Annotated in this window: 59 protein-coding genes and 1 pseudogene (2 of these 60 cut by a window edge); 29 read left to right on the top strand and 31 right to left on the bottom strand. The window is 64.1% G+C overall.

Features of this window, described 5'->3' with window-relative positions; translation table 11 throughout:
• Positions 1-150: the 5' end (the start) of a cobalt-precorrin-6A reductase gene (locus tag R8L07_08335; GenBank protein MDW3205541.1), read on the bottom strand. It extends 603 nt beyond the left edge of the window; only the first 150 of its 753 coding nucleotides appear in the window; its start codon is at positions 148-150; the stop codon falls past the left edge of the window.
• Complete coding sequence (locus tag R8L07_08330) at positions 147-1,232, bottom strand: cobalt-precorrin-5B (C(1))-methyltransferase (GenBank protein MDW3205540.1); 1,086 nt, start codon at positions 1,230-1,232, stop codon at positions 147-149. The genes R8L07_08335 and R8L07_08330 overlap by 4 nt, the downstream gene beginning before the upstream one ends.
• A gap of 95 nt (positions 1,233-1,327) precedes the next feature.
• On the opposite strand from R8L07_08330, the gene cobA reads away from it, so the two are divergent.
• Genes cobA through R8L07_08315 form a run of 3 tightly spaced genes read left to right on the top strand, consistent with a single transcriptional unit; the run spans position 1,328 to position 3,990 of the window.
• Positions 1,328-2,179 (top strand): uroporphyrinogen-III C-methyltransferase, encoded by an 852-nt coding sequence (gene cobA, locus R8L07_08325; GenBank protein ID MDW3205539.1) that lies wholly within the window; start codon positions 1,328-1,330, stop codon positions 2,177-2,179.
• Positions 2,176-3,510: a cobyrinate a,c-diamide synthase gene (locus R8L07_08320; protein ID MDW3205538.1), complete on the top strand. Its 1,335-nt coding sequence runs from the start codon at positions 2,176-2,178 to the stop codon at positions 3,508-3,510. Before cobA ends, R8L07_08320 begins: the two co-directional genes overlap by 4 nt.
• A 6-nt stretch (positions 3,511-3,516) precedes the next feature.
• Positions 3,517-3,990, top strand: a complete 474-nt coding sequence (locus R8L07_08315; protein ID MDW3205537.1) for a YcgN family cysteine cluster protein — start codon at positions 3,517-3,519, stop codon at positions 3,988-3,990.
• A 15-nt stretch (positions 3,991-4,005) separates the two neighbouring features.
• On the opposite strand, the gene R8L07_08310 is transcribed toward R8L07_08315, so the two are convergent.
• From R8L07_08310 to R8L07_08300, 3 genes are all read right to left on the bottom strand, one after another.
• Complete coding sequence (locus R8L07_08310; protein MDW3205536.1) at positions 4,006-4,656, bottom strand: hypothetical protein; 651 nt, start codon at positions 4,654-4,656, stop codon at positions 4,006-4,008.
• Between the two features lie 89 nt (positions 4,657-4,745).
• The gene (locus R8L07_08305; GenBank protein ID MDW3205535.1) at positions 4,746-5,765 is read right to left on the bottom strand and encodes a GSU2403 family nucleotidyltransferase fold protein; all 1,020 of its coding nucleotides are present in this window, start codon (positions 5,763-5,765) and stop codon (positions 4,746-4,748) included.
• Between the two features lie 125 nt (positions 5,766-5,890).
• The gene (locus R8L07_08300; protein MDW3205534.1) at positions 5,891-7,417 is read right to left on the bottom strand and encodes a short-chain fatty acyl-CoA regulator family protein; all 1,527 of its coding nucleotides are present in this window, start codon (positions 7,415-7,417) and stop codon (positions 5,891-5,893) included.
• Between the two features lie 190 nt (positions 7,418-7,607).
• Between R8L07_08300 and aceA the strand changes: the two genes are divergently transcribed.
• From aceA to R8L07_08270, 6 genes are all read left to right on the top strand, one after another.
• A complete protein-coding gene (gene aceA / locus R8L07_08295) occupies positions 7,608-8,927 on the top strand; it encodes an isocitrate lyase (protein ID MDW3205533.1) in 1,320 nt (439 codons plus the stop codon).
• Between the two features lie 147 nt (positions 8,928-9,074).
• Complete coding sequence (locus R8L07_08290; protein ID MDW3205532.1) at positions 9,075-9,836, top strand: hypothetical protein; 762 nt, start codon at positions 9,075-9,077, stop codon at positions 9,834-9,836.
• Between the two features lie 109 nt (positions 9,837-9,945).
• Positions 9,946-10,512: a TetR/AcrR family transcriptional regulator gene (locus R8L07_08285; GenBank protein MDW3205531.1), complete on the top strand. Its 567-nt coding sequence runs from the start codon at positions 9,946-9,948 to the stop codon at positions 10,510-10,512.
• Positions 10,513-10,564: 52 nt separating this feature from the next.
• The gene (locus R8L07_08280; protein MDW3205530.1) at positions 10,565-10,852 is read left to right on the top strand and encodes a hypothetical protein; all 288 of its coding nucleotides are present in this window, start codon (positions 10,565-10,567) and stop codon (positions 10,850-10,852) included.
• Between the two features lie 133 nt (positions 10,853-10,985).
• Positions 10,986-11,600 (top strand): DNA-3-methyladenine glycosylase I, encoded by a 615-nt coding sequence (locus tag R8L07_08275; GenBank protein ID MDW3205529.1) that lies wholly within the window; start codon positions 10,986-10,988, stop codon positions 11,598-11,600.
• An 83-nt stretch (positions 11,601-11,683) separates the two neighbouring features.
• Positions 11,684-12,871: a GGDEF domain-containing protein gene (locus R8L07_08270; protein ID MDW3205528.1), complete on the top strand. Its 1,188-nt coding sequence runs from the start codon at positions 11,684-11,686 to the stop codon at positions 12,869-12,871.
• Between the two features lie 57 nt (positions 12,872-12,928).
• On the opposite strand, the gene R8L07_08265 is transcribed toward R8L07_08270, so the two are convergent.
• The 7 genes from R8L07_08265 to rph form a co-directional block, all read right to left on the bottom strand.
• Positions 12,929-13,798: an isocitrate lyase/PEP mutase family protein gene (locus R8L07_08265; protein ID MDW3205527.1), complete on the bottom strand. Its 870-nt coding sequence runs from the start codon at positions 13,796-13,798 to the stop codon at positions 12,929-12,931.
• An 8-nt stretch (positions 13,799-13,806) separates the two neighbouring features.
• On the bottom strand, positions 13,807-15,081 hold the full coding sequence (locus tag R8L07_08260) for a TRAP transporter large permease (protein ID MDW3205526.1): 1,275 nt from the start codon (positions 15,079-15,081) through the stop codon (positions 13,807-13,809).
• Positions 15,078-15,572 (bottom strand): TRAP transporter small permease, encoded by a 495-nt coding sequence (locus tag R8L07_08255; protein ID MDW3205525.1) that lies wholly within the window; start codon positions 15,570-15,572, stop codon positions 15,078-15,080. The genes R8L07_08260 and R8L07_08255 overlap by 4 nt, the downstream gene beginning before the upstream one ends.
• Positions 15,573-15,641: 69 nt before the next feature.
• The gene (gene dctP / locus R8L07_08250; GenBank protein MDW3205524.1) at positions 15,642-16,634 is read right to left on the bottom strand and encodes a TRAP transporter substrate-binding protein DctP; all 993 of its coding nucleotides are present in this window, start codon (positions 16,632-16,634) and stop codon (positions 15,642-15,644) included.
• A 272-nt stretch (positions 16,635-16,906) separates the two neighbouring features.
• Positions 16,907-18,091: a radical SAM family heme chaperone HemW gene (gene hemW / locus R8L07_08245; protein MDW3205523.1), complete on the bottom strand. Its 1,185-nt coding sequence runs from the start codon at positions 18,089-18,091 to the stop codon at positions 16,907-16,909.
• Positions 18,088-18,687, bottom strand: a complete 600-nt coding sequence (gene rdgB, locus R8L07_08240) for an RdgB/HAM1 family non-canonical purine NTP pyrophosphatase (protein ID MDW3205522.1) — start codon at positions 18,685-18,687, stop codon at positions 18,088-18,090. Before rdgB ends, hemW begins: the two co-directional genes overlap by 4 nt.
• A gap of 22 nt (positions 18,688-18,709) precedes the next feature.
• Complete coding sequence (gene rph / locus R8L07_08235) at positions 18,710-19,423, bottom strand: ribonuclease PH (GenBank protein MDW3205521.1); 714 nt, start codon at positions 19,421-19,423, stop codon at positions 18,710-18,712.
• A gap of 131 nt (positions 19,424-19,554) precedes the next feature.
• Here rph and hrcA point away from each other — a divergent pair, with 131 nt between their 5' ends.
• The 7 genes from hrcA to R8L07_08200 all read left to right on the top strand — a co-directional run bounded on the left by hrcA (position 19,555) and on the right by R8L07_08200 (position 26,287).
• Positions 19,555-20,610: a heat-inducible transcriptional repressor HrcA gene (hrcA, locus tag R8L07_08230; protein ID MDW3205520.1), complete on the top strand. Its 1,056-nt coding sequence runs from the start codon at positions 19,555-19,557 to the stop codon at positions 20,608-20,610.
• 117 nt (positions 20,611-20,727) lie between these two features.
• Complete coding sequence (gene grpE, locus R8L07_08225; protein ID MDW3205519.1) at positions 20,728-21,357, top strand: nucleotide exchange factor GrpE; 630 nt, start codon at positions 20,728-20,730, stop codon at positions 21,355-21,357.
• 117 nt (positions 21,358-21,474) lie between these two features.
• Positions 21,475-22,905, top strand: a complete 1,431-nt coding sequence (locus R8L07_08220) for a serine protease (protein MDW3205518.1) — start codon at positions 21,475-21,477, stop codon at positions 22,903-22,905.
• A gap of 56 nt (positions 22,906-22,961) precedes the next feature.
• On the top strand, positions 22,962-23,528 hold the full coding sequence (gene hslV / locus R8L07_08215; protein MDW3205517.1) for an ATP-dependent protease subunit HslV: 567 nt from the start codon (positions 22,962-22,964) through the stop codon (positions 23,526-23,528).
• Positions 23,525-24,853 (top strand): ATP-dependent protease ATPase subunit HslU, encoded by a 1,329-nt coding sequence (gene hslU, locus R8L07_08210; protein MDW3205516.1) that lies wholly within the window; start codon positions 23,525-23,527, stop codon positions 24,851-24,853. The genes hslV and hslU overlap by 4 nt, the downstream gene beginning before the upstream one ends.
• 89 nt (positions 24,854-24,942) lie before the next feature.
• Positions 24,943-25,626: a hypothetical protein gene (locus R8L07_08205; protein ID MDW3205515.1), complete on the top strand. Its 684-nt coding sequence runs from the start codon at positions 24,943-24,945 to the stop codon at positions 25,624-25,626.
• 187 nt (positions 25,627-25,813) lie between these two features.
• Positions 25,814-26,287, top strand: coding sequence for a hypothetical protein (locus R8L07_08200; GenBank protein MDW3205514.1), 474 nt, complete (start codon positions 25,814-25,816; stop codon positions 26,285-26,287).
• 6 nt (positions 26,288-26,293) lie between these two features.
• Here R8L07_08200 and R8L07_08195 read toward each other — a convergent pair whose 3' ends face one another.
• From R8L07_08195 to R8L07_08180, 4 genes are all read right to left on the bottom strand, one after another.
• On the bottom strand, positions 26,294-26,872 hold the full coding sequence (locus R8L07_08195) for a hypothetical protein (protein ID MDW3205513.1): 579 nt from the start codon (positions 26,870-26,872) through the stop codon (positions 26,294-26,296).
• 115 nt (positions 26,873-26,987) lie between these two features.
• Complete coding sequence (locus tag R8L07_08190) at positions 26,988-28,694, bottom strand: ATP-binding protein (protein ID MDW3205512.1); 1,707 nt, start codon at positions 28,692-28,694, stop codon at positions 26,988-26,990.
• 104 nt (positions 28,695-28,798) lie between these two features.
• The gene (locus R8L07_08185; GenBank protein ID MDW3205511.1) at positions 28,799-30,673 is read right to left on the bottom strand and encodes a hypothetical protein; all 1,875 of its coding nucleotides are present in this window, start codon (positions 30,671-30,673) and stop codon (positions 28,799-28,801) included.
• 109 nt (positions 30,674-30,782) lie between these two features.
• Complete coding sequence (locus R8L07_08180; GenBank protein MDW3205510.1) at positions 30,783-31,133, bottom strand: helix-turn-helix domain-containing protein; 351 nt, start codon at positions 31,131-31,133, stop codon at positions 30,783-30,785.
• Positions 31,134-31,330: 197 nt separating this feature from the next.
• Here R8L07_08180 and R8L07_08175 point away from each other — a divergent pair, with 197 nt between their 5' ends.
• A complete protein-coding gene (locus R8L07_08175; GenBank protein ID MDW3205509.1) occupies positions 31,331-31,957 on the top strand; it encodes a hypothetical protein in 627 nt (208 codons plus the stop codon).
• Positions 31,958-31,964: 7 nt separating this feature from the next.
• Here R8L07_08175 and R8L07_08170 read toward each other — a convergent pair whose 3' ends face one another.
• From R8L07_08170 to R8L07_08145, 6 genes are all read right to left on the bottom strand, one after another.
• On the bottom strand, positions 31,965-32,534 hold the full coding sequence (locus tag R8L07_08170) for a Smr/MutS family protein (GenBank protein MDW3205508.1): 570 nt from the start codon (positions 32,532-32,534) through the stop codon (positions 31,965-31,967).
• Between the two features lie 2 nt (positions 32,535-32,536).
• Positions 32,537-33,223, bottom strand: coding sequence for a lactate utilization protein (locus R8L07_08165; protein MDW3205507.1), 687 nt, complete (start codon positions 33,221-33,223; stop codon positions 32,537-32,539).
• On the bottom strand, positions 33,220-34,662 hold the full coding sequence (locus R8L07_08160; GenBank protein MDW3205506.1) for a LutB/LldF family L-lactate oxidation iron-sulfur protein: 1,443 nt from the start codon (positions 34,660-34,662) through the stop codon (positions 33,220-33,222). Before R8L07_08160 ends, R8L07_08165 begins: the two co-directional genes overlap by 4 nt.
• A 4-nt stretch (positions 34,663-34,666) precedes the next feature.
• Entirely contained in the window at positions 34,667-35,500 is an 834-nt protein-coding gene (locus R8L07_08155) for a (Fe-S)-binding protein (protein ID MDW3205505.1), read from the bottom strand.
• A gap of 107 nt (positions 35,501-35,607) precedes the next feature.
• Positions 35,608-36,852 (bottom strand): MltA domain-containing protein, encoded by a 1,245-nt coding sequence (locus tag R8L07_08150; protein ID MDW3205504.1) that lies wholly within the window; start codon positions 36,850-36,852, stop codon positions 35,608-35,610.
• A gap of 5 nt (positions 36,853-36,857) precedes the next feature.
• Positions 36,858-37,538, bottom strand: coding sequence for a Tim44/TimA family putative adaptor protein (locus R8L07_08145; protein ID MDW3205503.1), 681 nt, complete (start codon positions 37,536-37,538; stop codon positions 36,858-36,860).
• 151 nt (positions 37,539-37,689) lie between these two features.
• Here R8L07_08145 and R8L07_08140 point away from each other — a divergent pair, with 151 nt between their 5' ends.
• The 3 genes from R8L07_08140 to secB all read left to right on the top strand — a co-directional run bounded on the left by R8L07_08140 (position 37,690) and on the right by secB (position 39,462).
• The gene (locus tag R8L07_08140; protein ID MDW3205502.1) at positions 37,690-38,262 is read left to right on the top strand and encodes an FxsA family protein; all 573 of its coding nucleotides are present in this window, start codon (positions 37,690-37,692) and stop codon (positions 38,260-38,262) included.
• Positions 38,259-38,831, top strand: coding sequence for a histidine phosphatase family protein (locus R8L07_08135; protein MDW3205501.1), 573 nt, complete (start codon positions 38,259-38,261; stop codon positions 38,829-38,831). The genes R8L07_08140 and R8L07_08135 overlap by 4 nt, the downstream gene beginning before the upstream one ends.
• Positions 38,832-38,913: 82 nt before the next feature.
• Positions 38,914-39,462, top strand: coding sequence for a protein-export chaperone SecB (gene secB, locus R8L07_08130; GenBank protein MDW3205500.1), 549 nt, complete (start codon positions 38,914-38,916; stop codon positions 39,460-39,462).
• Between the two features lie 162 nt (positions 39,463-39,624).
• On the opposite strand, the gene kynA is transcribed toward secB, so the two are convergent.
• From kynA to rho, 3 genes and pseudogenes are all read right to left on the bottom strand, one after another.
• Positions 39,625-40,425, bottom strand: coding sequence for a tryptophan 2,3-dioxygenase (gene kynA, locus R8L07_08125; protein ID MDW3205499.1), 801 nt, complete (start codon positions 40,423-40,425; stop codon positions 39,625-39,627).
• A 264-nt stretch (positions 40,426-40,689) separates the two neighbouring features.
• A pseudogene (locus tag R8L07_08120) lies at positions 40,690-40,764 on the bottom strand (DUF1697 domain-containing protein).
• A 127-nt stretch (positions 40,765-40,891) separates the two neighbouring features.
• Positions 40,892-42,163: a transcription termination factor Rho gene (rho, locus tag R8L07_08115; GenBank protein ID MDW3205498.1), complete on the bottom strand. Its 1,272-nt coding sequence runs from the start codon at positions 42,161-42,163 to the stop codon at positions 40,892-40,894.
• A 337-nt stretch (positions 42,164-42,500) separates the two neighbouring features.
• Here rho and vapB point away from each other — a divergent pair, with 337 nt between their 5' ends.
• Both vapB and R8L07_08105 read left to right on the top strand, forming a co-directional pair.
• On the top strand, positions 42,501-42,722 hold the full coding sequence (gene vapB, locus R8L07_08110; protein ID MDW3205497.1) for a type II toxin-antitoxin system VapB family antitoxin: 222 nt from the start codon (positions 42,501-42,503) through the stop codon (positions 42,720-42,722).
• The gene (locus R8L07_08105) at positions 42,722-43,102 is read left to right on the top strand and encodes a PIN domain-containing protein (GenBank protein ID MDW3205496.1); all 381 of its coding nucleotides are present in this window, start codon (positions 42,722-42,724) and stop codon (positions 43,100-43,102) included. The genes vapB and R8L07_08105 overlap by 1 nt, the downstream gene beginning before the upstream one ends.
• Positions 43,103-43,104: 2 nt before the next feature.
• Here the strand turns inward: R8L07_08105 and hemJ are convergent, their stop codons facing one another.
• The 3 genes from hemJ to hemE all read right to left on the bottom strand — a co-directional run bounded on the left by hemJ (position 43,105) and on the right by hemE (position 45,816).
• Positions 43,105-43,527, bottom strand: coding sequence for a protoporphyrinogen oxidase HemJ (hemJ, locus tag R8L07_08100; GenBank protein ID MDW3205495.1), 423 nt, complete (start codon positions 43,525-43,527; stop codon positions 43,105-43,107).
• Between the two features lie 197 nt (positions 43,528-43,724).
• Positions 43,725-44,744: a ferrochelatase gene (hemH, locus tag R8L07_08095; protein ID MDW3205494.1), complete on the bottom strand. Its 1,020-nt coding sequence runs from the start codon at positions 44,742-44,744 to the stop codon at positions 43,725-43,727.
• Between the two features lie 25 nt (positions 44,745-44,769).
• Positions 44,770-45,816: a uroporphyrinogen decarboxylase gene (hemE, locus tag R8L07_08090; protein ID MDW3205493.1), complete on the bottom strand. Its 1,047-nt coding sequence runs from the start codon at positions 45,814-45,816 to the stop codon at positions 44,770-44,772.
• A gap of 399 nt (positions 45,817-46,215) precedes the next feature.
• Here hemE and R8L07_08085 point away from each other — a divergent pair, with 399 nt between their 5' ends.
• Genes R8L07_08085 through dnaQ form a run of 5 tightly spaced genes read left to right on the top strand, consistent with a single transcriptional unit; the run spans position 46,216 to position 49,861 of the window.
• A complete protein-coding gene (locus R8L07_08085; protein MDW3205492.1) occupies positions 46,216-47,076 on the top strand; it encodes a pyruvate, water dikinase regulatory protein in 861 nt (286 codons plus the stop codon).
• Positions 47,073-47,702: a Maf family protein gene (locus R8L07_08080; protein MDW3205491.1), complete on the top strand. Its 630-nt coding sequence runs from the start codon at positions 47,073-47,075 to the stop codon at positions 47,700-47,702. Before R8L07_08085 ends, R8L07_08080 begins: the two co-directional genes overlap by 4 nt.
• Positions 47,699-48,556, top strand: coding sequence for a shikimate dehydrogenase (locus R8L07_08075; protein ID MDW3205490.1), 858 nt, complete (start codon positions 47,699-47,701; stop codon positions 48,554-48,556). Before R8L07_08080 ends, R8L07_08075 begins: the two co-directional genes overlap by 4 nt.
• Positions 48,553-49,170 carry a dephospho-CoA kinase gene (gene coaE, locus R8L07_08070; GenBank protein ID MDW3205489.1) on the top strand — a complete coding sequence of 206 codons (618 nt, stop codon included), beginning with the start codon at positions 48,553-48,555 and terminating at the stop codon, positions 49,168-49,170. Before R8L07_08075 ends, coaE begins: the two co-directional genes overlap by 4 nt.
• The gene (gene dnaQ / locus R8L07_08065; protein ID MDW3205488.1) at positions 49,163-49,861 is read left to right on the top strand and encodes a DNA polymerase III subunit epsilon; all 699 of its coding nucleotides are present in this window, start codon (positions 49,163-49,165) and stop codon (positions 49,859-49,861) included. The genes coaE and dnaQ overlap by 8 nt, the downstream gene beginning before the upstream one ends.
• 64 nt (positions 49,862-49,925) lie before the next feature.
• Here the strand turns inward: dnaQ and R8L07_08060 are convergent, their stop codons facing one another.
• Both R8L07_08060 and R8L07_08055 read right to left on the bottom strand, forming a co-directional pair.
• Positions 49,926-50,786 (bottom strand): class I SAM-dependent methyltransferase, encoded by an 861-nt coding sequence (locus tag R8L07_08060; GenBank protein MDW3205487.1) that lies wholly within the window; start codon positions 50,784-50,786, stop codon positions 49,926-49,928.
• 28 nt (positions 50,787-50,814) lie between these two features.
• Positions 50,815-51,657: an MBL fold metallo-hydrolase gene (locus R8L07_08055; protein ID MDW3205486.1), complete on the bottom strand. Its 843-nt coding sequence runs from the start codon at positions 51,655-51,657 to the stop codon at positions 50,815-50,817.
• 194 nt (positions 51,658-51,851) lie between these two features.
• Here R8L07_08055 and R8L07_08050 point away from each other — a divergent pair, with 194 nt between their 5' ends.
• Positions 51,852-53,099 (top strand): MFS transporter, encoded by a 1,248-nt coding sequence (locus tag R8L07_08050; GenBank protein ID MDW3205485.1) that lies wholly within the window; start codon positions 51,852-51,854, stop codon positions 53,097-53,099.
• Between the two features lie 6 nt (positions 53,100-53,105).
• Here the strand turns inward: R8L07_08050 and R8L07_08045 are convergent, their stop codons facing one another.
• The gene (locus tag R8L07_08045; protein MDW3205484.1) at positions 53,106-53,792 is read right to left on the bottom strand and encodes a response regulator transcription factor; all 687 of its coding nucleotides are present in this window, start codon (positions 53,790-53,792) and stop codon (positions 53,106-53,108) included.
• Between the two features lie 174 nt (positions 53,793-53,966).
• Between R8L07_08045 and R8L07_08040 the strand changes: the two genes are divergently transcribed.
• Positions 53,967-55,066 carry the 5' portion of a hypothetical protein gene (locus tag R8L07_08040; GenBank protein MDW3205483.1) on the top strand. The gene runs 103 nt beyond the window's last position, so 1,100 of the gene's 1,203 nt are visible here — the first part of the coding sequence; the start codon lies at positions 53,967-53,969; its stop codon lies off the right edge, out of view.

Raw genomic sequence — 55,066 nt, 5'->3', positions numbered from 1 at the left:
GAAACCGCCGATGCGCACCTCCCCCGCCAGCCGTCCAGGCATTGCCGTGCGGCCGGCCAGAGAGGTCACGACCGGCCGAACCGCGGCCAACCGATCGGCAAGCCGCCGCGCCTCCGCCGTGCCGCCAAGGATCAGGACCGGACCGGTCATGAGTCCGGCCCGCCGGTTTCCGCCAGAATCTCTCCGGTGCGGCCGACCACCATGACCGCGATCCCCGTCGCGCCGGCCGATGCCAGCGCCGTGTCACGTGCCTGCCGGGCAATGGTCTCCGCAAGCGGTATTCCGGCCTCCCGGCAGAGGCCCAGGGCCTCCGCCCCGGTATTGGCCCCGGCGATCGCAGCCTGGAGACGCGGACCCGCGCCGATCGTCCCGGCGGTCAGTGCCAGTTTCGACAGATCCAGGGTGCTGCGCGACGAATGCAGGTCCATATGCCCCTGGGCCAGTTTCGCCAGCTTGGCGAAGCCGCCGGCAATGGTGACCGTCGGCAACGGATTCCGGCGCAGGTATTTCAGCATTCCGCCGGCGAAATCGCCCATATCGATCATGGCCTCCAGCGGCAGGCCATAGCGGGCGCGCACCGCGGCCTCCGACGTCTTGCCGGTCGCCGCGGCGACATGGGTCAGACCGGTGGCACGGGCGACATCGATGCCGCGATGTATCGAATGAATCCAGGCGGCGCAGGAATAGGGAATGACCACCCCGGTGGTACCGAGGACCGACAGGCCGCCGACAATGCCCAGCCGCGGATTCCAGGTTTTTTCGGCAAGCGCCGCCCCGTCGTCGATGGAGATCTCCACTTCCAGATCCAGCGCCCCCCCGGCAACGTCGGCCAGATTGTCGGCGATGATCTCGCGCGGTTTCGGATTGATTGCCGGTTCACCCGGCGGCACCGGCAGTCCGGGTTTCGTCACCGTCCCGACACCCTCGCCGGCCCGAAATACAAGGCCGCTTCCGGGCGCAGCAGGCCGGATAGTGGCGCGGATGGTCGCGCCGTGGGTTATGTCCGGATCGTCGCCCGCATCCTTGACCACCGCCGCCCGTGCCCAGCCGTCGCCCAGGGATTTTTCGACCAGATCGAAACACGGCGTCTGGCCTTTCGGCAGGCGAATGGTCACGGATTCCGCGAAAGTACCGGACCGCAATGCGGCCAGCGCCGCCCGCGCGGCGGCGGCGGCGCAGGCGCCCGTGGTCCATCCGGACCGCAGGCGGGTATCCCCGGGCTTGCGTGACATGACCGCAGGACCTTATTAGGCTTTGTCTTTTCCGTCATGCATCCATGTCGCATTCGGAAAAGGCATTCGAGCATGGAAGAGCGTAGATATTTGTCATGACACGCGACAGTGCAACACGGGACCTGCTGGACGGCCTGCCGGAATTCGAACCGGGCTGGGTCTGGCTGGTCGGTGCCGGACCGGGCGATCCCGGTCTGCTGACCCTGCACGGCGTCAACGCGCTGCGCCAGGCGGATGCCATCGTCTATGACGCGCTGGTCGACCAGCGCATTCTGGACCATGCGCCGGACACGGCGGAACTGATCTATGCCGGCAAGCGCGGCGGCAAGCCGAGCCCGACCCAGCGGTCGATTTCTCTGCGCCTGATCGAGCTGGCCCGGGCCGGCAAACGGGTGCTGCGCCTGAAGGGTGGCGACCCCTTCGTCTTCGGCCGGGGCGGCGAGGAAGCGCTGGAACTGACCGGCGCCGGCATCCCCTTCCGCATCGTGCCCGGCGTGACCGCCGGGATCGGCGGGCTGGCCTATGCCGGAATCCCGGCAACCCATCGCGACACCAATTCCTCCGTCACCTTCATCACCGGCCATTCGGTAACCGGGGAGGTGCCGGACAATCTGAACTGGAATGCGCTGGCAACCGGCGCCCCTGTCATTGTCCTTTACATGGCCGTCAAGCACATGCCGCGTATCGCCCAGCGCCTGATCGACGGCGGCCGCGACCCGCAGGATGCCGTCGCCTTCGTGTCCAATGCGGCGACGGAGCGCATGACGGTCGTCGAATGCACCCTGGAGGAGGCCGGCGCCACCGCGGCCTCGGTCGAGCCGCCGGCAGTCATCGCCATCGGCCCGGTGGTGAAGCTGCGCGCCGCCCTGGACTGGGTCGGCCGGATGGAGGGGCGCGTGCTGGACCCGGACCCTTTCGGACAGGCTGACCGGGACGTCGCCAGTTGAGTATTCCGTCGCGGCCCGTACCCGGTCTGATCATCGCCGCCCCCTCCTCCGGCAGCGGCAAGACCACGATATCCCTGGCGCTGATGCGCGCCCTGCGCCGATCCGGGCTGCGCATCGCCCCGGCGAAGATCGGCCCGGACTATATCGATCCCGGCTTTCATGCCGCGGCCTGCGGGCATCCGTCGGTCAATCTCGACCTCTGGGCCATGCGGGCGGAAACCCGCGCCGCCCTGATAGATCAGCTTCATTTCGAAAGCGATCTGATTCTGGCGGAAGGCGTCATGGGCCTGTTCGACGGCGCTGCCGACGGGCGCGGCTCCAGTGCCGATCTGGCGGAGGAAACCGGGTGGCCGGTGCTGCTGGTCATCGATGTGAAAGGGCAGGCGGCGACGGCCGCCGCCGTGGTGCGCGGGCTGGTCACCCATCGCGACGACATCCGCTTCGCCGGCATCCTGTTCAACCGTGTCGGCGGCAGGCGCCATGCGGACATGCTGCGCCGGGCCATGGCGGAAACCGGGCTGGGCGTGCCGGTGCTGGGTTGTCTGCCGCGGGCGGAAGGGCTGACCCTGGAAAGCCGCCATCTGGGTCTGGTCCAGGCACGCGAGCGCACCGATCTGGAGCTTCTGCTGGAACGCGCCGCGGACTGGATGGTCGAAAATGCCGATCTGGACGCAATCCTGTCGGCCGCCGCCCCCAGCAGCCGCGTCGATTTCGACCCCCCGGTGCCGGTGCCGCCGCTGGGGCAACGGATTGCCGTGGCACGGGACGCGGCCTTCGACTTTGTCTATCCGCACATCCTGCAGGGCTGGCGCACGGCCGGGGCGGAAATCCTGCCATTCAGCCCGCTGGCCGACGAGGCGCCCTCGGAGATTGCCGACGCGGTCTATCTGCCCGGCGGCTATCCCGAACTGCATGCCGGCCGTCTGGCATCGAATGCTGTCTTCATGGACGGCCTTCGGCGCAAGGCGCGCGGCGGGTCGGCCGTCTTCGGGGAATGCGGCGGCTACATGGTGCTGGGCCGGTCGCTGCGCGATGCCGACGGAACCGACCATGGGATGGCGGATCTGCTGCCGGTGGAAACGGATTTCTCCCTGCGCCGCCTGCATCTGGGGTATCGTCGGGCGGAAACGGTGGCCGATACCGCGCCCTGGCCCAAGGGGACGCGGCTCGCCGCCCATGAGTTCCACTATGCGACGACACGGCATGAGGATCCGCACGCCCCGCCGCTGTTCCACGCCCAGGATGCGCTGGGCGAGGACAAGGGCCGGCAGGGCCTGTCGATCGGACGGGTTTCCGGGTCCTTCCTGCATCTGATAGACCGGGGCCGATAACCCCGAATGAGCGCGCGGACGATGGACAAACCCTTCTGGGAACGCAAAACCCTGGCGCAGATGACCCGCACGGAATGGGAAAGCCTGTGCGACGGCTGCGGCCAGTGCTGCCTGCACAAGCTGCAGGACTATGATACCGGCGACTATTACGTCACCGACATCGCCTGCCAGCTTCTCGACTGTCGATCCTGCCGCTGCAGCGACTATGCCGACCGCTTCGCCACCATCCCGGACTGCGTCCAGCTGACCCCGAAGAAGGTCTACGAGACCGACTGGCTTCCGGAAACCTGCGCCTACCGCAAGCTAGCCGACGGCAAGCCGCTGGACTGGTGGCACCCGCTGGTCTCCGGCGACCCGAACACGGTGCATGAAGCCGGGATTTCGGTCCGGGACAAGGCCGTCGCCGGCGACCCCACCGTCGACGAAATGGCCCAGCGCATCCAGCGCACCCTCGCAGCGATTATGCCGGGGAAGGGGTAGTTCGGAAAGCGCGGACTAGAACCCGCCGCAAACGTCCTTCGACCCGAGCAGACTTGTCCCATTCGCAAAACTGGTTGGGCGTTCGGTGTAGTAGCGGGCCGGAACGCCCGCAGTTCCAAACGCATTCAGCACTTTTTCCGCCTCGTCCTCTGGTAAGGCGATATCGAACATGGAGCTGGGGCTGGTACCCATTCCTCCTATCTGCGTCGTGGTCGGTCCGTTGATGTTGATCGCACCCAGCACCAGAACCTCACCGGAATTCGCACGGAAGGCGTATGTCCCATTTGAGAAGCAGATCTTCGTGTTGCGCGCTTTTTCCGTAACGTAGAGCGAGGCAATTACATAATCCGCAACCTTAAGAGGGAGCAGGTGGTAGCGGGGTTTCGTAATATCATCCGGCTTTTGCAAGGTACCGTCCGCTTCCAGAACATATCCATGAGAATGACGGAGCGTTTCGCCGGCATATGGCACTAAGCGCTTCTGCGTCGTATCAAAGGTTCTGAGCGCAAGTAGACGATTTTCTGCACCGGCCCATGTTTTGATAAGTACGAGCCCGGTCTCCGCATCGCCGTTATATGTTGCGCCGGGTTTCAGACCGGCCGCCCCAACGCATGCTGTCAGCGACAGAAGCAATGGACCGGCGATACCGCCTCGAAGGATTCGCATACTTTCCCCAATTTTGTTGCATGACTACGCTCTTTTGAGGCGAACCATGTGTCCAGATTGATCCAAATGTTAGTCCATAAACCTGTACTTTACATCCCGTCCAGGATCGCCTTCTCCGCCGGCATGCGCGCCAGGGAGGCGTCCAGACGTTCGCGCCATTTCGGGCCAGCGGCGCGGGCGGTGTCCCAGGCGTCTTTCAGCTCATAGGGCCGGTCCTCCGCCAGCACGCGGATCAGGAAGGCTGCCTGGGCCCGGTCCTTGCGGGATTTCAAGGAATCCGGGCCCCGTCGTCTTCGATCAGCGATTATGAGCTTATGAATGGCGTATCGTTCGGGTCTCGGCGCGCGAACAAGAATGCCCTCCCGATAAAGTCCAACGACATAGATTGGCTCTGCTATCAGAAAATTGAGATGGTGGAGTGCGCGCGCGCTGACATTCAGGGATTTTAGCGGGCGAATCCCTTCGTTTTCTTCAAAAGAAGGTGTGAGGAACTCAACCTCCGCACCACTTCCGCTTTGTCGCCACTTCCAAACAGCTTGGTTGTCGAGGGTGGGAATAGGCTCGAACTCCAGGTCTTCCAGGATTGAGCCTGGCGTTCTGTCCGTGCAGTCGCCAATCGCCAGCGTGAGCCTTTCAAAACCGGCGATATCTATGTCGTCCGTGACGGAGGCATCGCCCGCCGGCAGTTTGACCCCCAATTCTCCCTCATAAAGGCGGAATGCTTGTGTACCAACTAGCACGCCGCCGACCCGAAAAACCCCTGCCTCCGAGAAGGCCTTCAGCAACGACCCTGTTTTGCGGTCGACACTCAACATCCCCTCTGCTCGCAGCAACCGTACCAAAGTCGATCTTTTACTCATTTGTGCGGGCAGGGCTTGCTTCAACCGTGTTGCACGCTTCAGCCGCATCTCGATTTCAGGGCAATCCTCGCCGATATATCGATCCTTGGTCGTGGTGCCGACGCGATAGTGATCGTACCAATAGGTTTTTCCGTTGATGTCACGTTTCACCGGCTTTCCGCGAATCTCCATGACTGTTTCGTTGAGCACTAGATTTCTCAAGTCATGGTAGGCGGTGTGTGCCGATGTCGATAGCGATGTGATGTTCATGGTTTACCACACATTAAAATATTTTGTGTGGTATAGCAAAGAACGACATACCACACAAAAATAATTTTTGTGTGGTATGTATCAAGATTCCTTACCATACAAGTGTTGAGGCCGTATGGTACCACCTACCGCGTGCCGCCCGGCCGTTCGTGGTGGTGGGGCCAGCCGGGGGCGGTGTAGGGGCTGGGGCCGCGGATGTTTTCTTCGATCTTGTAGCGCAGGTGGACCGGCGGGAAGGCGCGCTGGGTGCAGTCCATGCGCTCGCAGATGCGGCACGCGACGCCGATTTCAGCGAAGCGGTCGGGATTGCCGGTCTCCAGCCCGTCGGCATAGACCATTTCCCGGGCATAGCGCACGTCGCAGCCCAGGCCGATGGACAGGACATTGCGCTGGGCACCGAAGCCGATGCCGCCCTTCACCACCGTCCGCGCGATGCAGAAATAGGCCGTCCCGTCGGGCAGTTTGGAGACCTGGGCCTGGATCTGACCGGGGTTGAGGAAGGCCGAATAGATGTTCCAGCGGCTGCAGGCGCCGCCATGGCGCGGGATCGGCAGGCCGGACAGCGTGAACCGCTTGGAGATATTGCCGGCCAGATCGACCCGCAGCATGTGCAGCGGGATGCCCCGGTTCTCCGGCCGGTTGAGCGTGGTCAGGCGGTGGCAGATCTGTTCGAACCCGGCGCGCCAGCGGTGCTGCAGCAATTCGATGTCATAGCGGCTTTCGCGGGCGCTTTTCAGGAACTCTTCATAGGGCAGCAGCAGCGCGGCGGCGAAGTAATTGGCCAGCGCGACCCGGCCGAGCGCCCGGGCCTGCCCCTCCTTCAGCCCCTTTTCTATCAGCAGCATGTCGATCACCGAACCGGCCGACAGCAGCGCGATCTGATAGGCAAGCTGGAAGGACCGGCTGGCCCCGGTCAGGCGCTGGGAGACCTCCAGCAAACGCTGTTGCGGGTGGAACCGCCGGACCATGGGCAGGTCGCCCTTTCCGCCTTCCTGCGGCTCGACGAAATTGACCCGCACCTCATGGGCCTGATGCAGATATTCGGTCAACGCATCGAGCGAGCGCGCGGAACCGCCGACCGTGCCGATCTCGCGCCGGACCCGGTCTGCCTCATCCTCCAGATCCCCGAAGTAGTTGCTGTTGGCCTGCACCATGTCGGAGACGACATCGGCCGCGGATTGCGCGCTGGCGCCGATCCCGCCGATCAACCCGCCCAGACTGCCGCGCCCGTCCGGGTCGTCGGCGGCCGACGCGGCCAGGCTGCGCGCGTCGGTCAGGGTCGTGTGATAGGCGTCGCAGACATGCAGCAGCGCCCGGGCGGATTCCGGGCTGACCTCCACCAGATCGCGGACATCGGTGTTGCGAACGTCGAATTCCTCGAAGATCGGATCGGCCAGCGCCTCCATGACATCGGAATAGAGGCGGCTCTCCTCCTCCTCCGCCAACTGATCGACCGGCACCTCGAACAATTCGGACAGTTTGAGCAAAAGTGGCACGGTCAGCTTGCGCCGGTTATGCTCGATCAGGTTCAAATAACTGGCACTGACCTCGAGTTTTTCGGCCAGGGCGGCCTGGCTGAGACTGTGTTCGCGCCGAAGCCGACGGATCTTCGGACCGATTTTCGGCGCGTCTTTCGCGGGTTTGCGGGCCATGACTTTACTCCATTTACATATAGTAAAGCATTTTCTGGAAATCTTTACAATCGGTCATGACGGTTAGCGTTGTGCGCCGCACCAATTCCCCGTATCCCAAGTGTCAGCGGCGACCACGTCGGCTTTACATCGTTTGTAAAGACATTGACAGCGCCGATCGATCATCGGATTTGAACGAGAGGACAGACCAATGGATAGCCTGGGACCGAACGACAACTGGAGCTGGGGCGACGGCAGTGGCGAGGAATGGGACGCGCCGGATTACGCGCCGGACCGCTGGGCCACCACGCGCCGCGATTTCACCAAGGAAGACGTCGCCAAACTGCGCGGCTCGATCCAGATCCGCCACACGCTGGCCGAAATGGGTGCCAAGAAGCTCTGGAAGCTGATCAATGAAGAGCCCTATGTGAACACGCTGGGCGCCTTCACCGGCTGTCAGGCGACGCAGCATGTCCGCGCCGGGCTGCAGGCCATCTACCTGTCCGGGTGGCAGGTCGCGGCCGACGCCAACAATGCCGGTCAGATGTATCCCGACCAGTCGCTGTATCCGGTGTCCTCCGTCCCGCAGGTGGTGGAGCGGATCAACAACGCCTTCATCCGCCAGGATCAGATCCAGACCATGGAACGCCTGTCCGGGGAAGACACGACCGATATCGACTGGTTCGCGCCGATCGTGGCCGACGCCGAGGCCGGTTTCGGCGGCCCGCTGAACGTCTTCGAACTGATGAAGGCGATGATCAAGGCCGGCGCCGCAGGCGTCCACTTCGAAGACCAGCTGTCGTCGGAAAAGAAATGCGGCCATCTGGGCGGCAAGGTGCTGCTGCCGACACAGCAGGCGGTGCGCAACCTCAGCTCGGCCCGTCTGGCGGCCGACGTCATGGGCGTCCCGACGATCATCATGGCCCGCACGGATGCCGAGGCGGCCCGCCTGATCACCAGCGACATCGACCCGGCCGACAAGCCGTTCCTGACCGGCGAACGCACGTCGGAAGGCTTCTACCGGATCACCGGCGGCATGGATATGTGCATCAGCCGCGGCCTCTCCTTCGCGCCCTATGCCGACCTGCTGTGGATGGAAACCTCCACCCCCAGCCTGGAGCAGGCGAAGCAGTTCGCGGATGCGATCCACGCCGAATTCCCGAACCAGATGCTGGCCTATAACTGCTCGCCGTCCTTCAACTGGGCGAAGCATCTGGGCCCGGCGGAATGCGAAGCCTTCCAGCGCGAGCTGGGCAAGATGGGCTACAAGTTCCAGTTCATCACGCTGGCCGGGTTCCACAGCCTGAACTACGCCACGTTCGAACTGGCGCGGGCCTACAAGGATCGCGGCATGGCCGGTTACTCCGAGCTGCAGCAGGCGGAATTCGCGGCCGAAGCTAACGGCTTCTCCGCCACCCGCCACCAGCACGAAGTCGGCGTCAGCTACTTCGACGCGGTCAATACGGCGACGGCCAAGGAAAGCGCCACCACGGCGATGGCCGAATCGACCGAGACCGCACAGTTCCACTAAGGCTGACAAGGGTCCATACAAGGACCTGCGGCCCGGTTTAGCGGGGAAACCGAACACCGCCCGTCGGAGCAATCCGGCGGGCGGTTTCGTTTGTGCGCCCCGGTTTGGGCGTTACCATCCGGACGGAAAATCAGGGAAGGCCCGACCGTGTTTCAGCTATCGTTGTTTCAGAAGGCATCGATCCGCGCGGCCGCCGTCGCACTGGCAGCCATTGCGGCTTTGTCTTCGACGGGGATGGCGGAGGAGCCGGACTATATCGCCGGCGAGATTCACGGCATGACGATCTTCGCCCTGCATCCCGATTCCGACCGGATCGGCAATGTCCGCACGACCGATGCGGAGACGGCACTGCAGGCCATCGGCGCGGCCATCGACCTAGCCTATCGCAGATCGCCTTTCACCCGGGAACGGATCGATATGCTGCAGGGGAAGGGGGATATCCAGTTCCTCTATGACGCCCGGCACCCCGAAGACGTCATGACTGAGGTAAACATCGCGTCCTTCGTTCCGAAATTCTACGATCCGGATCAGGGCGAGCATGTTTTCCTGGTCCTGATCGGCCGGACGGGGATTCAGTGGAGTTCGGTCGAACTGGCCGCAGCCGTCGCGCATGAACTGGCCGGACATGCCTATCAGCGCATGGAGGGCCGTCTGCTGGGCATGCGGATTCTGGACGCAGAATGCGAGGCGTATCTGGTCCATGAACAGGCGAACCAGGATATCGGCGCCGACAAGACGACGGACGAAGCCATAGCCCTGCGTCAGGCAACCGACTATCACTGGTGCGACGACTTCCGGCGCTGGACCTTGGCCGAAGGGCTGACCGTGGCGGACGAGTGGGACGCGTTGAACCCCAACGTGCCGGCGCTGCTGAATGCGTTCAAATCCTATATCGCGGAACAGGAATAGGGGCGGGGCGCCGTGATCCCCTTCTCATTCAAATCCCCGTTGACCGATTAGGACGATTGTCCTATATCAAGTCTAGGACATTTGACCTAAACCTCTTAGAGGGCGTGAGATGAACCAGTCATCGAAACGGGCACAGATCGTGGAGGCGGCGGACCGGCTGTTCTATCAGCAGGGGTTCGATCACACCTCCTTCGCGGATATCGCTGATGCGGTCGGGATTTCCCGGGGCAATTTCTATTATCATTTCAAGACCAAGGACGAGATCCTGGATGCCGTGATCGAGCAGCGGGTGGTCAACACCCGGGCCATGCTGGATAAATGGGAGATTGCGGGCGACACGCCGGAAGAACGCATCCGCAGCTTCATCCACATCCTGCTCGTCAACGGCGACAAGATCCGACAGTTCGGCTGCCCGGTCGGGACCCTGACCTCCGAACTGGCGAAGCTGGGCCATCCGGCCCTGTCAGGCGCCAATGAACTGTTCACCCTGTTCCGGCTCTGGCTGTCACGGCAGTTCGCGACGATGGGGCGGGCTGAAAAGGCCGATGAACTGGCGATGCATCTGCTGATGCGCAGCCAAGGGGTCGCCACTCTTGCCGCCGCCTTCAAGGACGAGGCCTTCGTCCGGCACGAGGTAGACCAGATGGTCGAATGGGTGGGCGCCCAGGCCGCCTGAGATCCCCAACCGACCAAACGACAATCCTGACACCGTGAAAGGACGAGAACGCATGTTCGTCGTACAGCTGAGTTTTGCCGAAAACAGGGCCCGCGCGGGCGATTTCATGGCCGGCCACAAGGCCTGGATCCAGCAGGGGTTCGACGACGGGGTCTTCCTGCTGGTCGGCAGCATCGCACCAAACCGGGGCGGGGCCGTCCTGGCCCATGGCACCAGCCTTTCGGCCCTGGAGGAGCGGGTGGCACGAGACCCCTTCGTCGCCGAAGGCATCGTCACAGCCGAAATCTTGGAAATCGCACCGAACCGGGCCGATGACCGGCTGAATTTCCTTCTCGGCTGATCGGTCCGAAACACCCTTCCCGGCGCCTGCATGCCGCGCAGCGCAAGAAACGGGTTGCGTCGGGCGGCACGGGGCGCGCACTGATTTGCGAGTTCCGTCCCGGCGGGGATTTCACTGCAGGAAAGGCAAGACCATGACCGACAAGACGATCCCCGGACCCGACGGGTTGCCGCGCTGTCGCTGGGCCGGGTCGGCGCCAGATTTCTTCACCTATCACGACACCGAATGGGGCTTTCCGGTCGACAACGACATCCGCCTGTTCGAGAAAATCTGCCTGGAAGGGTTCCAGTCCGGCCTGTCCTGGCGGACGATCCTGGACAAGCGCGAGAATTTCCGCGCCGCCTTTGTGGGTTTCGATTTCCGCAAGGTCGCGGATTTCGGGGAAAGCGATGTCGAGCGCCTGCTGCAGGATGCCGGCATCATTCGCCATCGCGGCAAGATCGAGGCAACGATCAACAACGCCAAACGCGCCTGCGAGATGGTGGAAAGGGAGGGCTCCCTGGCCGCGTTCTTCTGGCGCTATGAACCCGATCCGGCCACCCTGCCCGAGCCCCAGTCACAGACGACTTCGCCGGAATCCGTAGCGATTTCGAAGGAACTGAAGAAGCGCGGCTGGAAATTCGTCGGGCCGACAACAGTGTTCGCCTTCCTGCAGGCGATGGGTCTGATCAACGACCATGCCGAGGGCTGCATCACCCGGGAAGCCGTGGCCGACGCCAGACGCAACTTCCGTTCGCCGGCCGCCTAGCCGGGCCTCAGTTGTTTGTTGAAGTTTCGCGGGGCAACACGGCATAGTTGACGCGCAGTTCCTTCCGGAGTTCGCGTTCCCCGATGCTCGATCCCGCCACACTGGTATTCACCTTCTTCACCGCGCAATGCGCCGGAACCATTGCCCTGATTGCGGTCTGGTTCATCAACCGCGGCGTGCCCGGAATCGGCCTGTGGGTTCTGGCACGGGTGTCGCTGGGTCTGGGGCTGCTGCTGTTTCTGCTGCGCTTCGACATCCCGCTGGTCGCCTCGACACTGATCAGCACGACGCTCATTCTGTTCGGGCACATCCTGGCCATCGCCGGGTCCCGCCGGTTCATGGACCGGCCGCCCATTCCCTGGTTCTGGGCGGCGGCCTTTTTCGCCCTCTACTGGCCATTGCTGGGAGTGCTCACGATCTCGGCGCCCGATGAACCGTACCGGCATATCGTCGTCTCGACGGCGCTGTTCGTGCTGTCCTTCGTCAATGTCTGGTCGCTCTGGCCGCGGCGCAGCAATCTGGTTCAGTTCTCGCCCCGTGTCATGGCGGGCATCTACGGGGTCACCGGCCTGTTCTTTCTGGTCCGGGCCGGCCGGTACGGGGCCGCCGCACTGGGTCTGGCCCCGCCGCCCGATCCGGTCGGCGATATCGTGCTGGTGATGCTGGAAGGCACCGCCGCATCGGTCCTGATCGCGTCGACCTATATCACCATGGTGACGGAACATTTGCAGGCGGATCTGCGGCAGCAGGCGGAGACCGACCCGCTGACCGGCCTGCTGAACCGCCGTGCCTTCGACCGTCAGGCCCGGCGCGCGATGCAGGCGGCGGAACGGCACGGCGACCCGCTGTTCCTGCTGTTTCTCGATCTCGATCATTTCAAGTCGATCAACGACCGGTTCGGACATTCCGCCGGCGACCGGGTCATTCAGGGTCTGGCCGAAACCATTCTGGCGACGGTGCGCGAGACCGACCTGTCGGCCCGGCTGGGCGGCGAGGAATTCGCGATCCTGCTGTCCCGCGCCCATGCCGAGACGGCGCATTCCGTGGCGGAACGAATCCGCCGACGCATCGAAACACTGACCTTTGACGGCGGCGCCGCCGGGGCCTTCACCGCCACGCTCAGCGTCGGCATCGCCGCCCGGGATCGCGGCGACACGCTCGACACCCTGATGCACCGCGCCGACGAGGCGCTCTACCGCGCAAAGAAGCAGGGCCGGAACCAGGTGGTCTCCAGCATGGCAGAGCCGCTGCGCGCCGTCGCGGCGGGATAGCCGGACCGTCCGGCCGCGCAGCCGCTATCGATGGGTGGGCGCGCTCTGGCCGAGCCGTCAATCCATCTTGCGTTGGGACGAGGTATAGACCGACGAAGCCTCGTAATAGGAATCGAAGCCGATGCGGCGGCGCAGATCCTTGAAATCCATGATGCCGTCGCGCGGGGCGTCCTGTTTCAGGTCGGCCAGCGTGTTGACCATGGCCTGCATCGCCGACGCCATCAGGGTCAGGGGATAGGCGGCGATGGCATAGCCGATATCGGCCAGTTCCTTGTGACTGAGATCCGGCGTCTCTCCGCCCTCGACGATATTGGCCATCTTCGGGCCCGGCAGGTCGTCGCAGACCCGGCGCATCTCCTCCACCGTCTTCGGCGCCTCGACGAACAGGATGTCGGCGCCCAGTTCATGGAACTTCGCCGCCCGTTCGATCGCTTCACCCAGGCCGTGTTCGTGCCGCGCGTCGGTCCGGGCCAGGATCAGGATATCGTTCTCGGCCCGGGCATCGCTGGCGGCGCGGATCCGGTCATAGGCTTCCTCGCGGCCGACCACGGCCTTGCCCGGCGTGTGGCCGCAGCGCTTGGGCGCGACCTGATCCTCGATCATCACCGCGCCGCAACCGGCCTTGGCAAAGCCCTGGACCGTGCGGATCACGTTCATCGCATTGCCATAGCCGGTATCGCCGTCGCCGATCACGGGGATGGTCACGGAATCACAGATGTTGCGCGCCTGATCGACGACCTCGCCATAGCTCATCAGCCCCAGATCCGGCTCTCCGATCCTGGAGGCGGAGGCGGCAAAGCCGGACATGAAGGTCAGCGGAAAACCCTCCTGCTCGATCAGCTTCGCCGACAGGGCGTCGAAACAGCAGGGCATGACGGACAGGCCGCCGCGATTGAGGAGGGCGCGCAGCTTATCGGGGGCGGACATGGATTACCTCACAGCTTGAACGGTATGTAGAGCGCCAGATCGGTCCAGACATAGAGCAGCGCCGCCACCGCCAGCATCAGCACGAGGAAGGGCAGCACGCCCCGCGCCACATCCGACAGGGGCGCCCGGGCCACGGATTGTATCACGTAGAGATTCAGCCCGACCGGTGGGGTGATCAGGGCGCATTCCACCATGACGACCATGAAGACCCCGAACCAGATCGGGTCGAAGCCCATCTGGATCGCCGAGGGCAGCAGCACCGGCGTCATGATCAACACCATGGACAATGCCTCGAAGACCAGACCCATCAGCAGCAGCACCGCGCTGACAACCAGGATGAACAGCAGCGCCGTATCCAGGTTCTGGCTGAGAAACAGCGAGATGTCCTGCGGCAGGCGATAGAGGGTGATCGCCTTTCCGAAGACCTTGGCACCGGCGATGATCAGCAGGATCGCCACCGTGGTCGCCATCGCCTCGAAGGCGGCGGCGCGGAAATCCTTCCAGGTCAGGGTCCGCAGAATGCCGGCGGTGATCACCACGGCGGCGGCGAAACCGACCGCGGCGGCTTCCGTCGGGGTGAACGCGCCGGAATAGATGCCCAGAATGATCAGCGCGGCCAGGGCCAGGCTGGGCACGGCACGCGCGGTGGCGCGCCAGCGCTCGGGCCAGGAGACCGGCTTTTCCGGCGTGTAGCCGCCGAAGAAACGTGCCTGGATCATTGCCAGCACGATGAAAAGCGTCAGGAGCGCGATACCCGGTCCGATCCCTGCCAGGAACAGGGCGATGACGGATTCCTCCGTCACGAAGCCATAGACGATCATCGGGATCGACGGCGGGATCAGGATGCCCAGCGTCCCGCCGGCGGCCAGCAGTCCGTAGACGAAGCGCTTCTCATAGCCGCGATTGATCATTTCCGGAATGGCGACGGTGCCGATGGTCGCCGCCGTGGCGACGGAGGAACCGGAAATCGCCGCGAAGATTCCGCAGGACAGGATCGTCGCCACGGCCAGCCCGCCCGGCCAGTGGCCGACCCAGGCATGGACGGCGGCGAACAGATCGCGTCCGACCCCGCCTTTCAGCAGGACATTCGACATCAACAGGAACAGCGGCACGGCCAGCAGGATGAACCCGTCCAGCGTCGACAAGACCGCCTGCGGCGCCATCAGCGGCGAGAAGCCGCCGATCAGCAGCAGCGCCAGACCCAACCCGCCCAGCGCGAAGGCGACCGGCACCCGCAGCAGCAGCAGCCCGAACAGGGCCACGAGAATCAGAAGGACCGTCATTCGTGGGGTGCCTCCCAATGGCCGGGCCGGTTGCCCCGGAGTGTTTCCACGGTCTCGATGACCGCCTGCACGAACAGCACGGCGAAGCCGAAGGGCACCGCCAGTTCCGTGACCCAGGACGGCAGATCCAGCATGGACCCGGTCGTCCGGCCGCGTTCGAAGGAATCCCAGAAGATCGGCCAGCCCTTCCAGACCAGCGCCGCGCTGAACACTGCGACGACGACCATGGCGAAGGCGTCCGTGTAGCGCAGCACCCGGGCCGGCAGCCGCACCGCCAGCGCGTCGACGACGATATGGCGGTGAAAGCGCAGCGCCCAGGCCATGGCGATCAGCGACCCCCAGATCAGGCAGAGCTGGCTCAGTTCCGCCGCCCAGACCGTCGGAAGGGTGAAGAAGTAGCGCGCGATCACTTCATAGGTCAGCATGCAGCCCGATGCCGTGAACAGCGCCGCGGCGATCCAGGCCAGCCCCGATACGAACCGGTCAATCATGAGTCCCATCCGCGAAAGGGGGCCGCGCCGGTCACACGGCACGGCCCCGGTTTCCGTGATCCCCGAGGATTACATGCCCGTCGCGGCGGAGAACAGCTTGCGACCGAGATCGCCGGCCTTCTCCTTATACGCGTCATAGACCGGCTGGCTGACATCCCGCCAGGCCGCCAGTTCGTCGGCGGTCGGCGTGTAGACGGTCATGCCGTTTTCCTGCGCCGCCGTGTAGGCTTCGGCTTCGATCGACGACATCTTGTCGCGCACATGGGCCTCGGCCTTCATCGCCGCGGCCTCGATCTTGGCACGGTGATCGTCGGACAGACCGGCCCAGAACTCATTGTTCACCACGACGATGAATTCGATGTCGGCATGGTTGGTCACCGTGATCGTATCCATGACCTCCCACAGCTTGCGGGATTTGACGCCGGACACACCGGTCATGCCGATGTCGACCGTACCGCGCTGATAGGCGAGATATTGTTCCGATCCCGAAATGAGCGTCGGCGCGCCACCGGCGGCGGTGACGAAATCACCCAGCGTCTTGCCGAAGACGCGGACCTTCTTGCCCTCCATGTCGGCCGGCGTTTTGATCGGGCCGCCATTGGACAGCATGATCGCGCCGCCATAGGCCTGCCACCACAGGACCGTGGAACCGGTGTCCTTGATCGCCTCGTCGATCGGACCGCGGATGTCGGAGCCCTTGGCCACCGCCGCGCGGACCTTCTCCTCGCTGTCGAAGATGAAGGGCTGGTAGAAGATGTCGACCGCCGGAATGTCGCCGACATAGCGCGTCAGCGAGGCGACCCCGGCCTCGATCGCGCCGGAGCCGACGGCGGCGGGCACTTCCTTGTCCTTGTAGAGCTGCGCGCTGTCATAGATCTCGACCGCGACTTCGCCATTGGTCGTCTTCTCGACCTCTTCCTTGAACATCAGCAGGTTCTGGCCGAGATGGCTCTTCAGCGGCAATTGCAGCGAAATCCGCATCGTCACATCGGCGGCCTGGGCCGTGGCGGCCCCGAAGGCCATGGTCGCGGCCAGACCGGCCGCACAGAGAATACGCTTCATGTCAGGTCCTCCCGAAGGGCGTTCTTATTGGTAGGACCAAGGATTGCGGAATCCGCGCGCAGGCACAATTGCCAATTGGCCGAATGTGTTATGACGCGAACTGGAAACACTCGATCCGTTCGCTATCCGGACAGGTGCGGCAGATACAAGGAACGTGAGCGTCTGACGCCGCGACCCCCTATGCCGTGCTCCTGCGAAAGCGGGAGCCTTCGGCGCTTCGGCATGGTGCCGGGTTGAAGAAGGTTTCTGCTTTCGCAGGGCCATCGGTACAACTATGCCAGCAGGTAACCCAGCACCGTGTTCAGACGCAGGCGGCCTTCGGGCGTGGCACGCAGGATGTCGTCGTGGCGCTCCAGATAGCCTTCGTCCAGCAATGCTTGCAGCCGGTCCTGCTCCAGCGCCTCGAAGCCCCGCCCCGTCTCGGCGATCAGGCGGCTTTCGGGAACACCCTCCGACAGGCGCAGGCCCATCAGCAGCAGTTCCTGCAGGCGGCGGTCGGGGCCGATCTCCTCCACCTCCCTCAGGGCATGGCCCTGGCGTTCGACGGCGTCCAGCCAGCGTTCGGGCAGGCGTTCGCGGATGGTCGCGCGCTTGGTGCCGGCCCTGGTCTCACGGCCATGGGCGCCGGGGCCGATGCCGACATAGTCCCAATAGCGCCAATAGGCGAGGTTGTGACGGCTTTCGGCACCGGGGCGGGCATGGTTCGATACCTCATAGGCGGGCAGGCCGAGCGCATCGAGACGCGCCTGCGTCGCCTCGTAGAGTGCGGCGGCGACCTCTTCCTCTGCCGTCAGGGGCTGTCCAAGCCGCGCCAGCGTGTGGAAATGCGTCCCTTCCTCGATGGTCAGCTGATAGAGCGACAGATGGTCGGCGGCGAGATCGATCGCCTGACCCAGCTCCGCCGCCCAGGCTTCGGGCGTCTGACCGGCGCGGGCATAGATCAGGTCGAAGGACCGGCGCGGGAAATGCCTGTGGGCGAGGTCGATGGCACCCCGCGCCTCGGCCGCCGAATGCTCCCGGCCGAGAAACTTGAGCGATGCATCGTCCAGGGCCTGAATGCCCAGCGACACGCGGTTCACCCCGGCATCGGCATAGGCTGCGAATTTGCCTGCCTCGACGGAGGTCGGGTTGGCTTCCAGCGTGATTTCGATGTCGTCGGCGGGCGGCACTGCACCTTTTGCCGCTTCGATCAGGGCGCCTGTCGTTTCCGGGTCCATAAGCGACGGCGTGCCGCCGCCGAAGAAGATCGATGTCAGTCGGCGATCCGCGAACCCGTCCAGCGCCCCGTCCAGCTCGGTCAGCAGCGCCTTGCGCCAGCGCGCCTGGTCGATGCCGTCGCGGACATGGCTGTTGAAATCGCAATAGGGGCACTTGGCCTTGCAGAAGGGCCAGTGGATATAGAGCGCCAGCGGCGTGCGGGCCGCCGCCTCCGCTGCCGTCTGCTTCTGCGGGCTCATTTCGAGAAGCAGGCCGCGACCAGCTGGTTGAAGGCGTCGGCGCGGTGGCTGATCGCGTGCTTTTCGTCGGGATCCATCTCACCGAAGGTGCGGGTATCGCCGGTCGGGACAAAGATCGGGTCATAGCCGAAGCCCCGGTCGCCCCGTCCCGGCTCCACGATCGTACCCTCGACGCGGCCCTCGAAGGCCTCCAGATGCCCATCCGGCCAGACCAGCGCCAAGGCGCAGATGAAGGCGGCTGATTTGTCGTCCTTGCCTGCCAGGGCCCGATGGACACGGTTCATCGCCAGATCGAAATTCTTTGTCTTGCCGCCCCAGCGCGCGGAATAGATGCCGGGCGCACCGTCCAGTGCGGCCACGGCCAGACCGGAATCGTCGGCCAGGGCCGGCATGTTGGCGCCGGTCGCGGCCGCGCGGGCCTTCAGTTCGGCATTGGCCAGAAAGGTGTAGCCGGTCTCTTCCGGCTCCGGCAGCTCAAGCATCGCGGCGGAGAACACGGTGATGTTGAAGGGCCGCAACAGGTCCGCGATTTCACGCACCTTGCCTTCGTTATGGCTGGCGATGACCAGCTTGTCCCCGTCGAAATGCCGCGCCATTCGGTCTTCGCCTCCGCCCCGGTCAGCCGGCAGCCAGAACGGCGTTCTGTGCCGCCGTCAGCTCCGCGCAGCCCTTGCGCGCCAAGCGCAACAGCGCCAGGAACTGCTCCTCGCTGAACGGGTCACCTTCCGCCGTACCCTGAATCTCGACCAGACCGCCCGCGCCGGTCAGAACGAAGTTGGCATCGGCCTGGGCCGTCGAATCCTCGTCATAATCGAGATCCAGAACCGCCTCACCCTTGTAGAGACCGCAGGAAATCGCGGCGATCGACCCGGTCAGCGGCGATTTGTTCACCGCGCCCAATTTGACCATATGCTGGATTGCCAGGGCGAGCGCCACATAGCCGCCCGTCGTGGCGGCGGTCCGCGTGCCGCCATCGGCCTGGATGACGTCGCAATCGACCCGGATCTGCCGTTCGCCCAGACGTTTCGTATCCGTAACGGCCCGCAGGGACCGTCCGATCAGGCGGGAAATCTCCTGGGATCGGCCGCTGTCGGCGGTGCGGCGGCGATCCATGCGGCTGTGGGTCGAGCGCGGCAGCATGCCGTATTCCGCGGTGACCCAACCCTTGCCGGTATTGCGCAGAAACGGCGGCACCCCATCTTCGACCGAGGCCGTGCACAGGACATGGGTATGTCCGAATTTCGCCAGGCACGAGCCTTCGGCATAGCGCGCGACATCCGGTTCGAGGACGATATCTCTGAGCTGATCTGCGGCACGGCCGGACGGACGCATTGTTTCTCCCTGGGACAATTGGCAACGGTTGGAACTATGGTTAAGCAACCTACGCTTTAGCCTTTCCCGAAGGTTCCGTCCAGAGCGGGACAATTGACGGTCCACCGACCCCTACCTACATTTGCGCTGCCATGATTACCGAGCTGAATGATCGATCCAGAGACATCCTGCGCCTAGTGGTGGAGGCTTTCGTCGAAACCGGCGAACCGGTCGGCTCGCGTACGCTGTCGCGGCGCCTGGACATGGGCCTGTCGCCGGCGACGATCCGCAATGTGATGGCCGACCTGGAGGATGCCGGGCTGCTCTATGCGCCGCACACCTCCGCCGGCCGGCTGCCGACCGATATGGGCGTTCGCCTGTTCGTCGACGGCCTGCTGCAAAGCGGGCAGTTGAGCCAGGAGGACCGGGTCGCGATCGAGCAGCAATGCGCCACCGCCGGCCGATCGGTCACCCAGATGCTGGAAGAAACCTCGACCCTGATGTCGGGGCTGAGCCGTTGCGCCGGACTGGTCACCGCGCCGAAGACCGACGGTGTTCTGAAGCACATCGAATTCGTGCCGCTGGGTCCGGGCCGGGCGCTGGTCGTCATGGTCACCGAAAGCGGCATGGTGGAGAACCGGGTCATCGACCTTCCCATGGGCCTGCCCTCCTCGACCCTGATCGAGGCGACGAACTACCTGACGGCCAAGCTCGTCGGCCGGTCCATAGCAGATGCGCGCAATGTCATCGCCGAGGAGATCCAGGCCCATCGCGCGCAGATCGACGAGCTGACGGCGAAGGTGGTCGAGACCGGCCTGGCGACCTGGTCGGATGTCACGTCCGGCGATGGCGTGCTGATCGTGTCCGGCCAGTCGAACCTGCTGGAGGACGTCACGGCCATTGCCGACCTGGAGCGCATTCGCAGCCTGTTCTCGGCCCTGGAGGCTAAAGAGAACCTGTGGAAGCTTCTGGACGCGGCGGAGGGCGCACAGGGCGTCCAGATTTTCATCGGCGCCGAGAACGACCTGTTTTCGCTGGCCGGCTGTTCCATGATCGTCGCCCCATATCGCGGCGGCGAGGACGGCCAGAAGATCGTCGGGGCGATCGGCGTCCTGGGCCCGACCCGCATGAACTATGCGCGGATCATCCCGATGGTCGACTACACGGCCAAGGTGATCGGCCGGCTGGTCGGCGGCAACAGAACCTGATCCGGCGGAAATCGAGGATTTTGCGCAGCGGAACCCGAGGCGGGACTTGAGGCAGCACCTGGAATGGGCTACGCCCCCGCAACCCTTTTTAGGCATGAAACGCAACAGGCGGTGAGTATGAGCGAGGACAAGAAGACCCAGTCGGACGAAACCGAGCAGGAAACGGTGGAAGCGGCCGTGGAGGCCGCGCTGGAAGAGGCCGGTGCCGATGTCGAGACCGCGCCGGAGGACAGCGACGAGGTCGTTCAGCTGAAATCCGAACTGGCGGCGATGCGCGACAAGGCGCTGCGCGCCGTGGCCGAGGCCGAGAATGTGCGCCGCCGGGCCGACAAGGAACGCAGCGACACGCTGAAATACGCGGCATCGGGCCTGGCGAAGGAATTGTTGCCGGTGGTCGACAATCTGCGCCGGGCCGTCGAGGCCGTGCCGGAGGAACACCGCGCCGATAACGAGGTCATGAAGAACCTTCTGGTCGGGGTCGAAATGACCGAGAAGATGCTGCTGGACGCTTTCCAGAAGAACGGCATCGCCCGGATCGACCCGCTGGACGAGAAATTCAACTACGCGGAGCATCAGGCGATCCAGGAAGTCCCCGGTACCGGCAAACCCGCCGGCACGGTCGTCCAGGTTCTGCAATCCGGCTACAAGCTGCATGACCGGCTGCTGCGCCCGGCCATGGTTCTGGTCGCCAAGGGCGACGCCGCCCCGCCGCCGGACGACACGGAGAAGGTCGACACCTCCGCGTAACAATTTCGCCGACGCGTACCAGCGGCCCCGGCCCGACAGGTTCAACCGTCAGTTTTATCTTGGCGGTTCGACATTTGTTCCATATTCTCCTCCCGATTGCTTTTTCGGGAGGCGCATATGGTTTCTGGTGAATTCGGAATTGCCGGTTTTGCCCGAAGGCATTGGTTCCGGGCCGGGCTTTTCGCCGTCTGCGCCGCCCTGGCGGCATGCAACACGACGGCCAGGATGGACATTCCCGTCTCGGCGGCGGCACCCTCCGGCCCCATCAGCGTGAAAGGCACCAAACCGATCGCCTTCGAAAAGGTCGTGTCGGGGATCCGCTCCGGAACCGTCATCCTTCATTATCCGGCCCGCAGCGTGCCCGGTACCAGCGTCTCGCTGTGCAATTACGGCTATGCCGGCGAAGCCACGGAAACCTGGGTCGGCGCCTCGCAGCAGCTCGGCGACTGGCGGGGCGATCTGGGCATCGCCTTCTTCGATGTCCTGACCGGACGCGGCTTCGATGTCACCACCGATCCGGGGCGGCTGTTCGACATTCCGGACGAGATCGACCGGGCGCAGTATCGTATTGCCGCCCGCATCGACGAGATGCGGGGCAATTTCTGCGAGGAACACCACTGGTGGGACGGGCGGCCGCTGGGCCGGTATGCCGGGGAAATCTATCTGAATGTCACCTGGAGCGTCTATGACGTGGTCCAGCAGCGCGAGATCGCCCAGTTCCAGGCCGACGGCTATTATCTGAAGGCCAAGGCCACGGATACCGGTATCATGGAATCCTTGCGCGGCGCCTTCGCGGCGTCGGCGGACCGGCTGGCCTCGAACCGGGATTTCGTCGCGACCATATCCGGGAGCGCCGGGACCGCGGCGGCCTCCATCGACACAACCCCGGAAACGGCGTCTGCCGCGCCCGGTGCCGACCCCGTCTTCGTCCTGCCCGACCTGCCCCTGTCGCAACGGCCATTCCACGAGAATTCCGACCGGATCATCGGGTCCGTGGTTACGGTCCTGGTCGGCACGTCCGGCCATGGATCCGGCTTTGTCGTGCGCGAGGACGGTCACATCCTGACCAATTATCACGTCGTGGGCGAGGCGGAGACGGTGCGGGTGCGCTTCCCGTCCGGGCTGGAGATGGCGGCCGATGTGATCCGCCGTCACAAGGTCCGGGATGTCGCGCTGCTGCGGGCACCGGTCAGCGGGCTGAAACCGCTGGCGCTGCATCTTGACTATCCGAAGATCGCCGCGCCGGTCTTCGTCATCGGCACGCCGGCCCACCGGGTTCTGGAAGCCACCGTGACACGCGGGATCGTCAGCAGCATCCGGCCGAACGGCCTGAACGGCCGCGAACCGCCGCTGATTCAGGCCGATGCGGCGGTTCATGGCGGCAATAGCGGCGGAGCCCTGGTCGACGAGAACGGCAATATTCTGGGCGTTACCGTGGCGGTCGCGGTTTCCGGCGGGCAGGCCACGGATTCCCTGAGCCTGTTCATCCCGATCGCCTCGGCACTGGAATACCTGAACATCACCGTCGGCAGCGCACCGGCCTCCTGAAATCTCCATCCCGCCCGGAGTTGACCTTCCGGGCGAGGTCGCCCATATCGGCGGGCATGACTCAGCAATCCTCCGCCGGCGACGCGCCGGTCTTTCACGGCACCACGATCCTGTCCGTCCGCAAGGGCGACAAGGTGGTCATCGCCGGTGACGGCCAGGTCAGCCTGGGCAACACCGTGTTCAAATCCAATGCGCGCAAGGTCCGGCCGCTGGCCGACGGGCGGGTCATCGTCGGCTTCGCCGGTGCGACCGCCGACGCCTTCACCCTGTTCGAGCGCCTGGAAGCGAAGCTGGAACAGTATCCGGCCCAGCTGACCCGCGCCTGTGTCGAGCTGGCGAAGGATTGGCGCACCGACCGCTATCTGCGCCGCCTTGAGGCGATGATGGCCGTGGTCGACAAGGATGTCTCGCTGATCCTCAGCGGGACCGGCGACGTGCTGGAGCCCGAGGACGGGCTGATCGGGATTGGCTCCGGCGGGGCCTATGCCCTGGCCGCCGCCCGCGCGCTGGCCGACCGGGAGGATATGAGCGCCGAGGATATCGCCCGCCGCGCGATGAAGGTCGCGGCCGATATCTGCATCTACACGAACGAGAACATTACCCTGGAAAGTCTGGACACGTGAGCGACAACAGCCCGAGTTTCAGCCCCCGCGAAATTGTCTCAGAACTCGACCGGTTCATCGTCGGCCAGAACGACGCCAAGAAGGCCGTCGCCATTGCACTGCGCAACCGCTGGCGCCGGCAGCAGCTGGAGCCGGAAATGCGCGACGAGGTGCTGCCGAAGAACATCCTGATGATCGGCCCGACCGGCTGCGGCAAGACCGAAATCGCCCGCCGCCTGGCCAAGTTGGCCCGCGCGCCCTTCATCAAGGTCGAAGCGACGAAATTCACCGAGGTCGGCTATGTCGGCCGCGATGTGGAGCAGATCGTGCGCGATTTGGTCGAGGTCGCGATCCAGATGGAGACCGAGCGCCAGCGCCGCGAAGTGCATTCCAAGGCCGAGCTGGCCGCCGAGGAGCGCGTGATCGACGCGCTGGTCGGCGACAAGGCCGGGGAGTCGACGCGCCAGACCTTCCGCAAGAAGCTGCGCGAAGGCTCGCTGGACGACAAGGAAATCGAGATTCATGTCCAGGATACCGGCGGCATCGGCCTGCCGACCATGGACATTCCCGGCATGCCGGGCGCCCAGATGGGCATGCTGAACCTGAACGACATCTTCGGGAAGGCGCTGGGCGGCGGCCGCACCAAGGCCCGCAAGATGACGGTGCGCGAAAGCTATGAGGTGCTGGTCGCAGAGGAAGCCGACAAGCTGGTCGACCACGAGGCGATCAAGCTGGCCGCGATCGACAATGTCGAGCAGAACGGCATCGCCTTCATCGACGAGATCGACAAGATCACCGTCCGGTCCGAACGCTCCGGCGGCGATGTCAGCCGCGAAGGCGTGCAGCGCGACCTGCTGCCGCTGATCGAGGGCACGACGGTCGCGACCAAGCACGGCGCGGTGAAAACCGACCATATCCTGTTCATCGCGTCCGGCGCGTTCCATCTGGCGAAACCGGCCGACCTGCTGCCGGAACTGCAGGGCCGCCTGCCGATCCGGGTCAGCCTGAACGCGCTGACCGAAGAGGATTTCCGCCGCATTCTGACCGAACCGGACAACAGCCTGATCAAGCAGTATGTCGCCCTGATGGCGACCGAGGCACTGACCCTGAGCTTCACCGAGGACGCCATCGACGCGCTGGCCAGGCAGGCCGCGGAGATCAACGCGTCGGTCGAGAATATCGGCGCCCGCCGCCTGCATACGGTGCTGGAGAAGTTGCTGGAGGAAATCTCCTACTCCGCTTCGGACAAGCCGGACGGCGAAACCGTCGAAATCGACGCCGCCTATGTCCACGCCCAGGTCGGCAACCTGGCCAAGAACGCGGATCTGTCGAAGTTCATTTTGTAGCACCGATGATCCGCTTGCCATTCGGCATTGCGGATGCGGGATGACACCCGGATACTCCCCTTGAACGGCTGCGGTTTGAGAGGGGAACAATGAACGTTTTTGGGCTGAAGAAGCTGGTATGCCTGACGGCAATGATTTTCTTGCCGGGCTGTTTGACCGTCGCCGACAGCGTTTTGACCAACGCCGATCTTATCGATCTTGCCGCCTTGGAGGACATAGAGGGCAGCCGAAAAATCAGTCTCGAAATCGCGCCGCCGCAACGGCAGAAGATCTCTATGACCTACTCAAGATTTGCTGATATGCATTTCGACTATTCAGCCGCCCTGGTGGACTCCCTGAAGTCAGGATTGTCCATACCCTTCGAAATCACGTCGCCGGCGAAAGGCACTCCCCATGTCATGATCGCGGTGGACAGAATTTACGCCAGTGGCTTTTGCCATACGATAAACGGAACCCCCTATTCCTGTTCTCAGACCGTCAAGTTTTCGGCATGGCTGTCCGTCGACCATGGCGAAGGGTCCGGCAAACCGGTGAGTGTCAACAGCACCGGCACGGCATCGGATGATAGTTTCTTCTCGGCCGCCACGGTGTTCGAACCGCTTCACAAGAAGGCGGCGCATCGCGCGTTTGAAAGGCTGGTCCGGGCGACCGCCAAAAGAGTAAATGAGGAAATTGAGAAACGGCCCATCAATCCTAATCAGACAGCACATGTCCGAGGAGAGATTGATTCGATATTCCCCATAAGCCCATCAGCCATCCCCATATCACCCTAATGGCCGGTTCCTAACATCACGGCCTTTCGAAGCGGCGCGTCCGGGCCCCGAAGCTGGGTGCGTCTGGCTATCCGGTCGAAATTGACGTGATCGCGGCGCATTGATCCAATCTTCCGGTGAAAGTCAATATCTTGACAGCGAAAAGATCGCCATTATCTTGACGGTGTCAAGAATTGGAGACGCCGCCATGTCCAACCTGATCCTGATGCTGGCCCTGCTGGGCTTACCGTTGATCGTCGTTGCGCTGATGCGGCGCTGGGCGGTCTGGCACCGGGCGGCCGGCGCGGCGGGGCTGGCGCTGGTGTTCCTGATGACCGGCGCCGGGCATTTCTTCCTGACCGATCTTCTGGCGCAGATGATCCCGCCGGTGTTTCCGCAGCGGGAATTCCTGGTCCTGGCGACCGGTGTGGTGGAGCTCGCCATTGCCGTGGGATTGCTGCTGCCCGCCACTCGCCGACTGGCGGGCCTGGCCGCGATTGCGGTGCTGATCGGGTTCCTGCCGTTCAATGTCTATGCGGCGATCGCGCAGGTACCGATCGGCGGCCATGAATGGGGGCTGTCCTATCTGCTGATCCGCATACCGATGCAGGCCATCCTGATCGGCTGGGCCTGGTGGTTTGCGGTTCGCCGGCAGAATGCGGCAGCAGCGGGTCCGGCCTGATTGGAATCAGGCCTCCTCCCGCAGAGTCGGGCCGTCAAATCGGCCGATATAGTCCAGGGTGAAGGCGTCATAGACCCGAAGGGCGTCCATTTCCAGGCTCTGCAACGCGTTATCCAGCAGCTCCGGTCCGGCACTTCGATAGACCGAGACGCCGGCAACGTAGAATTCACCGTCATCGCCCTGCAGCGGCCCGTAGATGCGTTCGGCATAGGAGTATTCGTCACCGGGCGCGTGATTGATGCCATGGACCAGCAGGCGGCGGTCGATGATCAGGTTGAAGCGTGCCTCGACCACGCCGTGCAAACCGTTGCGAATGATCTGGCGCAACGGCCGGCCGCGCGTCGGTGCCCCCCAGGCGGCGGTGACATCCTCTCCGGTGAAATGGCACAGGATAGTCCGGTCCGGCATCCGTCGATAAAGCCAGAAATGCGGCAGCGCCGTCGTCATGGCGGCCGGGTCCAAGGCGGCCTTGCGCGGCAGGGCGGGCGCGCTGTCGCGCGTCAACTCCTGCCAGACGGACAGGAATTGCGTCGCGGCCTCGGTCGAAACAGGGACACCGGCATTGGGATCGAAACTTTCCGTCACGCTTCCTCTGGCCCGTTGGGGAACCCGCCGTTTCCGGCGGCACGATGAGCGCCGAGAATGCCGTGATTTGGTTAATGCCGCAAAACGAAACATCGACGGCACGGGGCCGGGCCGGTCACGCGGCGGGTTCCGAGCGCGTCGCAGCCCCGGAAATCACCCGTGACGCCGGCAGGCGAATGGTCACGGTCGTGCCCTTGTCCGGCGCGGACTCCACGATGAGGTCCCCGCCATGCAGACCTGTCAGAGACCGGGCGATGTTCAGCCCCAACCCCGTACCGTCCATGTTCCGGATATGGGCGTCCTTGGTCTGGCCGAAGGGGGTGAAGGCTTTCTGCACCTCCTGTTCGGTCATGCCGAGACCGGTATCCGTGACCTGGATGTCCAGCGCTTCCCCGGTCGCCAGATGCCCGACCTGAACCACGCCGCCGGCATGCGAAAACTTGACCGCGTTCGAAAGCAGATTGAGCAGAATCTGCTTCAACGCCCTTTCATCCACCCTGAGGCATAGTCCGGTCGGCGGCGCGATCAGGCGAATGCTGCGCTCCTTCGCCATACCCCGGACGAGCGCGATGGATTGTTCGATCACCGCATCCAGTGCGACATCCTCCTCGAACAGTTCGTAGCGGTTCGATTCGATCTTGGACATGTCGAGAATGTCATTGATCAGCGCCAGCAGGTAGCTGCCGCTGGTGTGAATGTCCTCCGCATAGCCGCGCACCCGTTCCCGGGTCAGGATCTTGTCCGGTGCCTGACGCATGAAATCGGCAAAGCCGATCACGGCATTCAGCGGCGTCCGGAGTTCGTGGCTCATCATCGCCAGGAACCGTGACTTGCTGCGATTGGCGTTTTCCGCCTCGCTCCACGCCGCGCGCAGGCGTCGGGTCTGGGCCTCCAGATCATCCTGATACAGGCGCACCTGCCGGGCGGATCGCACCACCCGGACAACGATCATCACCACAAGCGCGATCATCACCAGCAGCGAAGCCGCCAGCGGCAGGGCGAGACGGTGCAGCATCTCGGTCCCGGGCCGTTCCAGATCCCAGGCCAGACCGGCCAGAACCCGACCGTCGAAAGACCGCAGGGGAACCATGGCACCATGCGGATCGTTAAGCACCAGACGGGGTCCGCTCAACAAAAACCGCATCTCCATGTCGGCCAGCAGGGATTCATCGATGGTTCGGTAGAAGAACAGGACGCCGGGCTCGATCCCGTCCAGGGCCGGGTCACGCCCGTTCTCCCAGACTATGGCGGCGGCCGCGGCAAGGTGGACACCATGGGCATCGCGAAACACCCCCAGTGCCGGTGTCGGACCTTCGCCCTCGTCACTGATCTGCTCCCGGGCCTCTGCAATCAGCCCGATGACGGATTTCTGCAGGGCTTCAGGCCGGGAGAAGCGCTCGGGATCATGTGTGTCGGCGACATTGAGCACGCGATTGCCGGCCCCGAAGACCAGCGCGCCATCCATCGCCAGTTCCTCGATCACCCAAATGCCGACATTGTCGTCGGCCCAGGCCGGATCAAAGGACACCAGAAGACGTTCGACCGCCGCATCCCAGAAGGCATAGTCCCGGGCGAAGGCCTCGATCTCGTCATGCACGACACTGATCGCGGTTCGGGCGAGATGATGTCCGGCGTCCCGCGCGACCATGTTCTGCTGACCGGCCGAGTAATAGAGCAGTCCGGCGGCAATCGCGATGAAGCCGGCCATGAGACCGAATGTCGGCAGGAGTTGCGTTGCGATCAGACCGCCGAGGCGCACCGGCTGTCGTCCCGTGCGTTTCTCGGAGTCGCTCCCGCCGGCAATTTCATCGGGCACTGTCACGGTCGAATCCTTGGTCCGACAATGGACCGTTCAGGGAAACACCGCAGAATATTGCCGGAACTTATTGATAATTGGTAAACTTTGTCCGGCGTGGCACCAAAATTCTATGCCGTCGTGCCTCCCCGTTGCCCATCCCCGGACCCGCCAGCATCGTCTTCGGCGCCTTCCCCGGAACGACCCTGGCGGCGCCGCACATTGCGTATCGTCTGCTCGGTCGCCGATTTTACGCTGCCGAAGGCCATGGCAACATTCTGCAACCCGTCCAGCAGCCGGTCGACCGGGGTCAGCGCCTGCTTGGTGCGCAGCGGCAGCACCCGCGTCATCTCAATGATCTCCTGAAGCGTCAGGTCCTTGAGCTTGTCCGGCGTCTCGGTGACGGCGATGGAAAGGCTGTCCGCGATGGCATCGTATTCCGCGGCACGGTTGAGCAGCGACTCGTACCGTCCGCCCAGGATCTGCACGGCGGTGAACAGGATGATCAGCGCCCCGAACCGGGTCACCAGGCTTTCGACGAAGCTTCGGTCATTCCAGAAGTCGCGCTGCATCTCCTGCGACAGGGTCGAAATCGAACCGCGCGCCGTCTCTATGGCTTCCCGGTAGAGACGGATCTGGCGCTGGATGCCCGAATCCCGGAACACGGATACGATGGTTCGCTCATTGTCGACGACCTGCCCCTCCAGCAGGCGCTCGATGCTGTCGAGTTCCTCCGACGCTTTCCGCATGCCCTCCTGGAACTCTTCCAGCTGCTTGTTGTACTCCCTGTCCTGCTCGATGGGATCGATCTCGCTCAGGCTGTCCACGAGGTCCCTGTTGCGGTCCAGGATTTCGGTCAGGGTAGCCAGGAGTTCTTCGGACAGGTCCGGTGCCGAGAGATTCTGCCGCGCGAGATCCATGAAATCGCGCTGATATTCCTGGAACCGGCGTTCGGCGTCGACGATCTCATCCAGAACGATGGCGCGGCTGTCCTGCTTGGACCCGAACGACTCCGCCAGAACGAATATGCTGACCGCGACGACCAGCGCCGCCACCATCAAGCTGAGGATAACGAGGGCGTAAAGCCGCAACTGGCCCGCCCGCTTCCGAAGCTGCACGACCAGCACATGTTCCGACCCTTCCGGGGCATCGGCCTGCTGCTCGTTGCAGGCCCGGATCAGATCCGCCAGTGGCAGGCTGCGGCGGAACATCAGATAGGTCAGTACAAAGGCGATGATCGACAGCACTGCGACAAGTCTCAGATTTTCCCAGAAGGCATGCTCGCGCCGCAATGTTTCCGGGTCGGTATCGAACCGCAGATAGCCCATATCCGGCGACAGGAATGCCGTCACGACGAGGCACAGCACGGTCCAGGAGACGATTTCGACCGCCACGCCGCTCGGGCCATCTCCCAGCCGCTGTCCGATATCCCGGGTCATCGAAACGGCGCTGTCCGCGAGCTTCGCCGGTTCGCGGAACAGCCCGTTCAGCAACGGCATCTGGACCGAATAGGCCGTGAAGGCATTCGGCAGGATCAGGATCGCCAGATAGTACAGATAGGTCAGGTCTTCCTCGAACAGGGCGAAGAGAAGGATGAACCCGCTCACAAAGGCCCAGCCGCAGACTTCAAGCCGACACGCCGCCAGGCGACGTTCAGTGGCCGTCTTGTTGTCCAGGCGCAGGATCATCCAGAGGATCGCGACCATGAAGGTTGCCCGGAACACGTAGAGTGAGATTCCGTAGATCAGCGACAGGATGAGGAGGAGAACAAAGACGGGCCCGTAGAAGTCCTCATCGAACAGATCCCCCATCAGCGAGGCCAGGAAATCGAACCGGGCAAACTCTTCCGCGGTCGCATTTTCCAGTTCGCCGTATACAAGCCTGAGGATCAGGTCCTCGAGATTGTAGAATTCATCACCAATGACCCCCAGCAGGAAAGCCAGCAAAAGTAGTAGCCAGAGGGCGAAAACACAGACGCCCTCAATCGCGACCAGAACCCGTTTCATGGCTTTCCCCCAACTCCCCCGAGTCGTAGCGGTGGGAACCCCTCCGCCTCAGTTGGAAAAAATACAATGAATGCGTGTCGGTGTCCAATTTGCGGGCCCTGACCCCTGCTCAGCCGAGCGTCTCCAGCAGGTGCTGTATCCGCTTCCGATCGAGCCGCCGGATGCGCTGGGCCAGGCGATTGGCGAGCTGGGTCGCCTCCGGCGATAGGCCGGTCGTGTCGATCGTGATGCGGGGCTGAGACAGTCGCGCCAGATCCTTCAGGGCCTCGGCCTCGTCCCAGATGATCCCGAAGTAAGCACAGATCTGATCGACCCGCGCCGGGGTGGGCCGCGGGCGGCGACCTGTTTCCAGCGCGGAAAGATAGGCCTGGCTGACGCCCAGGGCCTCCGACAGATCCTTCAATGTGACGCCGCGTTCCCGCCGCAACGCCCGCAGGCGCTCTCCGAACGGCGTGCTCATGGGTTCTTCCTCATCCCGTTTGGTTTCCCGCCTCCCTTGTCTGACATGATCCTGCGCGCTGCGGGCCGGCCCGGCGGCTACGCGCAGTATAATCGGTTCCAGCCCCACAACGCAGGCAAGAAATGTCAATTTTATGAATTGATTAACCCAATTTTCATGTCTTAGCGTAACGCTTGAGGGAGCGGGAGGCATACAAAATGTTCAGGCTAGAAAGGGCTGGTTATTCCTGCCTGATCCGGCCCAGCGATGACGGAGACTTCATCGTCTGGGTCCATGACGGGCAGCCGACACAGAAAAACGTCGAAGCGATGTTCCGGGAGGTCGCGGCGCTGCCGTTCTATCGGCCGGACATCAACTGCATCGACATCTGGGCCGATACCATGGATCCCAGCCGGATGGATCCGACGGTGGTAACGCAGATCGGCACCATGGTCGATGGCATCCTGAAACGCGATCAGGCCGCCGCGCCCCCGGTATGTGCGGTCCTGGATCTGATGGGTGCCAAGAACGGCTTCGCCTCCTTCTATTCCGCCTTCATCAGTGAGGTTGCAAAGGCCAATCTGGCGCTTTCGGTTTCGCATGACCTCGATGGCATAGCCCAAGCCACCAGCCGCCCGTTGAGCGACGTCACCGGCCTGGTCGAGGAATGTCTGGCGGTTTACTACGGCAATGGCAGCGGCCGCGATCCGTCAACCATGGATGCCATGCGCGGCGTCTTCAATGCGCATATCCAGGGTAGGCTGGCTGATGCCCGGTCGCTGGCCGAAACGCCCGGGCTTCCTGCACTCACCCCGGTTCGCGTGGCCAGCGCCGCTGCGGAGTAGAACCCCGTCAGACGACATTCCTGTCGCGTTTCAGAAGGACATAGACAGCCCCGGACCCGCCATCCTGCGGCCGGGCATGGCTGAAGCTGAGAATCTGCTCCCGGATCGGCGACAGGTTGAGCCATCGCGGCAGCTCGCTCTGCAGGATGCCCTTGCCCTTGCCGGTGACGATCAGGATGCAGCGCTTGCCCGACAGGCGGGATCCGGTGACAAACCCCTGTGTCGCGCGATGGGCCGCCTCACGGCTCATGCCGTGCAGGTCGAGGCGCCCTTCGATCTCCATTCTGCCCTTTTTCAGGCGCTCCGCCGTGCGGCGGTCGACCCCGGGGGCACAGCCATGCGTCAGTTCGCGCGCCGGCACCGCGCGCGGCAGCGGTTCCGGCAGTTCCGCCGCGGGTATCCTGGCGGCCGGGCGCCGCTTGGCGGATTTCTTGCCCCCTGATTTGGCGGGGGGCAGGGCAGCGGTTCCGGAATCCAGGCCGTCGCGGAAGACGGTATCCCGCCGGACCGGGATTGCACTGGCCTTCACCGCCTCCCACAGCGCGCCGTCATCCTGATCTTTCTTCCGGCGCGGCATTGTTACGAATCTGCAATGATCAGAATGTGCAGCCGCAGCGGACCATGTGCGCCGAGCTCGATCGTCTGTTCGATATCCCCGGTGCGGGACGGCCCGGTGATCAGGTTGACCACGCGGCTCAGCAGGCCCTCCGGACCGACCCTGTCGCGCAGACGGTCCCAGGCATCCTCATAGGCGCCGACCAGTTCCGATTTCTTCAGCACGACGATATGGTTTTCCGGCAGGAAATTCAGCGTGGTCGGCCCCTCCGGCCCGGCCAGAAGCATCAGGGTCCCGGTCTCTGCAATTCCGGCGAAGGCGCGGGTCAGGCCGACCTTGTCGTCGCCCGCGCTCGGCCCGAACTGAACCGACAGCGTCCGCCGCTGACCCCAGTCCAGATCCTGCAGGTCCGGATGCGGCGCGCCCCGCACCTCGGCGGGCAGATTGCGGGCGGTCAGATAGTCGGCGACGGCGGCGGGCACATCGCTCAGGCTGGCCACGTCCTGTACCGTGGCCTCCACGGCTTCGGCACGGCTGCGGAAATCCTGCAGCAACTGGGAGCCCGTGGCCCGGCCCCGCGCCGGCACGATCCCGCGCGGGCGGCTCTTCATGCGGGCCAGCAGGCGTTCGGCCGTGGCATCATCGACGGGGCCCTTGCGCCCCCGGGCCTGCCGGATCTTGCCCAGAATGGTGTCGCGCGCGGTACTCATCGGCGGGCCTCCCTCGCGCTCCGGGCGCCGCGCTTCGCTTCCCACAGATCCTGGAAGGTGCGGCCGGCCGGCGCCGCCATATCGCGATGATCGGTCCAGCCACCGGCCAGCGGCAGCGACGTGAACCGCCCGCGCTTCCTGCCGCGCCAGCCCAAAATCCCGGCCGCCAGTCGGGCACCGAGGCGATAGAGCCAGGGTCGAGCCGCCGCGAAGCCCCAGATGTCGAGCCCGAACCGGGCGGCGGGCGGCGCAAGGCCGCTTTCGAATTCCTTCTGGCGATAGGCGCGCATCATCTTGGGCAGCGGGATGCGCATCGGGCAGACATCGGCGCAGCGCCCGCAGAAAGTGGAGGCGTTGGGAAGGTGCCCACCCTCGGCAACACCGATGAAGCTGGGTGTCAGCACCGCGCCCATCGGGCCGGGATAGACCCAGCCATAGGCATGGCCGCCGACAGCGCCGTAGACCGGGCAATGGTTCATGCAGGCACCGCAGCGGATGCAGCGCAGCATGTCCTGGAATTCCGTGCCCAGCATGTCGGTGCGGCCATTGTCCAGCAGCACGACATGATATTCTTCCGGCCCGTCCGGGTCCTCGGCACGCTTCGGGCCGGTTGAGAAGGTGGTATAGGCCGAGAAATCCTGCCCCGTCGCCGAACGCGCCAGCACCCGCAGGATCGCCGAGGCGTCGTCCAGGGTGGGCACGATCTTCTCCAGGCTGGCGATCACGACGTGAACCCGCGGCAGGGTCTGGGTCAGGTCGCCATTGCCCTCATTGGTGACGATGACGCTGCTGCCAGTCTCGGCGATCAGGAAGTTCGCACCGGTGATCCCGACATCGGCGTCGAGATATTTCTGGCGCAGAATTTCCCGCGCCTCGGAAATGATCGCCTTGCGCTCCTCCAGCGGGCGTTTGGCGTCCAGATGGGTGTGCTTGCGCCGGAAATCGTCGGCGACCTGCTCCTTCAGCACATGGACGGCGGGCGCGATGATGTGGCTGGGCCCCTCGCCGCGGATCTGGATGATGTATTCACCGAGATCGGTCTCCACGACCTCATAACCGGATTCTTCCAGCGCGGCGTTCAGCGCGATCTCCTCGGAGATCATCGACTTGCCCTTGGTGACCGATTTCGCCCCGACCCGTGCGCAGATATCCAGCACGACCTGGCGTGCCTCGGCGGCGTCGCGGGCCCAGTGGACATGACCGCCGGACCGGGTCACCGCCGCCTCATAGGTCTCCAGATAATAGTCGATATGTTCCAGCGTGTGATTCTTGATGTCGCGGGCCTGGTCGCGCAAAGCATCGAATTCCGGCAGACCGGCCCGTGCCCTGGCGCGTTTTTCGACAAAGCCGACCTTCATCTTGCCCAGCGCCTGCTGCAGGTTTCCGTCGGTCAGCGCCTTCGCGCTGTTCGATTTGAAATCGCGGGTGCGGGGATCCATGGCGTCACTCCCCTTCGGCGGGCCGGGTGAAACGGGACAGATCCTCGCCGCCCTCGCCGATCGCCGGACCGTCACCCAGTCCGGCCAGGATTTCCGCGACGTGATAGGCCTTTACCGGACGACCTTCGCGCGACAGCTTGCCCGCCATGTTCAAAAGGCAGCCAAGGTCCCCGGCCAGCAGGGTATCCGCCCCTGTGCCGGCGATATCGGCGGTTTTCTCGCTGACCATCTTGTTGGATATGTCGGGATACTTGACGCAGAAGGTCCCGCCGAAGCCGCAGCAGACCTCCGCCGAGGGCAGTTCCTTCAGGGTCATGCCCTTGACCCCGGCCAGCAGCCGGCGGGGCTGGCTCTTGACCCCAAGCTCCCGCAGGCCGGAACAGCTGTCGTGATATGTTACGGTTCCGTTATAATCCGCGACCGTGGCCGGCATGCCCATGATATCGACCAGGAAGGACATCAGTTCATGGGTCTTCGCGCCCAACGCCGCCGCGGCATCCGCCAATTGCGGGTCGTCGGCGAACAGTGACGGCACATGCTCCCGGATCATCCCGGCGCAGGAACCGGACGGTGCGACCACATAGTCGAATTCTGCGAAGGCATCGATCAATCCCCGCGCCACGGCGCGCGCATGGGCGCTGTCGCCGGAATTGTAGGCCGGCTGTCCGCAACATGTCTGCGCCCTGGGAACCGCGACGGCGCAACCGGCACGTTCCAGCAGCGTGACCGCCGCAAATCCGATACGGGGTCGAAACAGATCGACGAGGCAGGTGACGAATAGACCGACGGTGACGGGCGGTGCACTGGGGGATTCTGGCGGGGAGCTGAAATCCGACATGAAGACCTTCAACCGAGTTCTCAGGAAGTACAGGGACAATGGCCAGCCTTGCCGGTAAAGGCAAGGTAAGTGCCCGCTTCAACCCCCTGACATGCCGCTTTAACGGTTTAACCCGTTGCCTTCACCCGGTTCGCCAAGGGCTTGGGAAGCAACAGGAAATACCGTCCCTTCGACTTCATGCGCCCGGCCTCCGCCAGAGCGGCATCGCCATAGCCCCAGAAGAAGTCCCCGCGGACCACACCCTTGATCGCACCGCCCTTGTCCTGGGCGACCATCAGCCGCCGCATCGGTTCCTCGCTGCCGCCCGGACGGACGGTGTCGAGCCAGAGCGGCATGCCCAGCGGGATGTAGGCGGTATCGACCGCCAGGCTGCGTTCCGGCGTCAGGGCCACGCCCTCGGCGCCGATGGGACCATCGCCATCGAGTTGGCGGAAGAAGATGAAGCGCGGGTTGTAGGCGAAGAGCTCGGCGGCCTTGTCGGGATGGTTTTCGACCCAGTTGCGGATGCCGTTCCAGCTTGCCTCATGGGCCTGCAATTCGCCCATGTCGATCAGCCGCCGCCCGATCGAGCGGTAGCCATGACCATTATGCGCGGCGAAGCCAACCCGGACCACGTCGCCATCCGGCAGGATGACCCGGCCCGATCCCTGGACCTGAAGCAGAAAGACATCGACCGGGTCATCGATCCACAGCAGTTCCAGATCCTGCCCCTCCAGCGCCCCGGCCTCGATCTCGCCACGCGTCGGATAGGGTTTCAGGCGGCCGTTCTCGACGGCACCGACGATGCCCTTGCCCTTCAGTTCCGGATCGAACAGGCCGAGATCGACCGTGATCAGATCCTCCGGCCGGGCATAGATCGGTGTCGCATAGGTCTCGTCGCGCAGTCGGGACCCGGTCAGTTCCGCCTCGAAATAGCCCGTGAACAGCCCCTGGTCGGCATCCGGCGCGTCGCCATCCGCGGCATCGGCCACGGCGAAGGGCTCAAAAAATCCCTCGAAATAGTCACGAAGGGCATCCGACCCGTCCGGCACGGCATCCAGCGCCTGACAGGCCGCCCGCCAATCCATGGCCGTGGTCTGCAGCGCATTGCTGCCGATTTCCGCCTCGGGCGACATGCGCAGGATGCGCCCGCAGGATCGCGCCAGCGCGGCCCGGGCACCGGCCATATCGTCATCGGACCAGCCGGGCAGGGCATCGAAATCGACGGCGGACAGGGTCAGGGCGGGTGGTGCCGGTTCGGCCGGCGCGGGCTCTGGCTCTGTCTCGTCCTTTTCCGCCTCGCAGGCGGTCAGGGCGGCGGCCAGGATCGCACAGGCCGCAATCAGTCGGACCGGACGGACCTGTTCGCGCATGTTGGTCAGGCCGCGACCCGGGTTTCGACCAGCTGCCAGTTCGGATCGCTGGACTTCACGTTGCGGGCAAAGGTCCATTCGTCGGATACCGTCTCAACGGTGGAGGGATCCCCATCGACGACCCGACCTTCGGAATCGTAGGTCACATTGACCTGCTGACTGACGAAGGTCACCGTCACGCGGGCGGTGTCGCCCTGCATCCCGGCCTCGGTGATCTCGGCGGAATCAATCCCGACCAGCATGTCCTCCATGCGGTGGCCCGCTTTTTCCCGGGCATCGATGGCGCCGGAGAAGCTCTCATAAGTCGGCTTGTCCAGCAGGTTCTTCAGCGTCTTGCGATCGCCCTCGGCATAAGCGGTCACGATCATTTCGAACGCCTTCTTGGCGCCTTCGATGAAGGAGTCCGGACTGAACCTGCCATCCGCCTCGTAGATCGCGCGCAGACCGTCGCCGGCCGGGCCCTCGAACTGGGCGCTGTCCGGGGTCGGCGCGTCCTGGGCGCCGGGCATGCGAACGACATTGTCCTGGGTCTCGCCCGAACGGCTTTCCTCGCGCTGTGCATCGGTCGGATGCGGCGGCGGGAAATCCGAGCGTTTCTGGTGCCCGGTACGTTTACCGAGAACACTGAACAGACGGAAAACCAGGAACAGAGCGACGGCCGCATAAATCAGAAGTTCGATGGACATACCGCCTCTGCTACCAGGTCAAACCATTGCCTTTCACGGCGCGCCGTCCTACCTGTGGGGAACCCGTGCCCTGCACGAAACGTCCCAACAGGCGCGAACTGCGCACCGCTTGCGTGGTTCAGATGTAAGCCGTCACCCGCGAAAGGGCAAGATGCCGTTCCTGATCCTTCTTCTCTTCATCGCCGTTCCGATTGCCGAAATCGCCCTGTTCATCGAAATCGGCAGCGCGATCGGCACCGTATGGACGGTGATCACGATCTTCGCGACCGCCATCATCGGCACCTGGCTGGTTCGACAGCAGGGTCTGCAGACCATGGAACGGGCGCGGGAAGCCATGAACCGCAACCAGATGCCGGTCGACGAGGTCATCGCCGGCCTGTGCATCCTGGTCGCCGGGGCATTGCTGCTGACGCCGGGTTTCCTGACCGACGCGCTGGGCTTCGTGCTGCTGATCCCGCCGCTGCGAAACGGACTGGCGAAGGCGGCGATCGGCCGCATGCGCGCCAGCGGCAAGTTCCACGTCCATGCCGGTGGTGCCCATCCGGGCGGCGCGCCGCGCGGCGGCCGGGGCCCGATCATCGATGGCGAATTCGAGGACGTGTCCGACCCGGATCCGAATTCCCCCTGGAACCGGGGCGCGGGGGAGGAGCAGGACAGCCTGCCGCCCGGCGACCGGGCCCGACCGGATCAGGACCCTGACCGGGACGGGGGGCGCAAACCGTGATTCTGGTGCGCCACGGACAATCCGAATTCAATGTGCGCTACGCCGAAAACCCGGTTGATCCCGGCATTCGGGATCCGCGCCTCACCGATACGGGCCGCCGCCAGATCGAGGCCGCCGCAACTTTCATCGCCGACGGTCACCGCGACGGTCTGCGCCGCATCGTCGCCTCGCCCTATACCCGCACCCTGCAGTCGGCGGAGATTCTGGCGGAAGCGCTGGATCTGCCGATCCGGATCGATGCCGATGTGCGCGAGCATGCCCATTTCACCTGCGATATCGGCACCACGCGAAGCGACCTGCTGACGGCCTGGCCGCATCTGGATTTCGGTCATCTGGACGAGGAATGGTGGCCCGGACCGGAACTGGAGAGCGAGGTCGATCGCAGGGCCATGGCATATCGCCAGCGCATGGCCGCGACCGACGATTGGGCGCAGACGCTGGTCGTGACCCATTGGGGCTTCATCCGCTCGCTGACCGGACACCGGGTGAAGAACGCCACCGTCCTGCGGCTCGACCCGACCCTGCCGCATCCGGCCGGGGCCGAGGTTGTCTGCGTCCCGGATGTGTGATAGCGACCCTCAGCTTTTCAGAACCTCTCCGGATTGCCCGAATGCCGGGCTTTCCCGATCCAACTGACGGATAACTGACCCCATGGCAGACGATCGCGATTCCGCGCCCGCTAACCCCAGCGATATTCCGAAGACGGCCAATCCCGGCACCCAGGCCGAGCCGCCGTATCAAATCATGCGGCAATACATCAAGGATCTGTCCTTCGAGAACCCGAACGCGCCGCAGACCTTCGCCAGCAACGCCGCCCCGGAAGCCAGCATCGTCATCGACGTGCAGACCGCCGCCCTGGGCGGGCGCGATGTCGAGGTCGTGCTGACCGTCGAGGTGAAGGCGGAGCAGGACGGGCAGACGGCCTACATCCTGGAACTGGCCTATGCCGCCATCGTGCGCGTCGGCCAGGTGCCGAAAGAGGCGCTGAATGCCCTTTTGCTGGTCGAAGTGCCGCGCATGCTGTTCCCCTTCGTGCGCCAGATCGTCTGTGATTCCACGCGCTCCGGCGGCTTCTCGATGTTGCTGCTGGCGCCGTTCGATTTCGTCCAGCTCTACCGCCAGCGCCTGGCTGCCCAGGAACAGGCCCAGAAGGACGCCGAAGGCAAGGGCGCTGCGGAAGGCGAGACCGCAGAGGCGTAATTTCCACCGCACCCGTGTTCCTGCGAAAGCAGGAACCTTCTTTCCCGGCACCGCACCTACCCTGCGAAGGCTCCTGCTTTCGCAGGAGCGCGCCCGGTGATGTCACAAAACTAAAGTCGTATTCCTGCGAAAGCTGGAGTCGCGGCCGGTCTTGCACCGCCCTTACAGCGCCGTGCGCACCGACCAGAGTTCCGGGAACAGGACCGTCTCCAGCATCTTGCGCAGATAGGGGACGCCGCTGGTGCCGCCGGTGCCGCGTTTGGCGCCGATGACGCGTTCGACCGTGGTGACATGGTTGAAGCGCCAGCGCCGAAAATAGTCCTCCAGATCGACCAGCTTCTCGCCCAGCTCGTAGAGTTCCCAATGGGTCTGCGGGGCGCGGTAGACCGTGCGCCACGCCGCCTCGACCGCCGGATCGGCCTCGTGCCGGACGGACAGGTCGCGGGTCCGGACCGTGTCGGGAATATCCAGCCCCGCCGCCGCCAGCCGCCCCAGAGCGGCATCATAGAGGCTGGGGGTCTTCAGTTCATTACGTAACCGATCCATTACTGTTGACCGGGATTCATGCATGTCCATCAGGGACTTGTTGCGGTTCCCCAGCAGGAATTCGATCTCGCGATACTGAAAAGACTGGAAGCCGGACGAATTGGCGAGTGACGGCCGGAAGGTGGTGTATTCCGATGGCGTCATGGTACGCAGCACGTCCCAGGCACTGTTCAGCTGTTCGAAGATCCGCGCCACCCGGGTCAGCATCTTGAAGGACGGTCGTGTTTCCCCCGCCAGGATCGCCGCACGCGCGGCATGCAGCTCATGCAGGGCAAGGCGCATCCACAATTCCGACGTCTGGTGCTGAATGATGAACAGCAGCTCGTCATGGGCATCCGAGCGCGGATGCTGGCTGTCGAACAGGGTATCCAGACCCAGATAGTCGGCGTAGGAAATGTCGGGCGGCGTTTCGGTCATGTCGGGTTCCTTCGAAATACTACCCAAACCCTTACCGTATTCCTGCGAAAGCAGGAATCTTCCTCGGGCCTGTACCTGATCGATGAAGGCTCCTGCTTTCGCAGGAGCACCGCCGTCACTGACCCGCTGGATCCGCAATAGCGGTCACGGATCGGAAGTTCCGGGCGGTTGCGGCGACGCCGAGGCATTTCTCCGCTTTCTCCACCAGTTTCGACCGGCCAATCCCATTCAGGGCATGCAGATAGAACACGCGGTCAGCAGGTCGCGCAGACCGGCCATGGGGAGCTTGTTGCTGCCACCGACATTGATGCCACGCAGAAGGGCGATCCAGACGGTCATGGCGTAGACCCCTGCATTGACTGTCCGCCCCCACAAGGCATTCCTGCGAAGCTAGGAACTTCGCCGGGTCACAGCCTTGACGGTGGCAAGGAGCCTCCCGCTTTCGCAGGAGCACGCCGCACCCGGACTACTGGTTCATGCTGTCGAAGAATTCGTTGTTGTTCTTCGAATGCTTGATCTTGTCGAGGAGGAATTCCATCGCGTCGACCACGCCCATCGGCATGAGGATGCGGCGCAGGACCCACATCTTCGACAGCGTGCCCTTGTCGACCAGCAGTTCCTCCTTCCGGGTGCCCGACTTGGTGATGTCGATGGCCGGGAAGGTGCGCTTGTCGCTGAGCTTGCGGTCCAGGATGATTTCCGAGTTACCGGTGCCCTTGAACTCTTCGAAGATGACTTCGTCCATGCGGCTGCCGGTATCGATCAGCGCGGTCGAGATGATGGTCAGCGAGCCGCCTTCCTCGATATTCCGCGCCGCGCCGAAGAAGCGCTTCGGACGCTGCAGGGCGTTGGCATCGACACCGCCGGTCAGGACCTTGCCCGAGGACGGGACGACCGTGTTGTAGGCGCGGGCCAGGCGGGTGATCGAATCCAGCAGGATGACCACGTCGCGCTTGTGTTCGACCAGGCGCTTGGCCTTTTCGATCACCATTTCGGCGACCTGGACGTGGCGCTGTGCCGGCTCGTCGAAGGTAGAGGACACGACCTCGCCCTTCACGGAGCGCTGCATGTCCGTCACTTCTTCCGGCCGCTCGTCGATCAGCAGGACCAGCAGATAGACTTCCGGATGGTTCTGCGAAATCGCGTGGGCGACATTCTGCATCAGCATCGTCTTACCGGTGCGCGGCGGCGCGACGATCAGCGCGCGCTGACCCTTGCCCAGCGGCGCGACCAGATCGATGACCCGGGTCGACTGTTCCTTCTTCTTGCTCTTCTGATCGTCGTTGCCTTCGATTTCGAGCTGCAGCTTCTCATCGGGATAAAGCGGCGTCAGGTTGTCGAAATTGATTCGATGCCGAACCGAATCCGGCTCGTCGAAATTGACCTTGTTCACCTTCAGCAGGGCGAAATAGCGCTCGCCGTCCTTCGGCGCGCGGATCTGACCCTCGACCGTATCGCCGGTACGCAGACCGAAGCGGCGCACCTGGCTGGGCGAGACATAGATGTCATCCGGCCCGGCCAGATAATTTGCCTCGGGCGAGCGCAGGAAGCCGAACCCGTCGGACAGGACCTCAAGCACCCCCTCGCCATAAATCGCCACATCGTTCATCGCCAGCTGCTTGAGGCAGGCGAACATCAATTCCTGTTTGCGCAGGTTCGAGGCGTTCTCGATCTCCAGCTCTTCCGCGAAAGCCAGGAGTTCGGGCGGGGATTTCTGTTTCAGTTCTTTGAGATGCATGGGTTTCTTGTGCTCTGTCGCGAGGATTTTCTGACAGGGAGTCTGTCGGGACGCTGCGTTCCTGTGGCCCGACGAATGGTGCTATCGGGTACGACTCTGCCAGGTCGGTGGCTGTTCGGTTGGAACCGTGCGTTTTTGGAGGCCCGGGTTTCCGGGGTGCGATGCGCCGGACTTCCTGCCCGACGCTTCTCAAATAGGCCGCATCGCGTCGGAAGTCAAATGGAGGTTTCATGAAAGGCTGTGACAAGGTCTTCAAATCGCACGCGGATATACTTCTGGCATATACATCCGACCCATTTTCGTATACGTGTTGAGTATATACCGGCGAGGTGACCCGATGACCAGGACGACGATCTTCACCAACAATCGTACCCAGGCCGTGCGGATTCCCAAGGCGCTGGCCTTTCCGGCCCATGTCACCGCGGTCGAGATCGCGGAGGTCGGTCAGGCGCGGGTCATCGCACCGGGCGGGGCCCTCTGGGACGATTTCTTCGCTGCCCCCGGGGTCACCGAGGATTTCATGCCGGATGACGATCCCGCCAGGGCAACGGGGCGGTAATGGCGGGATTTCTGCTGGACACTGACATCTGCCTTCGCGCGATCCGTGACCGGGAGGAAGGGCTGCGGGTGCGGTTCAACGCCCATGCAGATGAGCTGGGCGTTTCCCCGATTTCACTGACAGCGTTGTTCGAAGGGGCGGAACGCACGGAGCGGCCGGAGCGGAACCGCCGGATCGTCAAGGAATTCGCCATGCGCCTGACTGTCCGCGCCTTCGACCATGATGCGGCCATCCATGCCGGCGAAATCCGTGCGGGATCGCCGTTCGACGCCGACCGGGCGATGATCGCTGCCACGGCGCGGGCCAACGGCCTGATCCTCGTCACCGGCGCGCCACAGGCCTATCGCTCAATTCCGGGCCTGCGCCTGGAAACCTGGTAGGGTCAGAAGGGTTTCACGATCACCAGGATGACGATCCCGACCATCAGTAGGGCGGGGACCTCGTTCATGAAACGATAGAAGCGTTCCGTCCGCGTGTTGCGGTCCGCCTCGAAATCCTTGCGCCAGCGGGCCATCACCATGTGATAGCCGGTCATCAGCAGGACCAGCGCCATCTTGGCGTGGAACCATCCCGCGGTGAACCAGTAGGCGTCATAGGCTGCCCACAAGCCGAAGATCCAGGTCGCGATCATTGCCGGATTGCCGATCCCGCGCAGCAGGCGGCGTTCCATCGCCTTGAAGGTTTCGGACTTGTCGGACCCGACCTCGGCCGATGCGTGATAGACGTAGAGCCGCGGCAGATAGAGCAGCACGGCCATCCAGGAGATGACCGACAGGACATGCAGCGCCTTTATCCACTCGTACATCGATCCGCTCCCTTTCTTCGTTTGCCCCATTGACCGGGACAAAACTGAAAACTCTCCTACCTGCACCGCCGTATTGGTGCGAAAACCGGCAATCGTTCCGTGCTCCTGCGAAAGCAGGAGCCTTGGATAACCCCGGCACCCTGCGAGCGTCACGAAGATTCCTGCGTTCGCAGGAATACGGCAGTTGGTGGCAAGAACTAGATCCAGCCGCCCAATTCGCGCCGGGCAAGGGTCTCCAGCAGATCGATCATCGGTGGGGTGGCGTTGAGGCAGGGGATATAGGTGAAGCGCTCGCCGCCGTTTTCCTCAAACGTCTCACGCAGGCCGATGGCAAGTTCCTCCAGGGTCTCGACACAGTCGGAGACGAAACCGGGGGAGATCATGGCGATGCTTTTCACGCCTTCCTTGGCCAGACCCGCCACTGTCGGCTCGGCATAGGGTTGCAGCCATTCCTTCGGCCCGAACCGGGACTGGAAGACAACCTGGAACCGATCCTGCGGCCAGCCAAGATCCTCGCGCAGCAGACGGGCGGTCTTCTGGCAGAAACAGTGATACGGATCGCCCTTGTCCAGAGTTTCGCGCGGCATGCCGTGGAAACTGCACAGCAGGCGATCCGGTTCCGGCTGATCCCTGAGGGCGGCGCGGACACTGTCACCCAGCGCCCGAATGTAGGCCGGATCGTCATGAAAGGTCGGCAGAACCCGCATGGCCGGCTGACGGCGCAGCCGGGCCAGATGGGCATTCGCCTTATCGACGACGGACGCCGTGGTCGCGGCGGAATACTGGGGATAGAGCGGTGCCAGCAGAATGCGCTGACAGCCCTGGTTCATCAGGGAATCGATCCCCTGCACGATGGAGGGAGAGCCATAGCGCATGGCCCAGTCGACGATCACCCCCTCGGCGTCCAGCCGTGGCGCCAGTTCCTGTGCCTGGGCGCGGGTGTAATGGCGCAAAGGGCTTTCATCGGTTTCGGTCATCCAGATCTTGCGATAGGCCTCACCGGATTTCTTCGGCCGGGTGTTGAGAATGATCCCGTGCAGAATGGGCCACCACAGCCATTTCGGCGCCTCGATGACCCGGGTATCGGACAGAAATTCCCCCAGATAGCGCCGCATGCTCTTGACGTCATACCCGTCCGGCGTGCCCAGATTGACCAGCAGGACACCGGTTTTCGGCGGCGTTACGGGCGGATGATTGCGCGGCAGTGTGGGGGACATGGCATGCGTCTCTGTTGCGGTCGCCTCACGATGTAGCGCGGCGTATCCGCTCGACCAGCCTTGCCACATGGTCCGGCGGCGTTTCCTTGATGATGCCGTGACCGAGGTTGAAGACATGCGCTCGGCCGTCAAACACCTCCAGAATATGATCCACCGCCCGATCCAGTGCTTCCCCACCGGCCAGCAGCGCCATCGGATCCAGATTGCCCTGCGTCACCACGTCGCGCGGTATTTCCCGGGCGGCCCATGCCGCGGGCAGCCCCTGGTCCAGTGACACGGCCGTGACGCCTGTCTGTGACGCGTATTCGGTGTAGAGCGGCCCGACGGCGCGCGGAAAGCCGATGATCGGCACATCGGGGTGACTTTCGCGAACCCGATCGACGATGGCCTTCGCCGGCGCGAGGGACCAGCGGCGGAATCCGGCTTCGTCCAGGGCCCCGGCCCAGGAATCGAATAGCTGCACTGCCTGTGCGCCGGCATCGATCTGGGCCACGAGATAGGTCGCCGTCGAGTCCACAAGCAGATCGATCAGCCGCTGGAATCCGTCCGGATCGTGATAGGCCCAGAGCTTCGTCTTCGCAAAATCGCGCGATGAACCGCCTTCGATCATGTAGGTCGCGACGGTCCAGGGCGCCCCGGCAAATCCGATCAGCGCGGTTTCCATCGGCAGGGCAGCGCTCAGTTTCGCGACCGTCTCGAAGACCGGCTGAAGATGTCCCAGAACCGCGTCGGGCTTCAGGATCGACAAATCCGATGCATCGCGCAGCGGCTCCAGCTTCGGGCCTTCGCCTTCGACGAACCAGACCTTCTGCTGCAGGGCATGGGGCAGGACCAGAATGTCCGAAAACAGGATCGCGGCATCGAACCCGAACCGTCGGATCGGCTGAAGGGTGACTTCGCAGGCCCGGTCCGGATCGTAGCACAGGTCCAGAAACCCGCCGACATCCGCCCGGACGGCACGGTATTCCGGCAGATATCGTCCGGCCTGGCGCATCAGCCAGATTGGCGGACTGTCCTGGACTTCGCCGTACAACGTCCTGAGGAACGGCTTCGGGGAACGCTGGACACTCATGGACGGGCTTTCGATACACAGATCATGGGTTCATCCTTATAAGTAATATTATTAATTAGAAAAGAGAGTGGTTGTGGTTGGGGGGTGCAGGAATGGGGATTAAATCCTGTCCCGTTGCGATCCACAGGCCAGCATGATCGGGTCTCAGACCTGTGGGCAAAGACGGGGTAAGCTGTGAGTCCCCTTGTCCTGGCTGATCTGCGCGGAACGGGAGTCATGGGGATGAGTGGCCCGTGACAGGGATACCATCCACAGGCAGACTCGTTCCGATGGCAGTTATCCCGATGCGCATAACCGACGGGTCACTCTTCGGGTCAGCGGGGATGGTGTCCGGGATTGCACCAACCCGGCAGTTTGTCCCATAAACTGTGCACAGGTTTTCGACAGGGTTACTCCCCAATGACCGATGGCATGCGTGACATTCAGCTTTACCTCGTTTCGGACTCGACCGGCGAGACGGTTCAGGCGATCGCCCGGGCCTGTATCGTCCAGTTCGAGGATGTCGAAGGCGTAGAGCATCACTGGAACCTGGTACGCAGTACCACGAAGGTCGACCAGATTCTGCAGAAAGTCTCGGAATCGCCGGGGATCGTACTGTTCACCTTCGTCAATCAGGAACTGCGTCGCCATCTGATGGACGGCTGCCGGCAGCTGCGCGTGCCGTGCATTTCGGTGCTGGATCCGTTCATCAACGCCTTCGAGAATTATCTGGGGGAGCCGGCACGTCAGCAGCCGGGGCGTCAGCATGCGCTGGATGCGGATTACTTCAGCCGGATCGATGCGATGCAGTTTGCCCTGACCCATGACGACGGGCAGGGGCTCTGGAATCTGCACAGCGCCGATGTGATCCTGACCGGCGTGTCGCGCACGTCCAAGACGCCGACCTGCATCTATCTGGCGAACCGCGGCATCAAGGCAGCGAATGTGCCCTTCGTACCGGGGATCGGCCTGCCCGAGGAACTGCTGGGCATGACCGGCGCGAACGGGCCGCTGGTTGTCGGCCTGACCAAGGATCCCGCCAGCCTGGTACAGATCCGCAAGAACCGGCTGAAGATGATCGCGGAGGATGACGAAACGGACTATGTCGATCTGGAAACCGTGAAGAAGGAAGTCATGACCTGCCGCCGGATCTGCCGTGAACGCGACTGGCCCGTCATCGATGTATCGCGCCGTTCGATCGAGGAAACGGCGGCGGCGGTCATCCAGCATTATGACCGGCGTCTGGAAAACCGAAACGGGGGACCGGGAGGGGCGGCATGACCGTGGGTTCGGCGACCGCCATCGGTCAGTCCAAGACCATCGTCCTGGCTTCGGGCAGCCGCACGCGTGCCGATCTGTTACGGGGGGCGGGCCTTACCATCGAGATCGATCCGGCCAATGTGGATGAGGATGCGGTCAAGGAATCGCTGCGCGCCGAAGGAGCCAGCGCCGCCCAGGTCGCGGAAGCCCTGTCCGATCTGAAGGCACTGAAGGTCAGTCAGCGTCATCCCGGCGCCTTGGTCATCGGTGCCGATCAGACCCTGGACTGTAACGGCGTCTGGTTCGACAAGCCGCCGGATCTGGATCATCTGCGGGGCCATCTGGAAGCATTGAGTGGCCAGCGTCACAGTCTGTTTGCCGGTGTGTCCGTGATGCAGGACGGCCAGCGTCTCTGGGGGCTGGTGGAACCGGCACATATGACAATGCGCCGGTTGAGCCCCGATTTCATCCGCCGCTATGTCGATGCCGTGGGCGAAGACGGGCTGGGATCGGTCGGCGGATACCGGTTGGAAGGGCTGGGCGCGCAACTGTTCAGCCGGGTCGAGGGGGACTATTTCACCGTTCTGGGTCTGCCCTTGCTGGCGCTTCTGGGTTTCCTGCGACAGAACGGGGCCATCACGTCATGACCGGATCGAATGCCGGACCCGTTGCCGGTGTTGTCGGCATGCCCGTCGCGCAGTCGCTGTCGCCGGTCCTGCATGGCACCTGGCTGAAACGCTTCGGTCTGCCGGGACGCTACGAGCGCCGGGAAATCGCGCCAGAGCGTTTCGAATCCGATATGACCAGCCTGCTGCAGGATGAAGGCTGGGTCGGGATGAATGTCACCGTGCCCCATAAGGAGGCGGCCTTTCGCTTCTGCGACCGGCTCGACCAGGCCGCCCGGCGTCTAGGTGCCGTCAACACGGTGGTGCGCCTGCCTGACGGGACGATCGAAGGGCGGAACACCGATCTGTACGGCTTTCGCCGCAATCTGGAGACCGCGGCAGGATGGGGTCGGATCGGACGGGGGTCGGCAATTGTCCTGGGTGCCGGAGGGGCGGCCCGTGCCGTGGTGGCGGCCCTGCAGGATCTGGGCTTCCAGGAAATCCGCATCGTCAACCGCACCGTCGCCCGGGCCGAGCGACTGGTCGAGGAATTGTCGGAAGCCGGCTCGGCAAGGCTGATTGCGGCCACCGCGCCGGACCTGTCGGATTGCGATCTGCTGGTCAACACGACGAGTCTCGGCATGGCGGGGCAGCCGCCGCTGGAAATCGATCTGACCGTCCTGCCGACATCCGCCTTTGTCACCGATATCGTCTACAAGCCCCTGGAAACCGGGCTTCTGGCCGCCGCGCGTGCACGTGGCAATTCGACGGTCGACGGTCTGGGCATGCTGCTGCACCAGGCGGTGCCGGGGTTCGAGGCGTGGTTCAACCCGCCGGAAACGCCGCAGGTGGACGATGATCTGCGCCGGGTCGTTCTGGGGGCGATGGCAGCATGATCGTGATCGGCCTGACCGGATCGATCGGCATGGGGAAAAGCACGGCCAGCGCGATGCTGCGCGGGCTGGGCGTGCCGGTTCATGATGCCGATGCGACGGTGCATCGTCTGACCGGTCCGGGCGGTGCGGCAGTCCCCGCCATAGAAGCCGCCTTTCCCGGGGCCACGAAGGATGGTGCCGTGGACCGGGCGGCGCTGGGCCCGAAAGTGTTCGGCGACCCGGCCGCGCTGAAGACACTGGAGTCGATCCTGCACCCGATGGTTGCGGCGGATCGCGACGGATTTCTGAAATCCTGCATGCTGCACGGGCGGAGGGCCGCTGTCCTGGACGTGCCACTGCTGTTCGAAACCGGTGGCGAGCGCCTGTGCGATCTGACCATCGCGGTGACCGCGCCGCTGTTCATTCAGGCACAACGGGTTCTCGCCCGGCCCGGCATGACGCCGGAAAAACTGCGGGATATCCGCGCACGCCAGATGCCGGAAGGGGAGAAACGCCGCCGCGCCGATATCGTGATCTGGTCGTCCCTGGGCCGGCGACCGGTCTTGCGGGCGCTGGAGAACACCCTCAAAATGCCGGTTGTCGCCCGAAACCGTTGGAGAAATCCGCATGCGTGAGATCTGTTTCGATACGGAAACGACAGGCCTGGACCCGGCCGGGGGTCACCGCGTTGTTGAAATCGGCGGGGTCGAGCTGATCAATCGTGTCCCGACGGGCGAGACCTACCATGTCTATCTGAATCCGGAACGCGACATGCCGGTCGAGGCCTTCCAGGTTCATGGCCTGTCCGAGGCGTTTCTGGCGGACAAGCCGTTGTTTCAGGATGTGGTCGAGGATTTCCTGGCCTTTGTCGGGGACGCCAAGCTGGTGATCCACAACGCGGCCTTCGACATGAAGTTCCTGAATGCGGAACTGAAGGCCTGCGGACGTCCGACCCTGCCGATGTCGCAGTCGATCGATACCGTCGCCATGGCGCGCGAGAAGTTTCCCGGCGCGGCGGTCAGCCTGGACGCGCTGTGCAAGCGCTTTGCCATCGACAATTCGGCGCGGACCAAACACGGCGCCCTGCTGGATGCCGAGTTGCTGGCCGAGGTCTATATCGAACTGACCGGCGGGCGCCAGACGGGCCTGACCTTCGGCGATGACGGGCCGTCGCAAGGCACGTCCAGGGCCGCTTCCCGCGTCACCACGATCTCTGACCGGCCGGTTCGCGAACCCCGTCCGCACGCGCCCAGCGCCGAGGAAGAAGCCGCCCACAAGGCCTTTCTGGAAAAGATCAGCAACCCGCTCTGGACCGCCGCGGAATAGAGCTTCCCCTTCCTGTGAGTTCCTGCGGGCGCGGGAACCTTGGCGATCCTAACGCGGTGCGCGGTCACCGGATCTTGCGCAGCCAGAGCGAGGTTTCCGGCACATCCTCCCAGATCGGGATCTGCGCGATGGGCCCGTTTTTGATGACGGCGTGGTGGCGTGTGGCGATCCAGCGGCTCGACCAGACCGGCTCCACCGCTCCGCCCGCCATCAACGCGGCCACCGGCAGCTGCTCGTTATAGCCGCGCCAGGTCCAGGATTCCGGATAGGGGTCGGGCAGGAACATGTCGTGGACCTGGATGAAGACCCCGGCCGGCAGGGACGGCACGATGCGACCCAGCAGGATATCCACATCGCTGCCCGGCATGGCGATATGGCTGGAATCGATCATCAGGAAATCGCCGGGCGCCAGATCCGCGAATTCGGACATCGGCACGTCCTGCAGCGGCATGCGGTGGAAGCTGACGCATTTCAGATGTTCCAGATCGGCACGCGGATCCGGATCGACGGCGCGGATTTCCGTTTTCAGCCCGTCATCCCGGATCGCGGCGGCGGCGAACCGGGTCGAATGGCCGCTGCCGATCTCCACGATCCGGCGCGGCCGGTGCCGTCGGACCAGCAGATAGGTCGCCAGCGCATCAAGGCGGGGAAACCAGACCTGCTGCCAGCGCGGTGACGGGGGCGCCGGCCAGTTGAACCGGTCCGCCAGGGACAGGATCAGATCGTCCGGCACGTCCAGGAGGTCCAGAAAATCGCTTTCCCGATCCCGAAACAGGTCCTCGACGAAGGGAAAGGCGGCGCGTTCCGCCCGGGCCGGAATGCCGGCCGCGTAGCGGTAAGGGATGAAGTATCCGCGCTTCGCGAGGCCGAGCACGGTCGGCAGACCCAGCGTCAGCCGGCGCAGCAGGGGGGAGGAGCCGTACATTGCCTCCGACCTTCCTTTCCGTCCGGGGTCAGGGGCGCATCATCATGCCTTCGCGGGCGACGACGCTGCCGGGCCGGGCCTCGTCCACCGCTTCGGCGATGTCGTCCATGAATTCGTCGTCATGGGTCGGTTCGTGATGGAACAGCACCAGTGTCTTCACGCCCGCCGCATCGGCGACCCGGACCGCCTCTTCCCAGGTGGAATGTCCGAACCCGACGAAACGGGGATATTCCTCCTCGGTATAGGTGGCGTCATAGATCATGATGTCCGCACCGCGCACGAGGTCGACCACGGTCTGGTCGCGGCCTTCCGGATAATGTTCGGTATCGGTGATGTAACAGATCGACCGTCCGTCGAATTCGATGCGATAGCCGCAGGCGCCGTTCGGATGGTTCAGCGGCGCGGTGCGCAGGGTAATTCCGGTCCCCGGTGTCAGGGTGTCCCCGGCTTCGAAATCGTGGAATTCGACATTGGCGCGGAAGGTTTCCGGCGGCACCGGGAACAGCGGCGCCTGCATCATGTCGGACAGGGTTCCCTTCAGTGTACGGTCCGGCAGCAGGTTGCCCGCCCAGACGCGCGGATTGTTGCCGGGGATGTGGAACGGCACGAAGAAGGGCAGGCCGATGATGTGGTCCAGATGCGTATGCGTCAGGAACAGGTCGATATCCTGCGGCCCTTCCTGTGCGATTTCCCGGCCCAGCTTGCGCAGTCCCGTTCCGCCGTCAAAAATCAGGCGCTGACTGCCGCACATCACCTCGATGCAGGAGGTGTTGCCGCCATATCGCATCGTATCCGGTCCCGAACAGGCAATGCTGCCCCGGGTCCCCCAGAACTTCACGAAGAATTCCGGGCGTCCCTGGTCGCGCGCCATGGCAATCCCTCTTTATGCTTCCCCGGACCGTGCTCCCCCGGGGGAAATTGTCGATACCGCCCTCGCTTCCGCGCGGCGGGACATGCCCCGATCCGGATGCTATAGCGGGTATCTGAGGAACGCAAACCATGTGCCGCCCCACCGCCCGGTGACGCCGGCGGCTTTCCGACCGGACGGAACGGAGTTTCACAATCATGACCGATGGCCCGGTGCCCGGACCGCAGATGCGCGACGCGCGCAGCGACTGGACAGGCATTCTGTTCGGATTGTGTGTTGCGCTGCTGGCCGCCTATCAGCAGCTCAAGCTGCCGCCGGTTCTGCCGGAAATGCTGGATCGTTTCGATTACGGACCGGAACTGGCGGGCGGTTTCATGTCGATCTTTGCGGTGATCGGTCTGGGGCTTTCCGTCAAGATCGGTCAGGCAATGCAGCGCCAGTCGACGGCCGCCTGGCTGGTCGCGGGCTGTCTGCTGGCGGTGCTGGGTGCCGCGCCGATCCTGACCCTGCCGGAAAATGGATGGGCCGTGCTGGCGGGCCGGGGGCTGGAGGGCATGGCGATGGCGATTCTGGCGGTCGCCGGGCCGACCCTGATGACCCGCAACGCCGCACCCCGACACCTGCCGATTGCTGCGGCGCTGGCGGCGACCTGGATTCCCCTCGGCGGGCTGGTCGCCACTTTGATCGGCCGGGCGGCGGAGACCCTGCTGCCGGGGGATGCGGTCTGGCCCAGCGTCTGGTGGGGCGGCATCGTGATTGCCGTGACGATCGCCGGCTGGACGCTGTGGCTGGCCCGCGGCGACGGGCGGCGGCTGGCCCTGCCGACCGCGCAGGGCGGGGCGCCCGATCTGCCGCCCGAGGCGCGGCGGGGCATGATGCTGGTGGCCCTATGTTTCAGCTTCTGGGCGCTGCAAAACATCGCCGTCCTGAGCTGGCTGCCGGAATATCTGGTGGCCGACCGGGGCATGGATCATGCCCGGGCGAAGGAATTCTACGGCCTGACCGTTGCGGCGATCGCGGGCTGCAATCTGTTCGCCGCGATCCTGCTCAAATCGGGCCTGCCCATCGCCCGGCTTCTGGCGGTGGTTCTGGCCGGGCAGGTTCTGGTTCTGCTGCTCGGCCCGCTGGCCGGGACGGACTGGACCGGGGTGCTGGTCTTGCTTGCCTACGGATTTTTCGCGGGCATCACGCCGACCTGCCTCTTTGCGCTGCCGGGCCGTCTGCTCGGCCCTGGCGGTACCGGCACGGCGGCTTTCGGCATGCTGATGGCGGGACGGAATCTCGGTGTCCTGGCCGGCCCGATCGTGATCGGCTGGGTCGGCGGCAGCGTCTGGGGCTGGTCCGGCGGCTGGTGGACGGCCGCCGCGTCGACCCTGTGCGCGACCCTCGCGGCATTGGCCATTCACCGCAAGATACGGGCATCCGGCCGGATGTCGCGCGGTTAGCCGCGGCTAGGGAACCAGCTTGTAGCCGCCCGGCTCCGTGACCAGGATTTCCGCATTGGACGGATCGCGTTCGATCTTCTGACGCAGCCGGTAGACATGGGTCTCCAGCGTATGGGTGGTGACCCCGGCATTGTAGCCCCAGACCTCACCCAGAAGCGTGTCGCGCGATATCACCTTCATGCCGGCGCGATAGAGATACTTCAGGATCGCGGTCTCCTTTTCCGTCAGGCGCACCTTCCTGTTCTTGTCTTCCTCCAGCAGGAGTTTTTGTGCCGGGCGGAAACTGTAGGGGCCGATGGCGAAGACCGCATCCTCGCTCTGTTCATGCTGGCGCAGCTGGGCCCGCAATCGGGCCAGCAGCACATTCAGCCGAAACGGCTTGGCGACGTAATCATTGGCGCCGGCATCGAGGCCCAGAATGGTGTCGGAATCGGAATCATGGGCCGTCAGCATCAGCACCGGGCATTTCACCCCGTTGCGCCGCAGCAGCCGACAGGCCTCCCGCCCGTCCATGTCGGGCAGGCCGACATCGAGCACGATCGCGTCGAAATGATGCTCCTTCGCGGCGGCGATGGCATCACCGGCCGACCCGACCTGGACCGTTTCGAATTCTTCGTGAAGCTGTAGCTGTTCCGCCAGCGACTGACGCAGGGCCTCGTCATCGTCGCATAAAAGGATTTTCTTGCCGCTCATGGTTCTCCCGATATGCCGCTGTGCGGTCCGCCATTGCCGGTAGTCCGCGATATCGCCGGACATTAACACGATGCTACCGTGACTGGGAAAGTCACGAAATGGGGAATATCGGACCGACGAAAATGGCACGGGGATTGCTTGTATTGCCTGCGGAGATGGAGAGAGAGGCGTGTCATGACCCAGCCACAGACGGAATCGTCGTCCTGGTCCCTGTTTTCGGCCGGTGCCGCGGCGCAGAACAATACTGCGATCCGCCGCGGCCGGCCGGAGGAAGGGCAGGAACAGATCCGTTTCGCCGCGGCCCTGTCCCGGGCTTCCAACCTACCGGGCGCCCATTCGTCAGGCGGTCGAACCGAAATCAGCGAAAGTGCCGGCAACGATGTCTACGCCCGTTTGCCCAGCCGTCCCGAAGAACGTGACAGCGGCGAGGCACCGGTCGGCATTCGCAATGACAATTTCTTTGGCGAAGACGGGTTCGGGATTGCCGACCTGATCGATATCGTCAATCCGCTGCAGCATATTCCCGGTGTTTCCACCGTCTACCGTGCCATGACCGGCGACGAGATCAGCCAGGGCGCCCGCCTGGCCGGCGGAACACTGTATGGCGGCCCTCTGGGCTTTGCGTCGGCGCTGGCGGACAATGTCAGTGAGGATGTGACGGGCCGGGATGTGACGGGATCGGTCCTGGCCGCCTTCAGCGATGACCCGTCGGATACCGGCAGTACAGTGGCGCAGGCTGAAGAGCCTGCAGCGGCCGACCTCGCGGCGATTGCGCCGGCCGCGGGACCGGCTGGACCGAACGCGGATCCTGGCAATGTCGCTGCCCTGCAGGCCGCGCTGCAGTCGCCCGCACCCGCCCAGCGCAGCCAGGCGAGCCCGCTGATGGCGGCGCAGCCGGTGGGGTCGCCCTTTGCGGCTCAGCCGTCCGGCAATTCTCCGATGGCCGTCCTGCATCCGCCGGGCGCCCCCGCTATCCTGCAGACCGGTCCGGCCCAGCCGGCGCCGTCCGCATCCGCGCCGGACTCCGCGGTCACCGCGGCGGCCCAGGGCGTCCCCAACCTGTCCCCCGAAGCGGCGAACGTCCTGATGCGGATGGCCCAGCAGCCGCAGGCCGGCCATGCCCCGCGTGCGCCGATGTCCGGCCCGCCGCCCAAGATCGTGACCGCTCCGGAAATGGCGGCGGCACCCCTTCCTTCTCCCGCTCCTACTCCCGCGCCCGCCCCTGCCCCGGCGTCGGAGCCCTCCACGGCCTCCGCGACCGCCGGAACGGGGCG

This window comes from Alphaproteobacteria bacterium, from assembly GCA_033344895.1.
GTDB lineage: Bacteria > Pseudomonadota > Alphaproteobacteria > UBA8366 > Aestuariispiraceae > Pacificispira.
This window is presented reverse-complemented; position numbering and strand designations above follow the sequence as displayed.

Excerpts from the sequence above, each read along its gene's own strand:
- R8L07_08330 (MDW3205540.1), bottom strand. The coding sequence starts at position 1,232 with ATGTCACGCAAGCCCGGGGATACCCGCCTGCGGTCCGGATGGACCACG.
- cobA (MDW3205539.1), top strand. The coding sequence starts at position 1,328 with ATGACACGCGACAGTGCAACACGGGACCTGCTGGACGGCCTGCCGGAA.
- R8L07_08315 (MDW3205537.1), top strand. The coding sequence starts at position 3,517 with ATGAGCGCGCGGACGATGGACAAACCCTTCTGGGAACGCAAAACCCTG.
- R8L07_08310 (MDW3205536.1), bottom strand. The coding sequence starts at position 4,656 with ATGCGAATCCTTCGAGGCGGTATCGCCGGTCCATTGCTTCTGTCGCTG.
- R8L07_08305 (MDW3205535.1), bottom strand. The coding sequence starts at position 5,765 with ATGAACATCACATCGCTATCGACATCGGCACACACCGCCTACCATGAC.
- R8L07_08300 (MDW3205534.1), bottom strand. The coding sequence starts at position 7,417 with ATGGCCCGCAAACCCGCGAAAGACGCGCCGAAAATCGGTCCGAAGATC.
- aceA (MDW3205533.1), top strand. The coding sequence starts at position 7,608 with ATGGATAGCCTGGGACCGAACGACAACTGGAGCTGGGGCGACGGCAGT.
- R8L07_08285 (MDW3205531.1), top strand. The coding sequence starts at position 9,946 with ATGAACCAGTCATCGAAACGGGCACAGATCGTGGAGGCGGCGGACCGG.
- R8L07_08280 (MDW3205530.1), top strand. The coding sequence starts at position 10,565 with ATGTTCGTCGTACAGCTGAGTTTTGCCGAAAACAGGGCCCGCGCGGGC.
- R8L07_08275 (MDW3205529.1), top strand. The coding sequence starts at position 10,986 with ATGACCGACAAGACGATCCCCGGACCCGACGGGTTGCCGCGCTGTCGC.
- R8L07_08270 (MDW3205528.1), top strand. The coding sequence starts at position 11,684 with ATGCTCGATCCCGCCACACTGGTATTCACCTTCTTCACCGCGCAATGC.
- R8L07_08265 (MDW3205527.1), bottom strand. The coding sequence starts at position 13,798 with ATGTCCGCCCCCGATAAGCTGCGCGCCCTCCTCAATCGCGGCGGCCTG.
- R8L07_08260 (MDW3205526.1), bottom strand. The coding sequence starts at position 15,081 with ATGACGGTCCTTCTGATTCTCGTGGCCCTGTTCGGGCTGCTGCTGCTG.
- R8L07_08255 (MDW3205525.1), bottom strand. The coding sequence starts at position 15,572 with ATGATTGACCGGTTCGTATCGGGGCTGGCCTGGATCGCCGCGGCGCTG.
- dctP (MDW3205524.1), bottom strand. The coding sequence starts at position 16,634 with ATGAAGCGTATTCTCTGTGCGGCCGGTCTGGCCGCGACCATGGCCTTC.
- hemW (MDW3205523.1), bottom strand. The coding sequence starts at position 18,091 with ATGAGCCCGCAGAAGCAGACGGCAGCGGAGGCGGCGGCCCGCACGCCG.
- rdgB (MDW3205522.1), bottom strand. The coding sequence starts at position 18,687 with ATGGCGCGGCATTTCGACGGGGACAAGCTGGTCATCGCCAGCCATAAC.
- rph (MDW3205521.1), bottom strand. The coding sequence starts at position 19,423 with ATGCGTCCGTCCGGCCGTGCCGCAGATCAGCTCAGAGATATCGTCCTC.
- hrcA (MDW3205520.1), top strand. The coding sequence starts at position 19,555 with ATGATTACCGAGCTGAATGATCGATCCAGAGACATCCTGCGCCTAGTG.
- grpE (MDW3205519.1), top strand. The coding sequence starts at position 20,728 with ATGAGCGAGGACAAGAAGACCCAGTCGGACGAAACCGAGCAGGAAACG.
- R8L07_08220 (MDW3205518.1), top strand. The coding sequence starts at position 21,475 with ATGGTTTCTGGTGAATTCGGAATTGCCGGTTTTGCCCGAAGGCATTGG.
- hslV (MDW3205517.1), top strand. The coding sequence starts at position 22,962 with ATGACTCAGCAATCCTCCGCCGGCGACGCGCCGGTCTTTCACGGCACC.
- R8L07_08205 (MDW3205515.1), top strand. The coding sequence starts at position 24,943 with ATGAACGTTTTTGGGCTGAAGAAGCTGGTATGCCTGACGGCAATGATT.
- R8L07_08200 (MDW3205514.1), top strand. The coding sequence starts at position 25,814 with ATGTCCAACCTGATCCTGATGCTGGCCCTGCTGGGCTTACCGTTGATC.
- R8L07_08185 (MDW3205511.1), bottom strand. The coding sequence starts at position 30,673 with ATGAAACGGGTTCTGGTCGCGATTGAGGGCGTCTGTGTTTTCGCCCTC.
- R8L07_08180 (MDW3205510.1), bottom strand. The coding sequence starts at position 31,133 with ATGAGCACGCCGTTCGGAGAGCGCCTGCGGGCGTTGCGGCGGGAACGC.
- R8L07_08175 (MDW3205509.1), top strand. The coding sequence starts at position 31,331 with ATGTTCAGGCTAGAAAGGGCTGGTTATTCCTGCCTGATCCGGCCCAGC.
- R8L07_08170 (MDW3205508.1), bottom strand. The coding sequence starts at position 32,534 with ATGCCGCGCCGGAAGAAAGATCAGGATGACGGCGCGCTGTGGGAGGCG.
- R8L07_08165 (MDW3205507.1), bottom strand. The coding sequence starts at position 33,223 with ATGAGTACCGCGCGCGACACCATTCTGGGCAAGATCCGGCAGGCCCGG.
- R8L07_08160 (MDW3205506.1), bottom strand. The coding sequence starts at position 34,662 with ATGGATCCCCGCACCCGCGATTTCAAATCGAACAGCGCGAAGGCGCTG.
- R8L07_08155 (MDW3205505.1), bottom strand. The coding sequence starts at position 35,500 with ATGTCGGATTTCAGCTCCCCGCCAGAATCCCCCAGTGCACCGCCCGTC.
- R8L07_08150 (MDW3205504.1), bottom strand. The coding sequence starts at position 36,852 with ATGCGCGAACAGGTCCGTCCGGTCCGACTGATTGCGGCCTGTGCGATC.
- R8L07_08145 (MDW3205503.1), bottom strand. The coding sequence starts at position 37,538 with ATGTCCATCGAACTTCTGATTTATGCGGCCGTCGCTCTGTTCCTGGTT.
- R8L07_08140 (MDW3205502.1), top strand. The coding sequence starts at position 37,690 with ATGCCGTTCCTGATCCTTCTTCTCTTCATCGCCGTTCCGATTGCCGAA.
- secB (MDW3205500.1), top strand. The coding sequence starts at position 38,914 with ATGGCAGACGATCGCGATTCCGCGCCCGCTAACCCCAGCGATATTCCG.
- kynA (MDW3205499.1), bottom strand. The coding sequence starts at position 40,425 with ATGACCGAAACGCCGCCCGACATTTCCTACGCCGACTATCTGGGTCTG.
- rho (MDW3205498.1), bottom strand. The coding sequence starts at position 42,163 with ATGCATCTCAAAGAACTGAAACAGAAATCCCCGCCCGAACTCCTGGCT.
- vapB (MDW3205497.1), top strand. The coding sequence starts at position 42,501 with ATGACCAGGACGACGATCTTCACCAACAATCGTACCCAGGCCGTGCGG.
- R8L07_08105 (MDW3205496.1), top strand. The coding sequence starts at position 42,722 with ATGGCGGGATTTCTGCTGGACACTGACATCTGCCTTCGCGCGATCCGT.
- hemJ (MDW3205495.1), bottom strand. The coding sequence starts at position 43,527 with ATGTACGAGTGGATAAAGGCGCTGCATGTCCTGTCGGTCATCTCCTGG.
- hemH (MDW3205494.1), bottom strand. The coding sequence starts at position 44,744 with ATGTCCCCCACACTGCCGCGCAATCATCCGCCCGTAACGCCGCCGAAA.
- hemE (MDW3205493.1), bottom strand. The coding sequence starts at position 45,816 with ATGAGTGTCCAGCGTTCCCCGAAGCCGTTCCTCAGGACGTTGTACGGC.
- R8L07_08085 (MDW3205492.1), top strand. The coding sequence starts at position 46,216 with ATGACCGATGGCATGCGTGACATTCAGCTTTACCTCGTTTCGGACTCG.
- R8L07_08080 (MDW3205491.1), top strand. The coding sequence starts at position 47,073 with ATGACCGTGGGTTCGGCGACCGCCATCGGTCAGTCCAAGACCATCGTC.
- R8L07_08075 (MDW3205490.1), top strand. The coding sequence starts at position 47,699 with ATGACCGGATCGAATGCCGGACCCGTTGCCGGTGTTGTCGGCATGCCC.
- coaE (MDW3205489.1), top strand. The coding sequence starts at position 48,553 with ATGATCGTGATCGGCCTGACCGGATCGATCGGCATGGGGAAAAGCACG.
- dnaQ (MDW3205488.1), top strand. The coding sequence starts at position 49,163 with ATGCGTGAGATCTGTTTCGATACGGAAACGACAGGCCTGGACCCGGCC.
- R8L07_08060 (MDW3205487.1), bottom strand. The coding sequence starts at position 50,786 with ATGTACGGCTCCTCCCCCCTGCTGCGCCGGCTGACGCTGGGTCTGCCG.
- R8L07_08055 (MDW3205486.1), bottom strand. The coding sequence starts at position 51,657 with ATGGCGCGCGACCAGGGACGCCCGGAATTCTTCGTGAAGTTCTGGGGG.
- R8L07_08050 (MDW3205485.1), top strand. The coding sequence starts at position 51,852 with ATGACCGATGGCCCGGTGCCCGGACCGCAGATGCGCGACGCGCGCAGC.
- R8L07_08045 (MDW3205484.1), bottom strand. The coding sequence starts at position 53,792 with ATGAGCGGCAAGAAAATCCTTTTATGCGACGATGACGAGGCCCTGCGT.